At 43.7% G+C, this 57,671-nt stretch carries 56 protein-coding genes (1 of these 56 running past the window's edge); 6 read left to right on the top strand and 50 right to left on the bottom strand.

Going from position 1 to position 57,671, the window contains the following annotated elements:
• The 11 genes from AC1DPK_RS23965 to AC1DPK_RS23915 form a co-directional block, all read right to left on the bottom strand.
• Positions 1-674 carry the 5' portion of a DUF4166 domain-containing protein gene (locus tag AC1DPK_RS23965; protein ID WP_477511848.1) on the bottom strand. It extends 4 nt beyond the left edge of the window, so 674 of the gene's 678 nt are visible here — the first part of the coding sequence; it begins with the start codon at positions 672-674; its stop codon lies beyond the left edge, outside the window.
• A gap of 25 nt (positions 675-699) precedes the next feature.
• Positions 700-1,605, bottom strand: a complete 906-nt coding sequence (locus AC1DPK_RS23960; RefSeq protein ID WP_477511847.1) for a DoxX-like family protein — start codon at positions 1,603-1,605, stop codon at positions 700-702.
• Positions 1,606-2,046: a thiol-disulfide oxidoreductase DCC family protein gene (locus AC1DPK_RS23955; protein WP_477511846.1), complete on the bottom strand. Its 441-nt coding sequence runs from the start codon at positions 2,044-2,046 to the stop codon at positions 1,606-1,608.
• Positions 2,047-2,181: 135 nt separating this feature from the next.
• A complete protein-coding gene (locus AC1DPK_RS23950) occupies positions 2,182-2,820 on the bottom strand; it encodes a response regulator (protein ID WP_477511845.1) in 639 nt (212 codons plus the stop codon).
• A 21-nt stretch (positions 2,821-2,841) separates the two neighbouring features.
• Positions 2,842-4,158 (bottom strand): sensor histidine kinase, encoded by a 1,317-nt coding sequence (locus AC1DPK_RS23945; protein ID WP_477511844.1) that lies wholly within the window; start codon positions 4,156-4,158, stop codon positions 2,842-2,844.
• 129 nt (positions 4,159-4,287) lie between these two features.
• Positions 4,288-4,503 carry a cold-inducible protein YdjO-related protein gene (locus tag AC1DPK_RS23940; RefSeq protein ID WP_076265875.1) on the bottom strand — a complete coding sequence of 72 codons (216 nt, stop codon included), beginning with the start codon at positions 4,501-4,503 and terminating at the stop codon, positions 4,288-4,290.
• A 45-nt stretch (positions 4,504-4,548) separates the two neighbouring features.
• Positions 4,549-5,637, bottom strand: coding sequence for a lactonase family protein (locus tag AC1DPK_RS23935; protein ID WP_477511843.1), 1,089 nt, complete (start codon positions 5,635-5,637; stop codon positions 4,549-4,551).
• A gap of 107 nt (positions 5,638-5,744) precedes the next feature.
• On the bottom strand, positions 5,745-5,942 hold the full coding sequence (locus AC1DPK_RS23930; RefSeq protein WP_477511842.1) for a hypothetical protein: 198 nt from the start codon (positions 5,940-5,942) through the stop codon (positions 5,745-5,747).
• A 24-nt stretch (positions 5,943-5,966) separates the two neighbouring features.
• Positions 5,967-6,686: a DsbA family oxidoreductase gene (locus AC1DPK_RS23925; RefSeq protein WP_477511841.1), complete on the bottom strand. Its 720-nt coding sequence runs from the start codon at positions 6,684-6,686 to the stop codon at positions 5,967-5,969.
• 152 nt (positions 6,687-6,838) lie between these two features.
• The gene (gene sleB, locus AC1DPK_RS23920) at positions 6,839-7,495 is read right to left on the bottom strand and encodes a spore cortex-lytic enzyme (RefSeq protein WP_441882544.1); all 657 of its coding nucleotides are present in this window, start codon (positions 7,493-7,495) and stop codon (positions 6,839-6,841) included.
• 308 nt (positions 7,496-7,803) lie between these two features.
• The gene (locus AC1DPK_RS23915) at positions 7,804-8,601 is read right to left on the bottom strand and encodes a TerC family protein (protein WP_076265871.1); all 798 of its coding nucleotides are present in this window, start codon (positions 8,599-8,601) and stop codon (positions 7,804-7,806) included.
• A 527-nt stretch (positions 8,602-9,128) separates the two neighbouring features.
• Between AC1DPK_RS23915 and xerS the strand changes: the two genes are divergently transcribed.
• Positions 9,129-10,223 carry a tyrosine recombinase XerS gene (gene xerS, locus AC1DPK_RS23910; protein WP_477511863.1) on the top strand — a complete coding sequence of 365 codons (1,095 nt, stop codon included), beginning with the start codon at positions 9,129-9,131 and terminating at the stop codon, positions 10,221-10,223.
• Between the two features lie 48 nt (positions 10,224-10,271).
• On the opposite strand, the gene AC1DPK_RS23905 is transcribed toward xerS, so the two are convergent.
• From AC1DPK_RS23905 to AC1DPK_RS23895, 3 genes are all read right to left on the bottom strand, one after another.
• The gene (locus tag AC1DPK_RS23905; RefSeq protein WP_477511840.1) at positions 10,272-12,080 is read right to left on the bottom strand and encodes an ABC transporter ATP-binding protein; all 1,809 of its coding nucleotides are present in this window, start codon (positions 12,078-12,080) and stop codon (positions 10,272-10,274) included.
• Between the two features lie 15 nt (positions 12,081-12,095).
• Positions 12,096-13,841 (bottom strand): ABC transporter ATP-binding protein, encoded by a 1,746-nt coding sequence (locus AC1DPK_RS23900; protein ID WP_477511839.1) that lies wholly within the window; start codon positions 13,839-13,841, stop codon positions 12,096-12,098.
• A 313-nt stretch (positions 13,842-14,154) separates the two neighbouring features.
• On the bottom strand, positions 14,155-14,697 hold the full coding sequence (locus tag AC1DPK_RS23895) for an ADP-heptose synthase (RefSeq protein WP_076265867.1): 543 nt from the start codon (positions 14,695-14,697) through the stop codon (positions 14,155-14,157).
• A 207-nt stretch (positions 14,698-14,904) separates the two neighbouring features.
• Here AC1DPK_RS23895 and AC1DPK_RS23890 point away from each other — a divergent pair, with 207 nt between their 5' ends.
• Positions 14,905-15,879, top strand: a complete 975-nt coding sequence (locus tag AC1DPK_RS23890) for a YpdA family putative bacillithiol disulfide reductase (protein WP_477511838.1) — start codon at positions 14,905-14,907, stop codon at positions 15,877-15,879.
• 49 nt (positions 15,880-15,928) lie between these two features.
• On the opposite strand, the gene AC1DPK_RS23885 is transcribed toward AC1DPK_RS23890, so the two are convergent.
• The 11 genes from AC1DPK_RS23885 to AC1DPK_RS23835 all read right to left on the bottom strand — a co-directional run bounded on the left by AC1DPK_RS23885 (position 15,929) and on the right by AC1DPK_RS23835 (position 26,519).
• Entirely contained in the window at positions 15,929-17,272 is a 1,344-nt protein-coding gene (locus AC1DPK_RS23885; protein ID WP_477511837.1) for a DUF4129 domain-containing protein, read from the bottom strand.
• Entirely contained in the window at positions 17,269-18,411 is a 1,143-nt protein-coding gene (locus AC1DPK_RS23880; protein ID WP_477511836.1) for a DUF58 domain-containing protein, read from the bottom strand. The genes AC1DPK_RS23885 and AC1DPK_RS23880 overlap by 4 nt, the downstream gene beginning before the upstream one ends.
• 8 nt (positions 18,412-18,419) lie before the next feature.
• Positions 18,420-19,379 carry an AAA family ATPase gene (locus AC1DPK_RS23875; RefSeq protein WP_339202631.1) on the bottom strand — a complete coding sequence of 320 codons (960 nt, stop codon included), beginning with the start codon at positions 19,377-19,379 and terminating at the stop codon, positions 18,420-18,422.
• 15 nt (positions 19,380-19,394) lie between these two features.
• The gene (locus AC1DPK_RS23870) at positions 19,395-20,318 is read right to left on the bottom strand and encodes a polysaccharide deacetylase family protein (RefSeq protein WP_477511835.1); all 924 of its coding nucleotides are present in this window, start codon (positions 20,316-20,318) and stop codon (positions 19,395-19,397) included.
• The gene (locus AC1DPK_RS23865) at positions 20,315-21,298 is read right to left on the bottom strand and encodes a phosphotransferase (RefSeq protein WP_477511834.1); all 984 of its coding nucleotides are present in this window, start codon (positions 21,296-21,298) and stop codon (positions 20,315-20,317) included. The genes AC1DPK_RS23870 and AC1DPK_RS23865 overlap by 4 nt, the downstream gene beginning before the upstream one ends.
• Positions 21,299-21,313: 15 nt before the next feature.
• On the bottom strand, positions 21,314-21,985 hold the full coding sequence (locus tag AC1DPK_RS23860; RefSeq protein WP_477511833.1) for an MOSC domain-containing protein: 672 nt from the start codon (positions 21,983-21,985) through the stop codon (positions 21,314-21,316).
• 268 nt (positions 21,986-22,253) lie between these two features.
• Complete coding sequence (locus AC1DPK_RS23855; protein ID WP_477511832.1) at positions 22,254-23,867, bottom strand: amino acid permease; 1,614 nt, start codon at positions 23,865-23,867, stop codon at positions 22,254-22,256.
• Between the two features lie 131 nt (positions 23,868-23,998).
• On the bottom strand, positions 23,999-24,595 hold the full coding sequence (locus AC1DPK_RS23850; protein WP_441882384.1) for a response regulator: 597 nt from the start codon (positions 24,593-24,595) through the stop codon (positions 23,999-24,001).
• Between the two features lie 62 nt (positions 24,596-24,657).
• Positions 24,658-25,269 (bottom strand): DUF3298 and DUF4163 domain-containing protein, encoded by a 612-nt coding sequence (locus tag AC1DPK_RS23845; RefSeq protein WP_441882387.1) that lies wholly within the window; start codon positions 25,267-25,269, stop codon positions 24,658-24,660.
• 15 nt (positions 25,270-25,284) lie between these two features.
• Positions 25,285-25,797, bottom strand: coding sequence for a GNAT family N-acetyltransferase (locus AC1DPK_RS23840; RefSeq protein WP_477511831.1), 513 nt, complete (start codon positions 25,795-25,797; stop codon positions 25,285-25,287).
• A complete protein-coding gene (locus AC1DPK_RS23835) occupies positions 25,794-26,519 on the bottom strand; it encodes a phosphonate ABC transporter ATP-binding protein (protein ID WP_477511830.1) in 726 nt (241 codons plus the stop codon). The genes AC1DPK_RS23840 and AC1DPK_RS23835 overlap by 4 nt, the downstream gene beginning before the upstream one ends.
• A gap of 158 nt (positions 26,520-26,677) precedes the next feature.
• On the opposite strand from AC1DPK_RS23835, the gene AC1DPK_RS23830 reads away from it, so the two are divergent.
• Positions 26,678-26,902 (top strand): hypothetical protein, encoded by a 225-nt coding sequence (locus AC1DPK_RS23830; protein WP_441882394.1) that lies wholly within the window; start codon positions 26,678-26,680, stop codon positions 26,900-26,902.
• 65 nt (positions 26,903-26,967) lie between these two features.
• Here the strand turns inward: AC1DPK_RS23830 and AC1DPK_RS23825 are convergent, their stop codons facing one another.
• On the bottom strand, positions 26,968-27,105 hold the full coding sequence (locus AC1DPK_RS23825) for a hypothetical protein (RefSeq protein WP_441882397.1): 138 nt from the start codon (positions 27,103-27,105) through the stop codon (positions 26,968-26,970).
• Between the two features lie 145 nt (positions 27,106-27,250).
• On the opposite strand from AC1DPK_RS23825, the gene AC1DPK_RS23820 reads away from it, so the two are divergent.
• Positions 27,251-27,985, top strand: a complete 735-nt coding sequence (locus tag AC1DPK_RS23820; RefSeq protein WP_076265854.1) for an HAD family hydrolase — start codon at positions 27,251-27,253, stop codon at positions 27,983-27,985.
• An 84-nt stretch (positions 27,986-28,069) separates the two neighbouring features.
• Here the strand turns inward: AC1DPK_RS23820 and AC1DPK_RS23815 are convergent, their stop codons facing one another.
• The 10 genes from AC1DPK_RS23815 to pdhA form a co-directional block, all read right to left on the bottom strand.
• The gene (locus AC1DPK_RS23815) at positions 28,070-30,328 is read right to left on the bottom strand and encodes a type IA DNA topoisomerase (RefSeq protein WP_477511829.1); all 2,259 of its coding nucleotides are present in this window, start codon (positions 30,326-30,328) and stop codon (positions 28,070-28,072) included.
• Between the two features lie 201 nt (positions 30,329-30,529).
• Positions 30,530-31,690, bottom strand: coding sequence for a hypothetical protein (locus tag AC1DPK_RS23810; protein WP_477511828.1), 1,161 nt, complete (start codon positions 31,688-31,690; stop codon positions 30,530-30,532).
• Positions 31,691-31,947: 257 nt separating this feature from the next.
• Positions 31,948-33,435 carry a glutamate synthase subunit beta gene (locus AC1DPK_RS23805; protein WP_441882407.1) on the bottom strand — a complete coding sequence of 496 codons (1,488 nt, stop codon included), beginning with the start codon at positions 33,433-33,435 and terminating at the stop codon, positions 31,948-31,950.
• Between the two features lie 245 nt (positions 33,436-33,680).
• Positions 33,681-34,172 carry a dihydrofolate reductase gene (locus AC1DPK_RS23800; protein ID WP_441882410.1) on the bottom strand — a complete coding sequence of 164 codons (492 nt, stop codon included), beginning with the start codon at positions 34,170-34,172 and terminating at the stop codon, positions 33,681-33,683.
• A gap of 42 nt (positions 34,173-34,214) precedes the next feature.
• Entirely contained in the window at positions 34,215-35,171 is a 957-nt protein-coding gene (locus AC1DPK_RS23795) for a thymidylate synthase (RefSeq protein ID WP_477511827.1), read from the bottom strand.
• Between the two features lie 56 nt (positions 35,172-35,227).
• Positions 35,228-35,713: an acyl-CoA thioesterase gene (locus AC1DPK_RS23790; protein WP_441882416.1), complete on the bottom strand. Its 486-nt coding sequence runs from the start codon at positions 35,711-35,713 to the stop codon at positions 35,228-35,230.
• Between the two features lie 112 nt (positions 35,714-35,825).
• Positions 35,826-37,241, bottom strand: a complete 1,416-nt coding sequence (gene lpdA, locus AC1DPK_RS23785) for a dihydrolipoyl dehydrogenase (RefSeq protein ID WP_076265847.1) — start codon at positions 37,239-37,241, stop codon at positions 35,826-35,828.
• 3 nt (positions 37,242-37,244) lie between these two features.
• On the bottom strand, positions 37,245-38,594 hold the full coding sequence (locus AC1DPK_RS23780; protein ID WP_477511826.1) for a dihydrolipoamide acetyltransferase family protein: 1,350 nt from the start codon (positions 38,592-38,594) through the stop codon (positions 37,245-37,247).
• 14 nt (positions 38,595-38,608) lie between these two features.
• Positions 38,609-39,586 (bottom strand): alpha-ketoacid dehydrogenase subunit beta, encoded by a 978-nt coding sequence (locus AC1DPK_RS23775; RefSeq protein ID WP_339202658.1) that lies wholly within the window; start codon positions 39,584-39,586, stop codon positions 38,609-38,611.
• Positions 39,587-39,606: 20 nt separating this feature from the next.
• The gene (pdhA, locus tag AC1DPK_RS23770; protein ID WP_339202659.1) at positions 39,607-40,674 is read right to left on the bottom strand and encodes a pyruvate dehydrogenase (acetyl-transferring) E1 component subunit alpha; all 1,068 of its coding nucleotides are present in this window, start codon (positions 40,672-40,674) and stop codon (positions 39,607-39,609) included.
• Between the two features lie 290 nt (positions 40,675-40,964).
• On the opposite strand from pdhA, the gene AC1DPK_RS23765 reads away from it, so the two are divergent.
• Complete coding sequence (locus AC1DPK_RS23765) at positions 40,965-41,702, top strand: alpha/beta hydrolase (protein WP_477511825.1); 738 nt, start codon at positions 40,965-40,967, stop codon at positions 41,700-41,702.
• Positions 41,703-41,763: 61 nt separating this feature from the next.
• On the opposite strand, the gene AC1DPK_RS23760 is transcribed toward AC1DPK_RS23765, so the two are convergent.
• Positions 41,764-42,261, bottom strand: coding sequence for a low molecular weight protein-tyrosine-phosphatase (locus tag AC1DPK_RS23760; protein WP_477511824.1), 498 nt, complete (start codon positions 42,259-42,261; stop codon positions 41,764-41,766).
• Positions 42,258-42,899 carry a trimeric intracellular cation channel family protein gene (locus AC1DPK_RS23755; RefSeq protein ID WP_076265841.1) on the bottom strand — a complete coding sequence of 214 codons (642 nt, stop codon included), beginning with the start codon at positions 42,897-42,899 and terminating at the stop codon, positions 42,258-42,260. Before AC1DPK_RS23755 ends, AC1DPK_RS23760 begins: the two co-directional genes overlap by 4 nt.
• A 223-nt stretch (positions 42,900-43,122) precedes the next feature.
• On the opposite strand from AC1DPK_RS23755, the gene AC1DPK_RS23750 reads away from it, so the two are divergent.
• Positions 43,123-43,761 carry a thiamine diphosphokinase gene (locus tag AC1DPK_RS23750; protein ID WP_477511823.1) on the top strand — a complete coding sequence of 213 codons (639 nt, stop codon included), beginning with the start codon at positions 43,123-43,125 and terminating at the stop codon, positions 43,759-43,761.
• A 72-nt stretch (positions 43,762-43,833) separates the two neighbouring features.
• Here the strand turns inward: AC1DPK_RS23750 and AC1DPK_RS23745 are convergent, their stop codons facing one another.
• The 12 genes from AC1DPK_RS23745 to AC1DPK_RS23690 all read right to left on the bottom strand — a co-directional run.
• A complete protein-coding gene (locus AC1DPK_RS23745) occupies positions 43,834-45,807 on the bottom strand; it encodes an endonuclease MutS2 (protein WP_477511822.1) in 1,974 nt (657 codons plus the stop codon).
• Between the two features lie 445 nt (positions 45,808-46,252).
• On the bottom strand, positions 46,253-47,029 hold the full coding sequence (locus tag AC1DPK_RS23740; protein WP_477511821.1) for an MBL fold metallo-hydrolase: 777 nt from the start codon (positions 47,027-47,029) through the stop codon (positions 46,253-46,255).
• Positions 47,026-47,700 carry a GNAT family N-acetyltransferase gene (locus tag AC1DPK_RS23735; RefSeq protein ID WP_477511820.1) on the bottom strand — a complete coding sequence of 225 codons (675 nt, stop codon included), beginning with the start codon at positions 47,698-47,700 and terminating at the stop codon, positions 47,026-47,028. Before AC1DPK_RS23735 ends, AC1DPK_RS23740 begins: the two co-directional genes overlap by 4 nt.
• Positions 47,701-47,714: 14 nt before the next feature.
• Complete coding sequence (locus AC1DPK_RS23730) at positions 47,715-48,374, bottom strand: GNAT family N-acetyltransferase (protein ID WP_477511819.1); 660 nt, start codon at positions 48,372-48,374, stop codon at positions 47,715-47,717.
• 37 nt (positions 48,375-48,411) lie between these two features.
• Positions 48,412-49,272: a carbon-nitrogen hydrolase family protein gene (locus AC1DPK_RS23725; protein WP_477511818.1), complete on the bottom strand. Its 861-nt coding sequence runs from the start codon at positions 49,270-49,272 to the stop codon at positions 48,412-48,414.
• A gap of 24 nt (positions 49,273-49,296) precedes the next feature.
• Complete coding sequence (locus AC1DPK_RS23720) at positions 49,297-50,655, bottom strand: HAMP domain-containing sensor histidine kinase (RefSeq protein ID WP_076265834.1); 1,359 nt, start codon at positions 50,653-50,655, stop codon at positions 49,297-49,299.
• Positions 50,652-51,350 (bottom strand): response regulator transcription factor, encoded by a 699-nt coding sequence (locus AC1DPK_RS23715; protein ID WP_076265833.1) that lies wholly within the window; start codon positions 51,348-51,350, stop codon positions 50,652-50,654. The genes AC1DPK_RS23720 and AC1DPK_RS23715 overlap by 4 nt, the downstream gene beginning before the upstream one ends.
• A 203-nt stretch (positions 51,351-51,553) precedes the next feature.
• Complete coding sequence (locus AC1DPK_RS23710) at positions 51,554-53,104, bottom strand: ABC-F family ATP-binding cassette domain-containing protein (RefSeq protein WP_339202673.1); 1,551 nt, start codon at positions 53,102-53,104, stop codon at positions 51,554-51,556.
• A gap of 86 nt (positions 53,105-53,190) precedes the next feature.
• Entirely contained in the window at positions 53,191-54,810 is a 1,620-nt protein-coding gene (locus tag AC1DPK_RS23705) for a serine/threonine protein kinase (RefSeq protein WP_477511817.1), read from the bottom strand.
• Positions 54,811-54,958: 148 nt separating this feature from the next.
• On the bottom strand, positions 54,959-55,990 hold the full coding sequence (locus tag AC1DPK_RS23700) for a glycoside hydrolase family 88/105 protein (RefSeq protein WP_477511862.1): 1,032 nt from the start codon (positions 55,988-55,990) through the stop codon (positions 54,959-54,961).
• 35 nt (positions 55,991-56,025) lie between these two features.
• Entirely contained in the window at positions 56,026-56,862 is an 837-nt protein-coding gene (locus AC1DPK_RS23695; protein ID WP_076265830.1) for a carbohydrate ABC transporter permease, read from the bottom strand.
• Positions 56,863-56,864: 2 nt separating this feature from the next.
• Positions 56,865-57,671, bottom strand: an 807-nt coding sequence (locus AC1DPK_RS23690) for a carbohydrate ABC transporter permease (protein ID WP_477511816.1), incomplete at its 5' end; no start/stop codon positions are given.

The following is a 57,671-nucleotide window of genomic DNA, read 5'->3' as shown; positions in this document are numbered from 1 at the left end:
TCCCTCTTCTCTTCACGTAATGGCCGAATTCCAATCGGAATCGCCTCATGCTCGCTATTCACGAATGAAGCTTGGAAAGAGCCTTCATAACGGAAAATTTGGCCAAGGATAGGGTTCCGAACGTCCACAGATATTTTGTAGCAGCGCTCCTCATCGTCATACCACTCATTCACTTCTGCTCTGCCAGTAAACAAACGAGGAAATCGAAATTGAAGCCACCCTTCATAGAAACGCTGCTCACCCGAAATGATTCGAATTCCACCCTTTGTGGAAACCGCAACATCCAAATCGACTGCTAAATGCTGCTTATTTCCTAAATAATCAACGATAATCTCTCTTTCTCCGCTATACACCATCGTTGCGTCAAAATGGCGGATCGTCCTTGGAAACTTGAATTTGCGAATCCACGTGACGGTTTCACGTCCGAATGCATCTACATATGCATAGTTTTCTATTGAAAACGGGATGTTTACGCCGCCTTGGGGGAACATGATGTGGCGGAGCGTTCCAATAAACAATGGCAGTGCAGCAAGTTTGTTGTACCAAATTAGCTGCATGACACCATGGCCTATGGACGCGGTACGATCTTGACTGCAAAAGCCAAAACGCTTCTGTATGCGAGGATGGAGCTTTTGAAAATCAGCTCCTAACGCTTGTTCATATATAGAACGCATCGTGATTTCCCCTTTTCTATTCTGTTTATTTAAATTGTCTTTTACAGCGGCTCGCTTGCGGCAAGTGACGTCTGCTTAAATAGGCTGTTAAGCCTAAACCAATCATTGGCAACGTAAGCGTAATTGGATTAAAAGGCGACTTCAGCAATTCTGAATAGAATAGAAGCGCTGGCATTGTTAATGAAATAAGTACCAATACGTGAATAATATAAATCCATTTTCTCCTATGGAAACAAGCGATTAGCACACCAAGTCCCATTTCTCCAATACCGATCAATTGAACCATTTGCAGCTCCATTCCTTTAAACCAACCCACCTGCCTCATCATTGTCAACTCTCCCGTTTCTGGGAACAAGAGCTTAGGCACAAGGCCTTCATAACACCAGAGCAGAACGATGAAGCAGACGCTCAAATAATGAAGCAAAGCTCGCTCTGCAACTACAGAAGGAGGAATACGTTCCTCAAGCCATATTCGCAATCGATCGAAGCTCCATGCGGTAGCCCAGCCAAATAGGGGTCGGAATACAAAGCGATCCAAAATTCGTCCTGCAATACCGAAACGAGTCTGATAATTAAATAATGTTATAAAGGACTGTTTGTCTCCAAGATCCTTGTACTTCCAATAACCGCCTCCGATTCGTATAAGCGAGATTGGCTGCTCTGAAGCAAAAGTTAACGTTGATACTCTTTCATTTCCATCTTTGAAAATTGTGCTGCTCGTTTCTCCTGTGCCTCTAATGTTTAGACCAAAGCCAATTCTCGTTTCATATTGGAATTTCTGGATGTCGGATTCACTATTTTTTGGAAAATATTGAATTTTCGAGAATCGGAGATCCCATTGCTCATGCAGCTGTGGGATTTGAGTATACGCCCACAGTTCATCCTGTGTTGCACGAATTTCAAGCTCGACGTAAATCGGTTTTCTATTCATTCATGCTCCTCCTATTCCATCGTCCAAAAATCTCTCTAATAACTCTGGTGTCGGGATGATGCACATTTCATGTTTCTCAAACCAACGATAGCGATTTCGCGCAATAATATGATAAACATAATTTCTCCAAGCAAGCGGTACGAAGCGAAACCAATACAACAACCTCCACCAGCCGTCAAGCTTGCGAAATACTCGAAGCGCCGCTTCGGATTTGGTATAGTACTGATTCGACTGCACCATTACAAACGTATCAAGATCATCTATAGGCAAATTTCCATCCTTAAGCAACTGCTGGCCAACAGGCGACTGAAGCGCAGCAAATCGAAAATATTTCTTTTTATCTCTCTTCACGACAAAGTGAGTAATTTTATTACATAACATGCAATTTCCATCAATGAGCAGCACAGCAGCTTCGTCGTTGTGTGAGGTTATTGCTTCCATGTTAAATCGCTCCCTCTCTCGTTTTATTTTAACCGCAAGCTGTATAGTAACGGCAGTTCCATCTTTCATAGAACGACAAACAAAGGGGTACTACGTTATGTAGTACCCCTTTGCCTTCTAGCTATGTAAAATAGGTTATTCCTTCTCATCCCGCTGGAAAAATCCTCTTCGCTTCACTTTTTCCACAGCTTCTTTGCTGCTGCGCACGCCAAGCTTCTTGAGCATTTTATTGACCTGATTTTTGAGCGTGCTCTCTGCCTTGTAAAGCTTCTTCTCAATTTGCGATTGCGTGTAGCCGGCTTCAATAAGCTCGAATACTTCACGTTCTGCGCCTGTTAATTCCTTAAGCTGCTCCTCGCGCTTTAGCCGAGTCAGCTCGTTAAGTAAAGCCTCCATAGGAGCAGAATGATGATATGCGTTACGAATCGTTTGCGGCAGCTCCTGAAAGCGTGTCTTCTCCAAATACTGTACAGCACCCGCTGTAAAGGCCTGAGTCATCGTCTGCTCATCATTTAATGACGTTAACATGATAATCTTGGCGGGAGAATGCTCATGCATAAGAATTGCTGTATGAATGCCGTCAAGCCTGCTGCCCTCCAGCTGAATATCCATTAGTACAACATCAAACGTAAGCGTGTGTGCAAGATTGATCGCATCGGTAGAATTAGTTGCCGTTCCTACAACAAGCAAATCAGACTCTTTATTCAAAAAAGTAGTGAGCGCTTTAATCCAATCCGTGTCATCCTCAACGATAAACACTTTGATATGACTCAAGGTTGCTCCCTCCTTCTCTACTCATTTTAAAATCTTTTTTCGCGGCCATATTAAGGCTGCACGTGTTCCTACACCTTCTTGGCTGGTCAGAATGACCTTTGCACCGCTCTTTTGCATAACATTATATACATAAGATAAGCCGAGTCCGAAATTCCGTCCACTTTTCCCACTGCTATAGAAGGGATCAAACACCTGGCTTAACTTCTCCTCCGGGATGCCCATGCCACTATCCTGCACAGAAAGCTCCGCCCCATTCTTATACGCTGCAAGCCTCACTACAATAGCTCCCCCATTTGGCATTGCATCACTTGCATTCATGAGCAGGTTACCAAATGCCTCGCTTATATGAATGGGATCACATTGGATGATAGGACGCAGCTCATACTTCGCGGTTAACGAAATTCCTTTATTTTGCATCAGACCCTCATGCTGAAAAAGAACTTTTTCGATGAGCTGATCGAGCTGAACCGCCTGCTCTTTCAGGGTAATGTCCTTTATTTGACTATGAATACGGCTGATCATCTCAAGCATATGATTGGATGCATTCGTTATGATCTGCATATGCTGCATAGATTGCTCATTCGATTCAGGCAGCAGATTTCTTAAATTTTCCGTACTGATGGCTATTTTTCCAATTTCATTTTTTATCGTATGATTAAGCATCGTAGTGCCAGTGCTAACTGCTCGCATCGTACTTTCCATTGGATCATGCTCAAAGCGGAGTTTAACACCAAGAACACCATACATGAAGGTACATAACAGCGCGACCGACAACGAATAAATCATAAAGACTGATATATAATTAAAAAATTCAAAATCCGGTGTAATCACCTTTGCCACATATATGAAGATTAGAACAGCCAGCAGTGTTGGAACCATTATGATTGTGGTGATAAAGCGGCTTCGCTTTATTCTTGCATCACGCTCTTTCCAAAAGGATGCGACTAATAAATAACAGGAAATTAAATAATAAGGCGCGCTCCATAGCAGCAGAAGGTTAAAAAACCATTGCACATTAGAAGAAATCATAACAAATAAAGCCATCAAAAAAATCGGAATGGAAAGATAAAATTTCAGTTTTTTTCTCATTCGGTTATGGTCTAGAATAGACGCATATAGTAGGCAGAATACGAAAACAGCATAAGGCGTGAATGTATAATTAAGAAATTGCAGTAGATCAGCTATTAAGAATAACCCATGGTCTATTAAAACTTCTGAGAGTCCGCCAATTGAAGCGCTGAACAAAAATAAAGCAGCCCAGTGATTCGATTCGCTACTGCGATTATTTAAGATGACAATTACGGCTGCCGTAAATAATGCGACAAAATAAAACAGCATATAGGGTACCATCCTGTCATTGTTTGTATGTCTATCCTACCATATTTTTAGTCGAACGATTCCGCTGTGCAATAAAAAAATCCCGATCCAGCTCTAACGAGAGGATTGGGATTTTTTTGAATAAACATTTTAGTAGTCCGATTTCGGCTTACGTGGCTGAGGTTTCGGCTTATTCTGAACGGCTGGCAAATGCCTCATGCTTCTGAGCATTGGTCCTTTGCAGATCGGACAAGTTTGCTCCGTTGCAGCAAACTCATCTCTAACCCATGCCTTGCAGTCCGGATTTTTACATTTGAAAATTTTGGTCGCCTTTAATTTCGGTTTTTCTTCTTCGCTAGTTGCCACGCTTCTGTATTCCCCTTTTCTCTCTATGCTTACGTCATTAATTATTCACATCGTTAAATAAACAGGGATTACACAAACTGGCTTGGATAACGATACGCTATTCCCAGTGAAGGTCAATTGTCCACTTGATTTATTAACTTTGAATGTAACGATATTATTTGTATCTCGGTTTGCAGCAAGTAAATAATTGCCGTTTGGCGTCAGTGCAAAATGACGTGGATGTCCGCCTTCAACCGAAATGTGCTGAACAAGTGACAAAGCACCCGTTTGTTCATCAATTGCGAAAACAACAATGCTGTCATGACCACGATTGGAACCATATACAAATTTGCCGTCTGAAGATACAGTAATTTCAGCACAAGAGTTTTCATCTTTAAAATCCGACGGAAGAGTGCTAACGGTTGCTAAAGTCGTCAACTGGCCGGTTTCTTTATCGTATGTAAACGATGTAATTGTTGAATCCACCTCATTAATGACATAGACGAACTTACCATTCGGATGGAACGACAGATGACGCGGCCCTGCTCCCGGATGCAAAGAAATTTCGGCATGGTGAATAAGCTTATGATCAGCATCATCCAAGCGATAAGTGACAATTCGATCCAGTCCCAAATCAGAAACGAACAGGTATCGACCGTCAGGGCTGTAGAACGAGGAATGCGGATGCGGACGATCCTGGCGTTCTGGATGCTGACTGCTTCCAACATGTTGTTTCACATCAAGCTCTTGACCGATAGCGCCCTCTTCTGTGATGCCAAATAGTCCAATCATGCCGCCATGATAGCTAGTAACCGTCAAATAACGGCTATTCGCATCACGCTGAATATGACAGGTCGTCGAAGCAACCGTCTCTTTACGGTTTATGAGCCGTAATGAGCCCTCCTTGGTATCAATGGCAAATGCCGCAGCCTCTCCAACCTTAAGACCTGATTGATTCACGGCTTCGGAGATCGTATACAATAGCTTGCGGTCTGCATCTACATTGAGAAACGTCGGATTTTTAAAATCAGCAACCGCGTCCGTCAACGTTAATGTACCCGATTGCTCATCGAATGCATACACGTACACGCCATTCTCCTCTGTTTCTGCATAAGAGCCTGCGAACACAAGCAGACGTTGTTGTTCATTTGTCACGTTTAAACCCCCTAAGTATTTGCATGTCGTCGCTTCTTAATGAGCGTCTGACTTTTATACCGTTATCTATTATAAGTTGTGAAAGCTAATCCGACAAATACGTTTTTTCATAAGATCGTTTTACGATTCCAGCTGCTGCCTGTCCAGACAACAAAGTCGCCGAGGCTAACACCCTCAGCGACTTTCGTTAATGGCACTTCGATACGTTTTTCATTTATTAAAATAAAAACAGACATCCGAGACAACTCGATGATTTCACCAATTCGCTCAATTTGACAGTTGCTCCTTAGAGTTGTTTCCTCCATGAAATGTCCGCCCTTCGTAAGCTGTTACGACTTTGATGGATCAGGAACACAATAACCATCCGTACATGTAACATCAGCGTCCCCTTCATTCACTTGAATAAAGGTTGGATGTTTTTCTTCCCACGCTTTATTTAATGTGTCCAAAAACACTTCAGGCGATTGTGCGCCGGAAACAGCATATTTACGATCAACTACATAAAAAGGAACACCTCGAATGCCGAGCTTGCTGCCTTCCTCTTCTTCTCCACGGACATTGTCAGCGAATTGGTTAGACTCAAGCATTGCAGCTGCTGCGGCAGTGTCAAGCCCAACTTCAGCAGCGATTTCAACAAGGCGCTCGCGATTGCCGATATTTACGCCATCTGTGAAGTAAGCTTTAAACAATCTCTCGGAAAGTTCCTTTTCCTTGCCCTGCTCAGCAGCAAAGTGAACGAGACGATGTGAGTCAAACGTATTTGTAGAAACTGTTCCTTCAAAATGAAAAGTGATTCCTACAGCTGCAGCTTGTTCTGCTACGTTAGCCGTTGTTTCCTTTGCTTTCTCCACGCTCATTCCATACTTCGTTGCAAGCATGCTGTATGTGCTTATATTTGAATTAGGATCAGCACTTGGATCTAGCTCAAAACTGCGGAATACGATTTCGATCTTGTCTTTATGCGCAAATTTTRCAAGCGCGAGTTCGAACTTCCTTTTTCCTATATAACAAAACGGACATACATAATCCGACCAAATTTCAACTTTCAATGTTGGCACCTCCAGAATGTTTAAAAAAAGTATGATACTATCTTTCTTATTGTAACATGATTGCATAACTTTTTGAAAACATCTCGCTGGCAAATATGATAGATACAAAAAGATTCTTATCGCAAGTTACCTTGTCGATAAGAATCTTTTGTTTATACTGCAAATATATGACGTCCAATTTTTCCGGTTTGCTTGCGTGACCAAATCCATTCAGAGGTAGCTGTTTCTGGATTAAAATAATAAAGAGCTCCACCTGTTGGATCATAACCTTTGACAGCTTCCTGTGCTGCTTGATAGGCAAGTTTGTTTGGAGTAAGATTATATTGTCCATCATCAACGGCCGTAAATGCTCGCGGCTGTTCAATAACGCCTCTTACTGTATCTGGAAAACTAGACGATGCCAATCGATTCATAACGACAGCTCCAACTGCAACCTGTCCTTTATAGGATTCGCCACGTGCTTCTGCATAAATAATTCTTGCCAGCAAATCAAGCTCTCCTTGATTCACGGATACACTCTTAAGTGTTTTCCAGGTCTGTGCGCCTGCTACACCGTCGGAAGCCACACCATAATCCTTCTGAAAACGTTTGAGTGACTCTAACGTCGTTGTGCCAAAATAAGCCGTTACGTCTTTATTAAAATAACCTAGCGTTTTTAACCGATATTGCAAATCCGGAACATCGGGTCCTGAGCTTCCTACCTTTAATGTAGCAGGCGGAGCGGCATGAGCAGCTTCGAGCGGAACCGAAAATGCCAGCATAAATATAATAATAAGCGCCATACTATGTTGTATGAATTTAGTGTTCATCATTTAAGAATGAACCTCCTTTTTCTATAGCGTACATACAAATTGTCCGCAATTTGGAAGAAGATTGGCAACTCTTCTACAGACTCGTTTGAGTTTAGCACAGTTAAAATGGAATTGTAACCGAATTTGCAGAATTGCATATATTTACTAATTTACAACATCGCAAAAATCTGAATCATATAATGAAACAATCTTAACGGTTTAATGTGACGTGATATAGAGGAGTTCGGAACATTTATAAGCTAATAAAAAGAAAAAAACTGTTGAGGAAACTCAACAGTTTTTTTCTGATTTATATTGAAAATAGATTAGTTGTTATTTGTRGCTACCTTACCGTCATTGGATTCCTCTTTGTCGCTCGATAGGAACCAACCTATAACCGCGATCAAGACAAGGACTACATAGAAGGTAATTTTCCAAGCTGCTGAATGGGAGAATGATTCTGGAATGATCCCCAGTTTAGGGTGAGACAATGTGACAACAGCCAGCTTGACGCCTACCCAACCTACGATAACGAATGCAGCAACTTCAAGTCCAGGCTTGCGCTCTAGCAGCTTCACGAAAGCTGAAGCAGCGAAACGCATAATGATTAGACCGATGAAACCACCGATAAAGATGACTGCAAAGTGACCRCCATCCATTCCGCCTATTTTCGGCAAATTGGTCGTTGGCAGCGCCATTGCAAGCGCAACAGCTGCCAGGATGGAATCTACTGCAAATGCGATATCCGCAACTTCTACCTTTAATACGGTAAACCAGAAACCACTCGCTTTTTTGGTTTCTTTTTTGTCTTCTGTTGCATTATCGACATGCTTCTTGAAAATGACTTTTCGGAAAATATGGTTTAGCGCAATGAACAATAGGTACAACGCGCCAATTGCCTGGACTTGCCATACTCCAACCAGAAAGGAAATAGCGAATAACGAGGCAAATCTGAAAACAAATGCCCCTGCTAAGCCGTAAAACAATGCTTTCTTCCGTTCTTTCTCCGGCAGATGTTTGACCATGATAGCCAGCACAAGTGCATTGTCTGCTGCGAGCAAACCTTCAATTGCAATGAGGATGAGCAGAACCCATCCATATTCCATTAACAAACCAAAATCCATACAAGATTCCTCCCTTTCGACTCTGCTTAAGTAAATTTAACTTGTGCTTACACCCAAAAAATAGACCTTTGCCGACTAGTGGCAAAGGTCTCGCTAACAACGTTAAGTTGCCAATAAAGCCGGAGATCGTTAGATTCTCGTAATGACGACTTTACTGTAGCAGCTACTCCCCTTTGGAATGAAGCACGATGAAGTTATAAAAAGGTATACGGGCTGTTTATTAATGGGTTTCAAAAATAAAAAATAAAATAATTGAGAAATTATTTTGTTTTTTTAGAGTGACCATTATATAAATTCTTATACATCCAAACACCATAATCTACGTATGAGGGTCATAATGAGAAGAAGTCTCTGAGTAGAGAATTCTTTTTTTGCCTATTACCCTTTTATGACGTTGTACCCCCTTACTCTAATTGTTACAATATAACTATTCATCTGGTTATTATTATAATTTGTTAACATAATTATTATTATGTTTATTAAACGCCATTAATTATTCGCACCATTAATTTTAGGAGTGACTCGCCATCAATATTATTAAACAAAAAGATCGTGAAGAGCTCGACAAGAAACTTCCTACGATGCCTTGGTATATTGAAAAATTTATTAATTACAAACTTCCAGATTTATCTCCTTCATCGCTTGTCGAATATATGAGAGACTATGAAACCTTTCTTAACTGGTTAATGGCAGAAGGTCTTTCTGAAGCAGCAAATATTAGAGATGTAGCTTTGCTTGAACTGGAAAAGCTGCATATGGACAGTATAGATGGCTTCCGTATGTATTTATCGACTCATAAAGTGGAGCGAAACAGTAAAACGACGATCTCACGCAAGCTTTCCTCCCTCCGCTCGTTATTTCATTATTTAAGTCAAATTGCAGAGGATGAGGAATTTTATCCTCTACTCAAACGGAATGTTATGGCAAAGGTTACGATTAAACGTACGCATAAGCCGAAGGATACAGCCGCAAAGCTTGAGGGCAAGCTGCTTCAAGAAGAGGAAATTTCCGAATTTATGGCTTATATTAAACAGCATTATGGGACGGATGTTGCCAAAAACAAGCAGGCACTTTACGCATACGAGCTTAATATGATAAGAGATGCATGTATCATTAGCTTTATTCTACATTCAGGCTTGCGTGTATCTGAACTCGTCAATTTAAACGTCGATGATATCGATCTCAAGAAGAAGCTTTCCTATGTGTATCGCAAAGGTAAAAATGACGATACGTTTAAAACCCCTGTATATTTTCGCCAAGAGGCGGTTGAGGATCTGCAAGCTTATTTGACTCTAAGGGAACTCCGTTACAAGGCGCCAAAAAGAGAGAAGGCTTTGTTTCTGGCTGTTGCTAATGGAAAAAACGAGGGTTCGCGCATGACGAAGCGAGCAATTCAAGAAATGGTACTGAAATATGCCAAACGCTTTGGAAAACCTTACTTATCCGTACATAAGCTCAGACATAGCTTCGCCACGGACTACTATCTGCGAAACGACATCTACAAAACCCAAGAGCAGCTTGGGCATGCTTCGCCGGAAACGACGCAAATTTATGCGCATTTAACGGATAAAACGATGGCACAAGCAATCGATCGTACAAAAAAAGAGGACGAGTCAAGCTAGCGCATCTTTTGCGTAAGCCTGACTTGCCCTCTTCTTTTATTCATGCCATTAAGAACTAGTTTGCAAAATAACAGATTCCTGCATAGACAGCTGTGTTAGAACAAGATTGGAGTAGATGCCGCCTTTCTTCATCAGCTCCGAATGCGACCCCTGCTCGGCTACTCTTCCGTTCTCAATGACGAGAATAAGATCAGCATCCTTAATGGTGGATAGTCTGTGCGCGATAATAAACGCCGTTCTTCCTGCTAGCAGCGTGTGCAAAGCCTCTTGAATATGCTGCTCTGTTTCCATGTCAACGCTGGATGTAGCCTCGTCTAATATGAGTATGCCGGGATCTGATAGCAACACACGGCCGAAAGCGAGCAATTGCCTTTGGCCTACCGAGAGTTTTGAGCCTCGCTCCTCCAGCTGCGTTTGATACCCATCTGACAATTTGCTTACAACGCGGTCTAGCCTTACGCTCTCGGCTGCTCTAAGCAGCTCTTCCTCTGTTGCATGGTCGTTGCCATAACGCAAGTTCTCTTCTACCGTACCCGCAAAAATAAATGAATCCTGAAGCACGATTCCCATTTGCTTGCGTAGAGATTCGAGCGTTGCCTGCTTAACGTCCATCCCGTCAATTCGCACGGTACCGTCAGTAGCATCGTAGAAGCGCATCAAGAGATTAACGATCGTGCTTTTTCCAGCGCCGGTTGGCCCGACTAAAGCTACTCTTTGCCCGGGCTTAACGAGAAATGAAACGTTATGAAGCACATCAGGTTTATTTTCCTCATAACGAAACGAAACATTATCAAACTCAACCTCGCCGCGAACCTGCGGCAGTTCTAAAGCATGCTTGCTATTTTTCACCTCTGGATCGGTATCCAGCACTTCAAATATACGCTCGGCAGAAGCCATAGCTGACAACAGCTGGCTATACACCTTGGATAAGGCGCTCAGCGGCCCCCAGAAGCGCCATAAATAATTAATGAACGCCATAATGAAGCCAAGCGTAAGCGCGCCTTCAATGACCTTCATGGCTCCGAACCAAACTACGATACAGGTGCCCAGCATTCCGATCATTTCAACCAGTGGATATACAGTCGATTCCAACGTAATTGCTCGCATAAATGCGCCTTTGTTGCGGGTATTTATACCTTCAAATCGCTCATTGTTAGTCCGCTGGCGTGAGAAGGCTTGAATGACACGAATGCCTTGTATCGTTTCGTTCACATTACCGTTAATCGATGACATCGTTGAGCGTGAACGCGACCATGAGCCTTCAATTTTTGGACGTAGCTTTGCAACGATGAAATAGAGCAGCGGCATCATAATAAATGAGAGCAAAGCAAGCTGCCAATCCATCCAGATCAAAATGATGACGATGCCAAGTAAATGCGTAACCTCCATCACCATCGTTATCAAACCGCCGTTGATTAGCTCACCAATAGCATTTGTATCATTCGTTATTCTGGACATAATTTTACCAGCGGGACGCCCATCAAAAAAACGAAAGGACAAGGTTTGCAAATGATTAAATAATTGCTGACGAAGATCAAACAAAATACGTTGTCCTGTAAAATTGATCCATCTGGTATGCATATAGCTAAACAACCAGCCTATTAGCTTAACGCCCAGCAGAATAGCACCCAATACATGGATAACCGAATAATCTTTTTGGTTTATCCCTTTATCGATGATGTACGCAAGAATAATTGGCTCGGATAAGCTTAATAACATATTAATAAGCACTATAATAATGACCCACGTCATTAATTTGCGATAAGGGATAAGATATTGAAGCATACGCCGCATGTATTTCCCATTAAACGGCTTCTCTTCTACATCAGAATCCATATCCCACTCCACTTGACTCATGATTTCACCTCTCTTCTATTGATGTGCGATTTGCTTCTGTCTATCAAACAATTGACGGAAGAAGCCACTGCCTTCGTTTAGTTCCTTATGTGTGCCTTCTTCAGCCACACGGCCATTTTCAAGCACAATAATACGGTCCGCATGCTGAATCGAGGAAAGCCGCTGCGCGATTATAAATGTCGTGCGACCCTTCATGACTTCTAATAAAGCTTCATGAATAGCTGATTCTGTTGCTGTATCTACACTCGCTGTCGCTTCATCCAGTACTAAAATTGGCGGATCCATTAAAATCGCACGAGCAAGCGCCACACGTTGTCTTTGCCCGCCAGAGAGCCCGACACCCCGCTCACCAATTCGCGTATCGTAGCCGCTTGGCATGCTTTCGATGAAGGAATGGATTTGCGATTTGCGTGCTGCCTCCTCAATTTGCTCCTGCGTCGCATCCGGATGACCGTAGGCGATATTATCTCTAATCGATGCTGAGAACAAGAAGGTCTCTTGCGGTACAATACCTATGCTTCGCCGCAGTCCATCAAGCTCATATTCCCGCACATCTACACCATCAATGAGTACACTGCCACTGGACACATCATAATAACGAGAAAGCAAGCCAATCAGACTGCTTTTGCCTGAACCCGTGGCACCGAGTACACCGATCACCTCACCTTGCTTCACTTGGAAAGAAACCTCATCCAATATCGGCTTATCCTTCGCTAAATCCTGATCGGAGAAGAAGAATGTTACACGATCAAAAACGACGTTGCCGTGCATTCCGTCCGTATTTATCGCTTGTTCAGGGGTTTGAATATCAACCGGTGTGTCCAGCACTTCAAATACACGTGGAGCTGCTTTAATCGCTTGCTGGAAAATATTAATTTGCCAGCCTAGCATATTCAGCGGCCAAATAATGCCCCATGTGTACCATTGAAACGCTATGAAGGTACCAATCGACATCTCTTCCCGAGCAACAAAAATAGCACCGATCCAGATCATCAAAACAAACGTGAGTCCTCCGTAAAAGCCCATGAGGGGAAATGCTTTTGCCTCCAGCCTTGCCCGGTCCATATTTGTATCAAAGTTTTGCTCATTTCGCTCAGCGAATTTCCTTTGTTCTACGGACTCCGTTGCAAAAGATTTGACAACTCGAATGCCTGAAATATTTTCTTGAAGCGTAGTCGTTAAGCGCCCCATTTGTTCACGAATATTGGACCAAGCTGGTCCTACTTTGTGGTTAAAGCGAAATAAGACGAACAAAATAAAAGGAATTGTAATTAAGCTGATTAAAGTTACTTTCCATTGCATCGTCATCATGAAAATCGTCGTTCCGATAAACGTCAGCATGCCAGTAAATAGGTTCATCGCTCCAAACCCGACAAAGTTTTTTACCGCATCAATATCCCCAGTCATTCTGGACATGAGCTGACCAGTCTGCGCACGGTCATAATAAGAAAATGATAACCGCTGCAAATGCTCATAAAGCTCTTTCCGGAGTTTAAACACGACATTTTGACCGACCAGCTCTTGGGAATAACCTTGTATAAACATGCCCAAGCTCTTTAAAGCTTGAATGCCTGCCAAAGCAAGTGTTAATCCGATCACGACGGACATATTGCTTTTTCCGATTCCTTCGTCAAATATTTTGGCTAATACCCAAGGAGCTACCAAATCGAATATCGTCGCAAAAATCATAATGATAACCGCTGTAAATACCCATTTGGCACTCGGTCTTACATAAATCATCAAACGTAACAGCGTTTTCATTGGATTGCCCCTTCCCCTATAGGAAACAAAAAAAGACCTCAAGCCATAATCGGCTTGAGATCTTCGTATAATAGCGTGCAACGGTCAAAAAAGCTGCGTTGACACCAATGAACGAAGGCAGCCCGATCGGCATGTTTGAACAACGGAATGGAAATTCATGCTAAACTGCGCGCCTTCGACATTCATTCCAATCTGATTGAAAAACATTCGTGAGCCCCCCTTTTCGTATCCATTTGATCATATTTTCCTAACCCATCCAAATCTTAACACCTGTTTCTGCCTTTGCGCAAGAGGTTTTTACAAAAAAAATGATTTAAAACCTGTCCGACTCATTCGGCAAATCAAAGTCGCTTGAGGAGATGCCTTCCTCTACCGCAAACTCAAAATCTTCAATATCGTAAATTTGTACAGGGACCTCTGCTTCTATCAGCTTATCTTGAAACTCAAACTGATCCGACAGCAATGGGACTTGCAGCTTCAATCCTGTTAACAGCAATTCCGTTTCGATCGGATCGAACATCTCGCCATAATGGGCATTATCGACAGCATGCACGACCGTAAAATGAATCGTATCATTTAGAATGAGCGGAGAGCTTTCTCGCCAAGGCACTTGCATGGCCTTTTCAATTTTTTTGCGATTAAGAGCATCCTCAAAAAAAGCAATAAGTTCATTTATTTTGGTTTTTACATGCCCATCATCATCTGGATCATCCATGACAGGTTCAACACCGTCTCTCATTTCATACAGCTCAGCTATGGATGAATAAGGAACGACAAAATCAATTGGACGACTCGGTACAAGAAGATGTCCATACGTTGCCACCAGTACTGCCTCTATTACAAAACGTCGCCGCATGTGATCTCCTCCTATCATTTTGTGAAATAAAGCTAGTTTCATAGAACCGGTATACAAATAAGAATGGTTACACATTATTATACAATAATATATTGCATGTACACGAGAGCCATAAATCCAGATTTGCACAATATGTACGCCTCGCAGTAAAATGATCGTTATATTAGAATTTATATCGCTTCGTTATAGTATAGGAGGGTAATACGAATGCAAAAAGAAGAAGCCATCATCATTGGAGGCGGTCCGTGCGGCTTGGCAGCAGCGATTGAACTCGAACGGATTGGTCTCCAGCCACTAGTCATAGAGAAACGCAACATTGTACATTCAATCTCGCAATATCCCACTTATATGCAATTTTTCAGCAGTCCAGAAAATCTTGAAATCGGCGATATACCATTCACAACGGCTAACGATAAGCCTTCCAGACTGGAAGCACTTAATTATTATAGAACAGCCGCGCAGCGCAAAAACGTTCGTGTGCAAGCCTATGAAATGATAAATAAGATTACGCCTGAGAATGGACAGTTTATTTTGCATGGAGAAGATCGTTTTGGCGAGAAGCGCACATACCAAAGCAAGTATGTCATCATCGCTACTGGTTATTTCGATCATCCGAATGAGCTGGGCATTCCCGGTGAGCAGCTCGATAAGGTTAGTCATTTCTTTCGCGAATCGCATCCTTATGTTGGTATGAAAGTTGCCATTATTGGCGGCAGCAACTCCGCAATCGATGCAGCTTTAGAGCTTGAGAGGGTCGGTGCAGAGGTAACGGTCGTCTATCGCGGCAATGATTATTCCACCAGCATTAAGCCATGGGTTAAGCCAGGTTTCCAGAGCAAAGTAACGAAAGGCTCTATTCGCATGCTGTTTCAGTCAACTGTAACCTCTATCGAAAACAATGAGATCACTGTACTAGGACCTGAAGGTGAGATCCGTTTGGAAAATGATTTTGTATTAGCTTTGACCGGCTTCCATCCCGATCGCAACTTCCTTAACACAAGCGGCGTTACGATTGAGGAAGAAGGGTATCCAACCTTCAACGAAGATACTATGGAAACGAATGTTCCAGGCATTTATCTGGCAGGTGTGGTAGCCTCCAGACATGAAGCAAATGAAATTTTCATCGAATCAGGACGGTATCATGGCCATAAAATTGCCGAACATATTTTAAGCCTCAAATGATTATATGGTTAAGCTTTGAATCATACACCAAAAAAAGGGAATCAGCTTGTTAAGCTTGATTCCCTTTTTTTTCGAACTGGTTTTTAAGAGCGTTGATTTGTTGGTCATCTGGCTGTTTATCGCCATACCTTGCTTCTTCGTACAACTCAATAAATCGAGGCATATTGTCGAGCTTGCCAGCCTGCCATGTATTCAGGTCTTCTGACGTTTCGCGCGGAGTCATATGTTCTTTGACCGTATACCCCTGTTCGGCGCTGCTTCTCAATAAGCGAGCATATAAAAACCTGATTTTTTCGGTATTTGTTCGCAGCTCATTCCATTCCTGAGCAAAGGAGCGCTTCTTTGGCAGCAGCTGCTTCAGTTTATTGCCCATTTGCTCACGCCATTTAGTTAATGTCATTAAACTTTCAACTTCATCTGTAAAGCCAACCCCATTATTGCGGCTATCTGCTCCTCTTTCCTGCAATTTAGCAGCAAGCAGCTTCGCCCATTGCATTACCTTTCTAGCAATAAAATAGAACAGAATGCAGAGGATGATGATGACTAACACAATGCCGATGATTTTCGCAATTTGCTCGAGTAGCAGCATCCAATCAGACGGCGGTTTCGTTTCCTCCAAAGGCATCTCAGGTGTTGAAGAATCAATAGGAGGTTCTTCAACCGGTGTCTGCTCCCTAGACTGGTTTAGCCAGTTCATTATTCGCTCAATGATTGAATGAAAGAAGCTCTCAATCATCTTCTGAATTTGTCGGAAAAGAGCAAGAATGCTAATGATGCTGACAATTACAATAATTAATAGACGATTTTGGCGTTTGAAAGCAAGAGTAGCTGACGTTTTCCCTGAATCTACTGTTTCACTGTTCAAATGCCGCTCATTTGCAAAAAAGAAAAATATAATGACGGCAGCAATTCCGCAAACGATTAAAACACCGTTGAACTCCATCAGTTTTTTTAACGCAATTATTTTTAACGGCTGCACAGCGACATAAAGGAGCACGCCAATCAGCATCTGTGTATTGGGAAATGAGTTGAACCATCCGCGCAATTGCGCCGACATGCCCTTCATTGCTGCTACAGCAGCAGCAAGTCCGCATACAACCATAGGGACGATATCCACATTACCTACCCATGCGATAATGAACAAACTGCTATGCAACGCCCCAATAGCAATAGCTAGAAGCAACTTCACGCCGTATCGTAATCTTGGATATTTTCCGAGAATTAGCGATGCCGCCCAGTAACAGAGAGGAATCGTTGCTATCCATGGCCACAAAGCTCCAGCAGGCAGCAAGTAAACAGCTATCGCTAAAAATACAGGCAAATAAAAGAGCAGTTCAATAACGCCTTGACCTAAGGTATTTAAAGAAAAAGATCGCTTCTGTGGCTCATTCACGCGGTCACCTCTTCTCTGCCGCTACCTGATATCGCTTGTCCAACATCGCTAATCGTTGGCTTAGCAGTATCTGTCAGCATCCAAACTGCGACTGCATTGCCGTTGTAGCGAAGCTGTTCAGCTTGTTTTTCCAGTTCTTCGTTCCAATAAGCCGTAATCATTAGCACATCTCGTTCACTGAAGCCGCTTCTTGCTTCGCGTTCCAACAAATGATGAAACAGCTCTGTTCGTTCTATATCGAGCTTCGCCATTTCCTCTAAAATAACGATTAAATGCTCATGCCCGCCTCTAGGTTCAATGTGAACGCTTTCCATCATGCCGGTCAAAGGCATATTGGATGCAAAACCAACTTCCATGCCCTGCTGAATGACAGCTTCAGCTGCCCCTGCTGCCCATTCAATGCCTAGCTCGATTAACGATAAATCAGTAACGCTTCGCCACATGCCCTCTACATCGTCCACATTCAAATAAATCATCAGTCTGCGGTCCGCGGTAAAATCATACTGATGGACTTGAAGGCTTCCTGTTTTTGCAGTAGCTTTCCAGTTGATTTGCTTATACGTATCGCCCGCTTGATAATCGCGAACGCCTGCAATAATGAATGGATCGTTGATAATCCAGCGGCGAATCGATTGATCACCCTGCCAGCTATGATAAGGTAGCTCATGAATGGGCACCTCGGCAGGCTTTGGATAAACAAGCAGTTCCCCTTGAAGCGCAATTTGAGCGGACGAATGGGTTAAACCAAGCGGATCACCGCCCGTTAACGTGACGGTTTGAAGCTTGTACCAGCCTCGTTTTGCACAGGTGATGCGGTGTGTGCGCGTAATTTTTGTATACGGCGATAGACTAAAGAAGCTCTTATGGTTCTGATAAAGCTGCCCGCTGCTCACAGAAAAATTATCAAGCTGTTGAAAATGCAGATGAGTGGATAGCTGTGATTCCACGCGTAGCCAGGGCACCGGCAGCCATTTGGCGTTGGCCATCTCTTCTATCATCTCAACCTGCTCGCCGCTATAGCATGTTTTGCTCGTAAAACGCCGTTCATATTGGATACGGCGCAATACGAGCTTTTGAAATATTTTGCCCTGTAGTGACAAAATGACGATTGCAGCTAATATAAACCAGAATAAAATCATCAGGCTGCCTAACGAGCCGTAACGCCTGCTTCAGCAGGCACGGCCGTCAAACGAATAATGTCATCAATAATGGATTCCGCCTGATTTGCTGTACGATGCATGCCGCGAATGGCTAGTCGGTGGGACAAGACCGGCTTCGCCATTGCCTTTATATCATCAGGCGTAACGAAATCACGTCCTCGCAAAATGGCATGTACCTGGGAAGCGCGGAGCAGCGCTTGACTGCCACGCGGACTGACACCAACAGAAACCTCCTCACGCCTTCGTGTTTGCTCCACGATTTGCAGCAAATACTGAAGGATGTCATCGTTCACTTTCACCGCTGAATAGGCTTGCTGTGCCTTCTGAATGACATCTATTCCTGCAACTGGCTCAAGCTCCGCAAGCGGATCATGATCTTTAAAACGTTTTAATAGCTGCAAACCTTCTTCAGTCGTCGGATAACCCATCTTAATTTTGAATAAAAAACGATCGAGCTGTGCTTCCGGAAGTGGAAACGTTCCTTGATGCTCCACTGGATTTTGTGTAGCAATAACCATAAATGGACGCTCCAAATATTTGGTTTCACCGTCGATGCTGATTTGACGCTCTTCCATACATTCGAGCAAACTCGATTGGGTACGAGGCGTCGCACGATTAATCTCATCTGCTAACAGCAAATGAGTAAACAATGGACCAGCTCTGAATTCAAACTCGCTTATTTTTTGATTATAGAAATGAATGCCGCTTAGATCCGATGGAAGCAAATCGGGTGTAAATTGAATTCGCCTGAAAGATAAAGCCAATGATTTGGCCATAGATTTAGCGAGCAAGGTCTTTCCTGTTCCTGGCACATCCTCGAGCAGCACATGCCCTGATGTAAGGAGTCCGATGAGCATTAGTTCTACAACTTCCTCTTTGCCTACGATGACGCGTCCAATATTAGATTTCAATTGTTCGGCTAGTTGTTTTATCGCTTCAATAGACATAAGTCAACTCCTTCGTTAGGTTGTAAAGCCTGTTCGAGCACGCTGCAGTTTTTGCAGTTCACTCCAGCGAATCATACGGATGTTTTCTTTTTGCAACGTATTCTTGATCTCAGCATCACGGAATAATTCGAACTCCATTCCCCGCTTTAGAGGCTGCATGTGAAAAGCATTCAGCTCATCGGTTACGAGAGACGGATGTATAATAATTTCAGAGACTCCTGGTTGCAGACCCTCAAGCACCTGCTGCATGCTTGCCTTTAGTGAATCAAATGTTTCACCCTCCTCCAAGTGGAACGGCAAGCCGATTAAATAATCAAGGATAACAACACCCTTCGAATCCGCCAGCATTCCGAGCTGTTTGGCTTGCTCTTCCAGCTCAGGAGAGGCCACTTGACCAATATTTTGCCTTAAATTACGCGGCAAACGGAAAGGCAGGCCATAGGAAGCGCATACATCCAGAACGATAGATAAGAAATTTCTGCCGGTTGCTAACCCATACAAGCTTCCCATGTGATTGTCTGCATGCGATGGTTTCATCCCCATAGCTAAAGCCATTTCAATTTGTGCGATAAGTTCTTCTTTAACTTGCTCTGGATCAGCTTGCAGCTCAAAGCTTTTACTGTCCTTCGGGAAATAATTTTCATGGGTGACAAGCGAACTTGTGCTTCCTTTGCGGTTGACTGGACCCCAGCGGTACATATCCCATTCGCTAGTAAATGTGAAATGGACACCCACATCGACTTGCGGATGCCTTGCACTCCATAGCGCTGCTTCCCTCGCCCAGCCGCAAGGAATCATAATCGTCGCCGAGCTCACCGTTTGTTCTAGCAGCAGCTGCTGAATGCCGACATTTACCGAATGGCATACTCCGTAGTCATCTGCGTTAATAATGAGCAGTTTTTCGTTCTCGCCGTATCCCAGTGCTTTGGCTAAACTCATGAAAAATCATCCTCCCAATGTTCATTAATCCAGCGGCAGCCAAATGCTGATTGATCGATAATGCCGCAAAGTATTTCCTCATCATCTAAATTATCTCTTAAGCGTATGGCAAAATGCAATGCTACATCAAGCAATCTTAATTTCATTAATATCGGCAATATCTTAATTTCATGAAGAGTTAACGGATTCGTATCCTGATAACCCTGCAATAAACGCTTCACCTTCTCTTTTATATTTAGGTCATTTGGTTTTATGATATCGACAATAATGACAGCAAGCTCCATCGCTCTAACATCGACAGTCGTAAATTCAAAATCCAGCACACCTACGATCGTATCGCCTTGACATACCGTATTATTAAAAACCAAATCACCATGGATCCATTGTTCCGGCAGCCCGATAAGCTGATTACAATCTTCTTTCAGCTTCAGGCGCTCCTCATGCAAGGCCATGAAGCTTGATTTTCTACCTTTAAGATCTACGGAAAGCTCTGCCATTGCAAAAAAAGCTTCCTCATCCATCAAAGCATATGTATTCTCCAACATGAAATAAGGGCTGTAAAGCGGCAAGCCTTTTGGGTTTATTCCGCTTAAAGCACTAGAAAGCTTCGCAGCTGTAACGCCTAGCGCATAAACATGCGCTGGGTTTGAAACCGTCGGTCGGTCACCATCAATAAACTGAAATAATGACGATAAGGTGCCATCTGTTGCAACGCTAATCGTTTCGCCTTGTTTATTCTGAACTGGAATCGGCACCTTAAAGGTTAGCTTCTGTTTATTCAAGTCGTTCAGTATCTCATGTTCAAGCCTTACAATATCCATATCCTTATGGTTATTGTAAATGCGCAGGACAAATTTTTTATTTCCCGACGAAATGATTCGGGTCGTATTATTCATTCCACTCTCCCGGCTCTCAATATGACAAGGCTCGGCGAACGCATATGCATCTAAATAAGCTGTAAAATCTATGGTGTCGGTCAAAACAGACAAGCCTCCTTATTGATCAAGCTGCAATCTTGTCAAGCGAGCCCCTAGCTGTTCCTGCCAGCTCGCAGCCAATTCTTTCACTTCAAGCAGCTCTCTTATTCCTTTTATGTCATCTTTATCACGGTACATGACACGGTTAGCTTCCATAACCGTTTTACGGGCCGGATGTTTATATTTAATTTCAAACGTCATCCCTGCCTGTATATGGCCCTCTTGGAGTACGCGGAAATAAAGACCTGTGTAGCCTTCACGCTGAACATGTCCCGGCAATTCCGGGAGCTTATGCCGCAGCCCCAGCTTATAGCACGGCTGTCTTGGCTGACTTACTTGGAGGATCACATCACCTGCTTGGATTATATCGCCGATGCACAAATCCCCTTCTGTCCAGCTCGAGAGCGTAAAGTTTTCACCAAAAGCTCCGTAATCAAATGGCTCCTCGTATTTCTCACGCCAATAGGCGTATCGTTGCTCGAAATAGACGCATACCGCTTTGTCTGGTCCACCATGATGAATCGTATCGCCTTGTCCATCGCCCTCAAGTCCTATAGTGCTCAAAGCATGGGTTGCTTGTGAAGGCTGCTTATAAATTCCTGTTAATACTTCTTTGCTGCCGTGTGTTATTGATTTCGGCATTCCTATATTTAGTGACACAAGTTTAGCCGTTTCTATATGATGTGTCATTAGCTTCGTTCCTCCTATAAATATCTCTCATTTGACTATTATAATCTTCTAAGGGAGATGTTGGCAAAGAGAGATAACTATATCGATAACTTTTGTGATTTTCCCTTTCCCAGCAACGCTTTCGACACATTCTACTTGCGTTAGCCACTGGCTGTCGAAAACCTCTCTTTTCTGTTACTTATTGCGTTTCCCCGGGAAATGTTTTTTAAATAGTCCGACTATTTCCTAAATGAGTACCTCATTATTTCCCACAGCATCGACATACAGATTAATTTAAAGGAAATTTTCTTTCCATAAAATAAAGCTCCTTGCGCGAACGATCAACTCTGCTCTGCAGGCTCATCCCATGTTTTTGCCGATACCTTAGCTCCATGAAAGAGATCAAAGTAAGAATTACAAAAGCTGCAATTGAGCCTCGATAATCGATGAATATAGCAGCTAGTATCGTCGTTAACAGCAGCCAAGCTATGGAAACCACATGGATTGGGATACTCCAGCTGCCCAAATGCCACGGTGATGCATGCAACTGCGCATGGATCTTCCCCTGTTTTATTTTCCAGGCAATCGGTATGGCATAAGATAAATTTAAACATATTATCGCTGCAGTTAGAAGAAAAATGATTGTATCGTCTCTATAGCTGAAAAAAGCAATGAGAAGAATAGTTAGTGAAATGACCGCACACAACCAGACGGCAGGAATCGGCGTCTGATGCCGCTCCGACACATTAGACCACCGTTGGCTCAGCGGCATGGCGCCATCACGTGCTAGGCTGTATACAATCCGCGAGCATACTGTCATCGTCTGCAGTCCGCTGCTCCATAATGATAGAATGACAAAAATAATGATCATACTGGTGCCGCCCCAGCCAGCAGCTGCCGTTTGTAGAAACGTTCCCAACCAGCTTGGTCCGTTAGACAATGGAATGGATATAAGCATAAAGCTCAGAAGTACAAAACCAATAACAAATGTGTAAGCAGTAGATAAAAAAATCGACCACGGTGCTCGTACACGAGGATCAATTGTTTCTTCCGATCCTTGGCTTGAGCCCTCCATGCCAATAAATAGCTTTAACAAAAGGAGCGTACCGCTGACGAATGATCCCGCCTGCACGGTACCATTCCACTCTGCATTTTGAAATTGATACATCAATACAGGAGAATAGCTGCCTGGCCATGCAAGCCAAGCTAGCCCAGCAATAATGAATAAAGCAATAAATATTTGCAGTATAACTCCGCCTGCTTGCAGCTTGCTTAACATCCGGTTTCCAAAGTGATTCACTGCACATTGGGAAGCAGTCAGCCCTGCAACGACACACCAAAAAGTTAAATCCGAGGTTTGATAACCTATTCGAGCGGACATAAAACCGTCCAGTAAAGCTGCACATGCGCAGTTTAGCAGCGCAAGCATAGCTAAATGTCCAGATGCTTGAAGCCAGCCTGCTCGCACTCCCCATGAGCGCCCGCCTAATGAGGATGCCGTATGATAAATCCCGCCTGCAGTCGGTGTCACAGATGAGAGTTCTGCGAGAGATGCACTTAAAATAAGTGCAAATAAAGCGATTATGGGCAAACCAAATCCAATAACCGACGGTCCCCCCTCTCCGATCGCTGGCCCAAACAAAAAAGCTGCGCTTCCAATAAGACCGAGCACATTAAACGATAAACCAAATGACGATAACCCGCCGAACCGCCGTCTAAGCTGCTGCGCTAAACCATAACGATGCAAATCATGTTTGTCCTGCAGCAACTGCGCCTGCAAGCCATAACCAATTAGATTCTGATGCTTAGATAATGAAATGGACTGTTGCGCTTTGAATGCGATGGCCATAATCACGGCAATGACAATCGCAAATAATAATAATCCCGCTAGCAATAAAATCATCCAATCACCCTCCTACGTAACTGTATGAGTGGTTTGGATGTCACATGCAAAAGGAAGAATGATTAAAGCGCATAACAAAAACTCGCATCCATCAAGAAGCGAGTCGATTGATTTTTATTTTTTCACTCAGCTTAATTAGCACTTTGCTCCAGTATTCCATAAACGAGTGATTTGAGCTCTATGATATCAAAGGGTTTCGTAAAACAATGTGTAATGCCAAGCGCAAGCGCCTCTTCCATTATGTCTGGATCTGCATATGCCGTTATGAGAATGACAGGCACCTCTGGCGACAACATTCTTATCCCACGCAAAATTTCTATCCCATCCATTTCGGGCATTTTCAAATCAAGCAGTACACAATTCGGCTTCTGCTTCTCGTAAATGTCCAAGGCGATACTGCCGCTTTCAGCTTCATAAACATCGATTCCCTGCGCAGCAAACAATTCAACAAGCATCATTCGAATAGCGGGTTGATCATCTACAACTAAAATCTTATAGAGCATATCTGCTGAATAAGGCATCGAGCTTATAGTTGCTTTCGCAGCGGTCTCAGCAAGGGGTTGATCTGCTATTCGATTCGTAGATATTGACGTAACTGTCGCGGATGGTAAAACAGGCGTCCTTTCGGTGGAACATTGCTGCTCCTTTTCCATTTTTCGTTGGTGAAAGAAGACAAACGACACCGCGACAATTAGAGCTGCTGCGAATAATATGAGAAAATATATCAATGCGTTGTCTCCTTATGTTCTTAGGCTGAATAACTGCTAAGAGAAAATGGTTTCATTCAGAATTAGTCATTAACCAGCATCGGACCTAGTGGACCATCCTCATTAATGATATCTTGCAGTTCGTAGACGGATATCGGAAAATACAGAAATCCAAACACATAAGCTGCCAGCTCATATAGCTGGAAATAGACGACAAGTGAACGGTCCGCTACGTAATAGTCCTGGTCAGGTCTTATGGATTTGAAAGGCTCCAGCGTATCAATCTTTCTTGACAAGATTTGTGCGCTTACGATAGCGCTTATCCGCCCCACATAATCCGACCCAGGCTTAAACAGCTGGGCCAGCGTATAGGTTTGTCCTGTCGATTGCTTAAAAGTCAGCGATTGCTGAAGCGTCAAGCCATGAGCTCCGCCAGTAAAGGCATAATTGAACAAGGAAAGACTAAGATAATCTTTTTGATTATTTTTCTGTTCAAAATAACCCAGCATCTGCGCTCTCGGATCATCAAGCGAGCCTTGATTATGAACCATCTGCTGCACGGTATGATGAATCGTATGGTTGATCTTTTTATCTGCAGCTTCGCTTCTGCCCCCGCTCACATAAGGCAATGACAGCTCGGCTTTCGGAAAATCAGCTTTTGCCGTTTGGATAACGACTGGCGGTTGAAATGACATATGAAAGACACCTTCCTATTCGGTAAGATGCTCCATTGTATGCATTACACGTCTCATCTCATGCCAAACGATTCCGCCATGCGTAGAAGCAGACACCCCTCTACGCTCAAATTGCTCCGATTCGTAGAACGGAATCAAATGCTCCTCGCACATCAGTATAATGGTTTCAATATGTGATGAACTACATTGTTCGATCAGCTTCCTCAGCAACAATGTGCCGATTCCACGCCCGCGATAATGTGCATCAACTGCGATAGTAAGGATGCAAAAGTTGTTCCCCTCAAAAAAATCAGCTTGATTCCCCTTCATCTCATCACCGCAATCAGTCTGTGAAGTACGGATGCCGTTTGTTATTCCAACTAATTGGTCGCCAAGCCAAGCTGACCAAAAAAATGAACGATAATGCTTATAGCGAAATTGAAACCCTGCCATGGTAGCAGCAGCTTCAGGAGAATAGCATTTTTGCTCTAGCTTAATAGCAGCGTCGAGCTCAGCTTCTGTTATGAGGCGTAGTTCAATCTCGTTCACAGGAGTGCCTTCTCGCGTTCAGTCAATCTTCTGCCGCTTACGTTAAGAACAAGTTTACCGTCTTTCAAGCCGAGAATCTGATCAGCAAATCGCTCCGCCCAGTCCCCCTGATGCATAACAGCAATCACAATTACGCCTTGCTCCTTGCATAGCGCTTTCAAATCAGTTAGAACTTGATCCGCCGTATGGGGATCAAGTCCCGAAACCGGCTCGTCGGCTGCAATGACTTTAGCGCCATGAACGAGTGCTCTTGCGATAGCCATACGCTGACGTTCGCCCCCGCTTAGAGTGCTCGCCTTCTGATGTGCTTTATCAAGCAGGCCGCGTTTTTCGATCATATCCATTGCACCCATATAATCATCATTACGTACCATCCCGGTCCATCTCCGCCAAGCAGGCGTTTGTGAAATTGAACCGATAATAACATTTTTTAATCCCGTCTTGTTCGGGAATAGAAAAGGTTTTTCTTCCAAATAAGCAACCTCTCTGCGAACTTTAAGCTTGCCTTTGAATCCTTCTTTGAAAATATCTTTGCCATCAAATTGATAGGAACCTTCACTCCACTTTTCTTGCAAGGCTAGGCACCGAAGAAGTGTGGACTTCCCGCTTCCGCTATCACCTTTAATGGCGATAAAGTCGCCAGGATAAGCCTCAAAGCTAATATCATCGAGCACCTTAGGCCCGCCGGGAATACGTCTGGATAAGTTCTTTACTTTGATCATTTTCCGCTCTCCTTCTGTTTGCAGCAACTGCTTCTATGAATCTAGTTTACGTTAAACAAAAAACAGTTTCCATACAAACAAATGTTTGGTATAATAAAAACAAGAACAAATGTTCTAATGATCGACGAATTCAACATTTTGAAGGAGGCCTGATCACCATGAATAACATCTGCGAAAATTTCCGATATGTAGAGAATGAACGTCTTGGACGCGACTTAACTTTTAAGTTTTACGCCGATGGACGGCTTATTATCATCGATAATGTTGCAGAGGAGGTGATCACTCCCAAAGATTTAAAGGGCGCCAGCAAGGACTTCTACGTTCGCAGACGTATCGCTTTCATTAAGAATCAATTAAAAGCTTCACAGCTTAAATATGCATAACATGGATTAGAAGGAGAGCTGACGCAATTCAAGCTCTCCTTCTGTGTTCATAAAAACTTGCTTCATTAAGGGAGCTGTTTGTTAATGCCGTTTAAGCTCGCAGGTCGCTTCGCGAATTTATCGGTTTTAAGCTTGCCTGACTGTCCACGCAAGGTAGAATGATTTTGACGAGATTCTCCAGTGCCGTTTTTGTTGATAGCCATTGCAATCACCTCCACTATCATTATGCCGATATTATTGGATATGTATGTAAAAGCAGTCCCTCTCTTACACCCTACATTGACTCGACCCTGCCACTTGCGGTAGATTGATCATACAGTTTCAAGTTTTGCAAAGGAGATCGTATACATGAAGCAACAAATTATGTTTGACCTCGACGATACATTAATTCACTGCAATAAATACTTTTACTTGGTCATTGATCAATTTATTGATGCGATGACCACTTGGTTTGGCAGCTCTCCCCTCGTTTCAATACAAGCCATCCGAGACAAGCAAATGGAGATTGATATTGCCGGCGTAGCCGTATTCGGATTTAAAAGCGAGCATTTCCCACAATCGTTTGTTGATACTTACATTCACTTCTCTCATTTGACTGGTCGCAAGAGATCAACAAATGAAGAAAACTTTCTATGGAAGCTTGGCTTAAGTGTATATGAGCACGATACCGAGCCGTATCCAAATATGGAACAAACGTTGTTCTCACTAGCGGAGGCCGGCCATGAGCTTCATCTCTATACGGGGGGCGAGATGCCCATTCAACGTCGCAAGATTGAGAAATTAAACTTGGAGCGTTATTTCGATTCCCGCATCTACATTCGACGCGTCAAAAATAGCGACGCACTAGAAACCATTTTGTCCAATGGTGTCTTCGATCGCAACAGTACGTGGATGGTTGGCAACTCCATTCGAACGGATGTTGTTCCTGCATTAACAGCAGGTATTCACGCTATTCATATGCGTGCGATAACCGAATGGGAATATAACATCATTCAGATTGAAGTGGAACCAAAAGGCGCTTTTTTAACCTTGGATCATCTAAAGGATGTCCCTGGCGCTATTCACGGGTACGTTAATCGATAAAGGAAAGACAAAATCAAATAAACCCGAATTCGTCCTTGATGCTTCTGACGAATTCGGGTTTTTGCTATGTGAGAAAAATGGCCTCTACTGTTCGATTGCCAGTTCTCCGGTACCCACATTTCTAAGCACTATTTTTCCTTCTCCAGGCGTTCCATCCGGAAGCTCAAGCTTCAGCTTAGTCGTCTTCCCCTTCTCGACTAAAGCTTTCACCTGAGTATCCGTCAAATTCCTGCCAAAGCTTTCTTTCCATATAACGAATTTACAGCCTTCCTTGTAGTGAGAACAGCCATAGCCTTTGCGCCCCATAAAGATGGAACCGCCGCAGCCTGGCCTTGGGCAAGTGGCAATGACAGTCGGGCTGCCTGATACACTAGACGCAGCCGATGCCGCTTTTTTTGCCGCTCCAGCCGTTTTAGTTGTGGCTGTACGGGTGCGAGTCGCTGTACCTGACTTTCCGCCAGAGCCTTTGCCGGAAGCAGGAGCTTCACTCTCAAATGATGTTTTGGCGGCTCGTGATTGAACGCGAACCTTGTCCACGATCATCGTCGCGAATTTTTTTACATTTTCCATGAATTGTCCATCCGAAGCAGTTCCTCTGGATATCTCGTTCAATCGTCGCTCCCACAACCCCGTCATCTCAGGAGAGGTAAGCAAATCAATACCAGCACCACGAATCAGCTCAATAGCTGTTCGACCTTTTTGTGTAACTTGTATTTTTTTGCCCTGCATTTCCACATAACCAACGTTTTTCAGCCGCTCAATCGTAGCTGCACGCGTAGCTGGTGTACCTAATCCTGAATCTTTCATTGCATCTCGGACATCCTCGTCCTCAATTTGTTTGCCTGCGCTCTCCATTGCTTTAAGCAGTGTACCCTCCGTGTAATGCTTGGGAGGCTGTGTGTCCTTCTCTTTCACAATGGCATCCGAACAGATAATCCCTGCATCTGCTGATATGGAGAAAGGCTCATTTACTTCAATTTCTTCGTCCTCTGCTTCTTCCTTATCCTTGCTTTTGGCTGAAGGTTTTGCTTTCTCCTTCTTCTGGTCAGCATAGATGACCTTCCATCCTAAGCTAAGAAGCTCCTTAACTGTCGTTTTGAACATTTCGTTCTCTACCTCAGTCAAGACGGTGTGAACCTTATATTCAGCAGCTGGATAAAATTGCGACAAAAACCTTCGCACGATCAAATCATACAGCTTTTGCTCATCAGGGCTGAGTCCATTTGCTTTACGATTCGTTGGCAAAATGGCATGGTGATCCTCAACCTTAGTTGGGTTGCAAATAAATTTATTCCCCTTATGCACAAGGCTCCGATTAGCCCCTTTGACGAGATCATCATAGGCGGTACCTTGAAGTGCATTCAACGTTTTGTGCATTTCAGGAATGTTCTGCTCTGTCACGTAATTTGAGTTTGTTCTCGGATAAGAAATAACTTTATGCTTCTCGTACAACGCCTGTGCTGTATCCAACGTTTTTTTCGCAGAAAAAGCATATTTGCCATTGGCTTCCCGCTGCAAAAGAGTAAGATCGTATAGCTTAAACGGATACTCTTTCGTATCCTTAACTTCATAAGACGCAATTCGTCCCGCCTTGCCTTTAACCTTTGCCGCAACGGCCTCAACTTTTGCTTGATCTGTCATTCTCTCGGCCTGCCACATGCCGCGGTACGTCATTTCATCCTGTGTGAAATGTCCTTCCAGTTCAAAAAATTTCAAAGAGGAGAACGCTTCAATTTGCTTCTGCCGATCATATATAAGGGCGAGCACTGGCGTCTGAACTCTGCCAACCGATAGCAGCACATTATGCTTCGTTGTAAAAGCACGTGAACCGTTCATTCCGATTAGCCAATCCGCCTCGCTTCTTGCTGTTGCCGCGCGGGTCAAATTCTCATATTCGGCGCCCTCTTTCAATTCCTCGAAACCTTTTCGAATCGTCTCCGGGGTAAGGTCTGAAATCCACAGCCGTTTAACGGGTTGATTTAACTTAAGATGGCGCTGGATGAGGGAAAAAATATATTGCCCTTCTCGCCCGGCATCACAAGAGTTGACAAGCAGATTGCTGCGTTTTGCCAGATCGCCGATAACCTTAAGCTGATCGATTGTTTTTTTGTTCGGTACGAGCTTGAACTGTGTCGGTATAATGGGAAGATCATTTATATTCCACTTTTTGTAACGATCATCATAGGCATCAGGCTCTGCAAGACCGATTAAATGACCGATCGCCCACGTAATAATATAATGCTCGCCTTCTATGTAGGAACGGTGATTTTTTGCTTTAGGATCGATTGCGGCTGCTATATTTCGTCCCATATCAGGTTTTTCCGCAATGATTAGTGTCTTCAAAAGATTATCGCTCCTTCATTAAGCTTTTCGAAAGTCTAACGCCTATCGCTCTCCACAATTAGCAATAAACGTTTCGCACTGTACAGCCACTAGAACATTTTACAGATTTCCGCGCAAAAAAGAAATGTTTTTCCCCATATCAAGTTTGAAATTTCTCCATAAAAAAAGCAAACCCAAGTGGGAGAGTTGTCCCAATTGGGTTCACGGAAGGTCTGTGTTAATAGCCGGCTTCTCCATATAGGCAATGATTTTGGCAAAAATCGAACGAACACCATCCGACCACTTCGGGTCTTCCGCATACTTTCGATTAATCCATGTAAAAGGATCTACTTCTGCCGGCCTATCCTTGCTTAAGTTAAATACGGTTCGCGCCGCAATTTCTGCCGATTGCTTAATATTGGTGTTAAAATCCTGCCAGCTATGAAAAACATTAAAAGGATTGTTGGCAATCTTTTTATGCTGCTTATTCGTTTTCGGTACAAACCCTTGCTCTTGTCCAGTTATAGCGAATAAGACGACCGGATGAATATCGAAGGCTTGCGCTGCCGTTATAATTGCTCCAAAATAAGGCTCTTCAGCTAGTATGGATGATTTCGTCTTTAAAAATGAGATCAACCGCGCTTGATCAATTTCTTGATAACGAAGCTCGATAGGCAGCCCGTCTACAGGAACAACAATAGGTTGAACTTGGTTCATAACAACGGGTGGCTGCAGCTTGTTGTCAGACGGTAAATTTAAAGACCAGCCATACAATAAAGTAGCTGCAATTAATAGAATACTTAATGTGCTGTATATATAAGTTCTCGTACTAATCCTACGTGCTAACGTATTGCTCCATTTCGTTGCAGGTAATGAAATGACCTCTGCTTGAGTTGAAGCTTGTGTCATATTACGCGATTCAGCACCTTCAGTAATAAGTAATCCTCTCAGCTGCGTCAGAAGGCCATTCTCAGCCTCATTTGAAGCTACACCCGATTGCTCCCCGTTTAATACGAGTTCGTCCATTACACGCTGCATGAGAGGCTTCTTGCAGCTTATGAGCAGCTGCTCTTCCAGCCAATCATGGAACGGATCATATATTTCTGCCGAGGTTCGATCTAGCTCTAAGCAGGCTTGAAAAATATCTTCCGCTCTAACCGGTCTTTGCCGCTCCAAAACAGCTGTTCTAATGAGCATTTCTGTGACGGAGCGTTTAACGCTGGTCTCGAAATTCGGTAATTGCTTATGTATTATGCGTTTGACCGCATCCGCTACAATTTCTGCTCGTTTTTCCCCAGGCAGCGCAGCGTATTTGTGTTGTACATAACTTCGAATATTTCGAACGTCTGTTGGTGACAAAACATATGCTTCATCGGCTGCCATGACGAATCGCCCCTTCGCGTCATCTCAAACCGATTTTACCACAAGTTTCCTTAGGACAGTGAGCTTAGTTTTTGAATTTCTTCTTGAATGTGCGCGGATGCAGTATAAATACTGTTATTTGTTCCTTCTCGTTAACCGTAAATTGATATTCACAATCACAGCCTTTATCATGCGGGACAGTATTGACCCCATACTCAGCAAGAAAAGCGCCCTAAGGCGCTTCTCATCCATCAAATTTATTATATCACGTCCAATATTTAAGGAAGCATCGATGATCCCATTAAATATTTATCCACTTCACGAGCGGCCTCGCGACCTTCATTAATCGCCCAAACCACTAAGCTTTGACCACGGCGCATGTCGCCCGCAGCAAATACTTTATCCACATTAGTGTTGTATTTGCCATAAGTCGCTTTTACGTTTGTACGACGGTCTTGTGCAAGACCAAGCTGCTCAATCAGCGTCGTTTCAGGACCTTCAAAACCTACTGCAATAAATACAAGATCTGCAGGCCATACTTTTTCTGTTCCTGGAATTTCACTATATATTTTACGTCCAGTCTCATCAACCGTACGTTCAATTTGAACAGTATGAAGCTCTTTAAGGTTTCCATTGCCATCGCCAACAAATTTCTTCGTTAGTACAGAAAACGCTCGAGGATCTTCACCAAATAGTGCTTTTGCTTCCTCATGTGCATAATCCAGCGTGTACACATTCGGGAATTGCGGCCATGGATTTTTATCGTTGTCTCGCACTAGCGGCGCTTTCGCATGTGTGCCGAATTGCGTAACCGATTTACAACCGTGACGCAGTGCTGTAGCCACGCAGTCCGATCCAGTATCTCCGCCGCCAATAACGATAACGTCCTTGTCTTTCGCGGAAATATAGTTTCCATCTTCAAGATTCGAATCCAAATAGCTCTTAATTGTGCCATTCAAGTAATCCATTGCCATGTGAACACCGTTCAAATCGCGGCCTTCCATTTCAACGTCGCGAGCTCTTGTCGAGCCTCCGCAAAGAACGACTGCGTCAAAGCTATTAACGAGCTCAGAAGCTGTAATATCTTTGCCGATTTCTGTATTCGTTACAAACTCAACGCCTTCTGCTGCCATAATGTCAACACGGCGCTGAACAACATGTTTCTCAAGCTTCATTGTAGGAATACCATAGGTTAGCAAGCCGCCGATGCGATCTGCGCGCTCATATACGGTTACGGTATGTCCTGCTTTATTCAGTTGTGCAGCAGTTGCCATTCCAGCAGGGCCAGAGCCTACTACGGCAATCCGTTTGCCTGTGCGGACTTTTGGCGGTTGTGGAACAACCCAGCCCTCTTCAAACCCGCGATCAATGATTGCTTGTTCGATTGTTTTGATCGTTACAGCATCACCTATTAAACCAACCGTACAAGATCCCTCACACGGTGCTGGACAAACGCGGCCTGTGAATTCAGGGAAATTATTCGTTTTATGCAGACGGTCTAGCGCTTCACGCCATAATCCGCGATAAATCAAATTATTCCATTCTGGAATGAGATTGTTAACTGGGCAACCTGAAACCGAACCTGCCAGTTCAATGCCTGTGTGGCAATATGGTGTACCACAGTCCATGCAGCGAGCGCCTTGTGTTTTTAACTGCTCATCCGAAAAATGCTTATGAAACTCTTGCCAGTCTTTGATACGCTCTAGCGGGTCGCGATCGGCCGGCAATTCGCGCTGAAATTCCATAAAACCAGTAGGTGTAGACATGATCGCATTTCCTCCATCCATATTTCCCGTTAACACTGCTTAGATTCTCTTTAAAACTATATCGGGAATTCTTAAAATATTCAATAACGAACTTTCTGCGAAAACGAATATTTTGTCTAAAGCACTCGTTTACTATTTTACAACATCCTAGCATTCAAGTACTTATGAAGGTAATGGATTATGCGTACAATCATTTGCACTTTCTGACATATCGTTCGTCAAACGTTCGGTTTTACCTTAAAAAGCTACACTTCCGACCGAATAAACGTTTGAAACGTGAAAGCATACTTGTTTTTTTCATCACGATCTCTGCTCTCGCTTTCCACAAGCTTCCACTGCAAATCAGAGAATGCAGGAAAAAATGCATCTCCGCCTTCAATATCTGCTTCCACTTTTGTAAGCAATATTTGATTAGCGAAGGGCAGAAACTGCTCGTAAATATCAGCACCGCCTATCACAACAAGCTCTTCAGCTGTATATAATTCTAGCGCTTCTTTAATCGAATGTACGATTTCACATCCCTCAGGGTGGAAATCCGTTTGACGTGTCAATACGACATTTTTACGATCAACCAATGGCTTAGGCAGGGATTCAAACGTCTTACGGCCCATGAGTACCGTTTTACCAATCGTCATCTTCTTGAAAAAAGCCATTTCTGCTGGCAAACGCCATGGCAGCTTGTTTCCAATTCCTATAGTTCTATTGCGATCCATAGCGGCAATCAAAGTAATATTCATAATGGTTAACTCCTTTCTTCATTTTTAAAAATGAATATGAATTTACACAGCTACCGGCGCTTTAATCGTTGGATGAGGGTTATAATCCGCAATGGATAGATCCTCAACTGCAAAGTCGAAGATTGATTGTTTGTCTGTGTTTAATTTTAACTGAGGGAGCGGTCTAGACTCTCTGCTGAGCTGAAGCTTGATTTGCTCCAAATGATTCGTGTAAATGTGGGCATCTCCAAGCGTATGGATGAATTCTCCCACTTCAAGCCCGCATTCGTGTGCAATCATGTGGGTCAATAAGGCATAACTTGCGATGTTAAATGGTATGCCTAGGAAAATGTCAGCGCTTCGCTGATAAAGCTGGCATGAAAGCTTGCCGTTTGTTACATAGAATTGGAACATCGTATGGCAAGGAGGCAGTGCCATGCTGGGAACGTCTTCTGGATTCCAAGCGGAGACGATCAGTCTTCTCGAATCCGGGTTTTTCTTAATCGTCGCAATGACATCCTTAAGCTGATCAATCGCATCCCCTTGCGTCGTCTTCCACTCTCTCCACTGCTTGCCATACACGTTGCCGAGCTCGCCGAATTCAGCGGCAAACTGGTCATCCGTTAAGATGTGCTGCTTAAAGAGATCCATTTGCTCTTCATATACTTTAGAGAATTCAGCATCCGTTTGCGACCGAAGACCAAAGTTCGTCATGTCAGGGCCCGTGTAGAATGCGCTCTCCACCCATCTTTTGAACGCCCATTCATTCCAAATATTATTATTATGCTGCAGCAGATAACGAATGTTCGTATCTCCTTGAATAAACCAAATCAACTCACTGGCAATTAATTTGAATGGCACACGTTTAGTTGTAAGCATCGGAAAACCTTCGCTAAGATCAAAACGCATTTGATAGCCAAAGGTAGAAATCGTTCCAGTCCCCGTTCGATCTTCTTTTTTTGTTCCATGTTCTAAAACATATTTCAACAAATTCAGGTAGGTTTGTTCGCTTTTGCTCATTTGGACATTGCTCCCTATCATGAAAAAAATCAGAAAAATAACAATTAATTATATCATCAACCAGGATTTCTGTCCTGCTTTCGTTTCTTTCGCAGCGCATGCCTCTCAGGAGCGGAAAGATGCAGCTTTATCTCCTCTTCTGTCTCTGGGACGACAGTTGGAACAATAGCAGGTTTGCCATGATCATCAATTGCAACAAAAGTGAAAAAAGCAGTAACTGTCGTTTTGCGCTCCCCACTGAACAAATTTTCGGATTGAACGGACACGAACACTTCCATCGAGCTACGATGTGTCCACGAAACAAAGGCTTCAACCTCAATAACTTCTCCGACCCGAATCGGCGCCAAAAAATCAAGACTGTCCGTTGATGCGGTTACAGCTTGCATACGTGCATGTCTCATGGCTGAGATCGCAGCAACCTTATCCATGTACTCCATCAGCTTTCCACCAAACATCGTATCAAAATGATTCGTGTCCAAAGGAAAGATCAGCTGCGTCATAATTGTTCGCGATTCTCTAGCCAGTTTCGTTGATTGTTCCATGCTCGTGTACGCCTCCTATTTGTTGGATTAAAGCTCTTGAAGCGCAAAGAGGCCCCGCCGGCTGGAGAGCCGCGTGACCTCTGTTGTCGCAAAACGATAGCATTATTGCGATTTATTTAATAAAAGTGTGGATCGGGTGGCCAAGTGCAACCTCAGCTGCATCAAGCACGATTTCACCAAGTGTAGGATGCGCGTGAATTGTAAGTGCGATATCCTCAAGAGTTGCGCCCATTTCGATAGCCAAAGCAAGCTCAGCAATCATATTGGAAGCCTCAATACCGATGATTTGCGCACCAAGTACAAGACCGGAGTCTGCATCGGATACGAGTTTAACAAAGCCTTCATTTGCATTAAGCGACATTGCACGTCCATTGATTGCGAACGGGAATTTGCCAACTTTTACATTATGACCTTTGTCTTTTGCTTCCTTCTCACTGAAACCAACGCTTGCGCATTCTGGATCAGAGAAGCAAACTGCTGGTACACATTTGTAGTCAATAACACTAGATTGACCCGAAATGGCTTCAGCTGCGATGCGGCCTTCGTACATTGCTTTGTGCGCAAGCGCAGGTCCAGCAATGATATCGCCAATCGCATAAATATGAGGAATGTTAGTGCGGCATTGCTCATCAACTTCAACTAGTCCACGATCGGACAGCTTCACGTTAATAAGGTCAAGACCTAGCTCACCATCCGTATTTGGACGACGTCCAACCGTTACGAGCAGGTAATCCGCAGTTACTTTCTCTTCTTTATCGCCAACTGTATAAGTTACAGTAACATCTTTATCTGTTTGCTCAGCACCTTTTGCTTGTGCGCCAGTAATGATATCCACATTCGTGCTTTTTAGTTTCTTCGCAACGATGTTGGACATATCTTTGTCAAAGCCCGGCAAAATCGCGTCGGAGCCTTCAATTACTGTAACTTTTGTGCCGAATTTGGAGTACATTTGACCAAGCTCGATACCGATATAGCCGCCGCCGATAACGACAAGGCTCTTCGGAATTTCTGGCAAGGACAATGCGCCTGTTGAAGATACGATACGGCCAGTGAAAGGGAAAGCTTTTAGTTCAATTGGACGTGATCCTGTAGCGATAATGCAGTTTTTGAAACGGTAGCGAGGCGCTTCTTGATCGTTGAATACACGCGCTTCGTTTTCGTTAATAAACATAACTTCGCCTTGGAAATATTGGACTTTGTTTGCTTTCAGAAGAGAAGCAACGCCGCCTGTCAATTTTTTCACGATGCCGTTTTTGAACTCTTGCACTTTAGTAAAGTCAACCTTAGCTTCTCCAACTTCGATACCGAATGCGGAAGCGTGACTGATTGATTCATATTGATGTGAAGCGGAAATAAGTGCTTTCGATGGAATACAGCCCACATTCAAGCATACGCCGCCTACATGTTCTTTATCCACGATGAGTACGTTTTGACCAAGTTGAGCAGCACGAATCGCTGCTACATAACCGCCTGGGCCCGCACCAATAATTAGAGTGTCAATATCTAGGGAAGCATCACCAACAACCATGTCTTATACCTCCATTATGAACAGTTCTGGTTGACCCAGAAGTGTTTTGATGTAATTCATAAAGTTTTGAGCTGTAGCGCCGTCGATAAGACGGTGATCGAAGCTAAGTGAAAGAGCCATTACAGGAGCAGCTACGATTTCACCACCCCGAACAATTGCTTTTTCAGTAATTCTGCCTGTTCCAAGAATTGCAACTTCAGGGAAGTTGATAACTGGAGTGAAGAACATACCGCCAGCGGAACCAATGTTGGAAATCGAGATTGTACTGCCTTTAAGCTCGTTAGCAGCAAGTTTACCGTCACGGCCGCGAGCAGCTAGATCACGGATCGAGTCAGCAATTTTGAATAGGTTTTTACGATCTGCATCTTCAATAACCGGCACGATTAGACCGTTATCTGTATCTGTAGCGATACCGATATTGTAGAATTTGCGAAGAACGATTTCTTGATTAGCCTCATCAAGCGTTGCGTTCAAGATCGGGAACTCACGGCATGCTGCCACAAGAGCTTTCACGATGAACGGCAAGTACGTAAGCTTGGAGCCTTTTTTCTCAGCATAAGGCTTATATTTAGCACGAAGTGCTACTAGCTCCGTTACATCAACTTCATCCATGATCGTAACATGTGGAGCTGTATAAACCGATTTCGACATTGCGTTAGCAATGATTTTGCGAATACCTTTGAATGGTACGCGCTCTTCCGGACGGTACGGTGTTCCAGCCGATACTGCAGCAGGTTTAGCTTCGCCAGCACCTTTAGCTGCAACTTCTGCGTTGCTTGATTGTTCAGCTGAAGGAGCAGATGCATCTGTAGCTGCAACAGCAGGAGCGCCGCCAAAACCAGTTACGTCATCACGAGTGATACGTCCGTTTTTGCCAGTTCCGCCTACTTGTGTTAGGTCTACGCCTTGCTCGCGTGCAAATTTACGAACGCTAGGTGTTGCTAGTACAAGACCGCCAGTTGCTTTAGGAGCAGCTGCTGCTTGTGCTGCAGGAGCTTCAGCTTTAGGCGCCTCAACTGCTGGTGCTGCCGCCGCTGTAGGAGCTTCTGCTTTAGGTGCTTCTGCTTTAGGTGCTTCAGCTGCTGCTGGTTCAGCTTGCTCTGGCAATTCGCCTTCTGCATCAATGATTGCAACAACCTCGCCAATGTGGCAAACTTGTCCGTCTTTTACGAGAACTTCGAGTACTTTACCATTTACTGGGCAAGGCACTTCGACGATCGCTTTATCGTTTTGAACTTCCATAATAATGTCATCATCTGTAACCGTGTCTCCGACTTTGATATGCACTTTAATGATTTCGCCTTCGTGCAAACCTTCGCCGAGCTCTGGGAAACGATATTCGAATTTAGCCACCGCTTTAACCTCCTTTAAAAGTTCAGTACTTTGTTAACTGCTGCAGAAATACGTGCTACCGTAGGAAGCCACGCATCCTCAACTAGAGCAAACGGATATACAGTATCCGGACCAGCAACACGTAGTACTGGAGCTTCTAAGTGCAGAATAGCTTTTTCATTGATTTGAGCAATGATTTCTGCTGCTGCGCCAGAAGTTTTTTGTGCTTCTTGAACGACAATAGCACGGTTTGTTTTCTTAATTGAAGCAACGATTGTATCGATATCAAGCGGAAGCAGTGTGCGAAGATCGATAACTTCTACACTCACGCCTGTTTTTTCAAGTTCTTCTGCTGCTTTGACAGCTGTGTGAACCATAAGACCATAAGAAATGATCGTTACGTCACTGCCTTCGCGAACAACATTTGCTTTGCCGATCTCAACTGTATATTCACCTTCAGGAACTTCAGCCTTGAACGCACGGTACAAGTTCAAGTGCTCCATGAAAAATACAGGATCATTCTCACGAATTGCAGAAATCATCAAGCCTTTTGCATCATACGGGTTTGAAGGAATGACAACCTTGATACCCGGCGTTTGAATAGCAAGACCTTCAAGGGAATCTGTATGCAGCTCAGCCGCTTTAACGCCGCCGCCAAAAGGTGTACGGAATACGATTGGTGAGTTGTAGCGACCGCCAGAGCGGTAACGCATACGAGCAGCTTGGACAAACATTTGGTCAAGCGCTTCATAAATAAAACCTACGAATTGAATTTCAGCGATTGGACGGAAGCCTTGCAACCCCATACCAACTGCCATACCTGCAAGAGCTGACTCAGCAAGAGGCGTATCAAATACGCGATCTTCACCAAACTCATCCTGCAAACCTTCTGTCACACGGAATACTCCGCCGACTTTACCTACGTCCTCACCAAAGATGACAACGTTCGAATCACGTTTAAGTTCTACGCGCATCGCATCGCGAATTGCTTCCAACATATTCATTTGAGCCATGATCGTCAGATCCTCCTCTTCTATTGAAAATCGTCCTTTTGCTCTTCCAAGTATTGCGGTGTTGTTTCGAACATGCTATCGATCAAGCCCGCTACAGTCATTTTTTCAACTGCTTCAGCTTTTTTGATGTGCTCAGTTACAGTTGCTTTTGCTTCATCTTTCACACGGTTTGTGTCTTCTTCAGTCCACAAGCCTTTTTTCTCTAGATATTTACCGAAACGAACAAGCGGATCTTTTAAAGCCCATTCTGCTTCTTCATCTTTTGTACGGTATTTAGTCGTATCATCCGCCAAGGAATGCGGACGGAAACGGTAAGTTAGAAGCTCAATCAAAGTAGCGCCTTCGCCATTGCGGCCGCGCTCTGCTGCTTCTTGAACAGCTTTGATAACAGCAAGTACGTCCATACCATCCACTTGAACACCTTTGATACCAGCAGCAACAGCTTTATGTGCAACAGACAAAGCGCCTGTTTGCTTAGAGTAAGGTGTAGTAATAGCATAGCCGTTGTTTTGTACAACATAAATGACAGGCAGCTTATAAGCGCCTGCGAAGTTCATGCCTTCGTAGAAGTCGCCTTCTGACGAACCGCCGTCGCCTGTATAAGTGATAGCTACACGTTTTTCATTCTTTTTCTTAAATGCCATTGCTACGCCAGTTGCGTGCAATACTTGTGCGCCAATAATGATTTGCGGCATTAGAACATGTACATCCTCAGGAATTTGACCACCTTGTTGGTGTCCGCGAGAATATAGGAAAGCTTGGTACAATGGCAAACCATGCCATACAAGCTGTGGCATATCACGGTATCCTGGGCAAATGAAATCATCTTTGTTTAACGCGTATTCGCTACCAACCATTGATGCTTCTTGACCTGATACTGGAGCGTAAAAGCCAAGTCTTCCTTGACGACCTAAATTAACAGCACGCTCATCCCATGTACGAGTAAATACCATGCGGTACATAACTTCTTTTAATTGATCATCAGACAAAGCCGGCAATAAGTCCGGGTTAACAACTTCCCCGTCGAGTGACAAGACAGATAGCGGAGTTACCGGTTCCGTTTGAACTTCGTATGGCAATTTGCTCATTTTGATCGCTCACCTCAATCGAAATATTTGAAAATCGTTTACCTCTGTTATAGAATTATTATAAACCTGTTTAATGAAAATGGTCAAAGCAAAAAACACAAAAACCGTTGTTTTTTCGCTGATTCTCATCATTCTTTTAAGAAATTGTATATGCTACAGACTTTATTTATTAGTATAACAGCATAATACAACAAGACAGAAATAGATGTGATTCCTTTGATTGTCTTTCTATTGTTTACCCACAACAGATGTTTTCCATTCAATAAATTCAACCGATAGGAGAGAAAGAAATGACAGACGAGCGATATTTGAAGAGAACAATAGTAAAGGAAACCGTGCCAAGCCGATATTTGGCTGAACAAAGCCGCAATTTACGTATCTTTTTGCCGCCAGGTTATAACGAGGTGCTTAGCTACCCGGTCGTCTATTGCCAGGATGGCGAAGATTTTTTCAACTTTGGGCGAATTGCTACTACAGCGACGCGATTGATTTTGGATGAGGGACTTGAGCCCTTCATTATTGTAGGTGTTGATGTCGACAAAAAGCAGCGTACGGAGGAATACACGCCAGATGGCAATCGGCACGAGGCATACATTTGGTTTTTCGCGGAAGAGCTCATTCCGTTTGTTGAGGAACGTTATGCGGTAAGACAAGAACCAGAGCATCGATTATTGGCAGGCGATTCACTCGGCGGTTCCGTTTCCTTGCATTTAGCTCTCTCCTATCCGCAGCTATTTACACGTGTCATGTCATTATCAGGTGCTTTTTATGGCATATCCCAAAACATCATTTCGGCAGCAGGAGACCTAAGCTGGCTCAATATTTATATGATTGTTGGCCTGCAAGAGGATGCCTATGAAACGGACCGTGGCGTATTTGATTTTGTAGCTTTGAATCGCAACGCCAAGGCGCTGCTCGAACTCAATCAAGCTACTGTCTTCTATGAAGAAAAAGACGGCAAGCATCAATGGGGTTTCTGGCAAAAAGAGCTTGATAAAGCTCTCGCCTATTTTATTGAGGTTGAATAATCAAAAGCAAAGCTGTCCAGCAGGCTCCTTACGGAACTGTTGGACAGCTTTTTTAATGAATTTATTCATTTAATTTCAAATCTGCTTTTATCCGTTTGAGAAGCTCCTTGCATCCGCTGTCGACTAACTCATAAACAAACGGAAAATTGTTTTCATAATAAGGATCAGGCACATCGGCTATTCCTCTCGCAGGCAGCAGCTCCATAAAAGTAAACAATCGCTTGGATTCCTCTGCTGTAGCTTTACCTTCTCCAAAAAACAGCTTGCGAACATCTCGTAAGTTGTTTGTGTCCATACATACGATATAATCAAACGTGTTGTAGTCATCAGGCGTAACTAATCGAGCTTTCATACCTTGATGTGAAATTTGATGCTGATCCAGCTGATCCCTTGTGCCCTCATGCGGCGGATGACCCAAATGCCAGTCACCGGTTCCTGCGGAATCAACCATAATTTGATCTGTCAATTTTGCTTGCTCTACCTGATGGCGCATAACAGCTTCAGCCATTGGGGACCTGCATATGTTTCCGAGACAAACAAATAAAATACGAGCTTTCATGATATTCCTCTTTTCTGCTGTTCATTAGAAGTATGAATATGTAACGTGCGTCTTGGCAGCTTCCACTTGAAATAGACAGATAGCATGCGGAAGCTAATAATAATAACGAATAAAACCAAGAGCTCCAAGGTTGATTTTATCCAACCTAGTCCAATCGCGAGACCTGCAAGCATGGCCCATACGGCATAAATTTCATCTTTTAGCACAAGCGGCTTGCGGCCTGCTAGCACATCGCGAATGATACCGCCGCCAATCCCTGTCAGCATGGCCGCAACAAGAACCGCACTGAGCGGATGCTTCATTTGCGTTGCATACAGCGCTCCTTGAATAGCAAAGGCTGATAATCCAATCGCGTCAAAAAATGCCTCGCTCCGTCGCCAGCGCTGAATCCAGTCAACAGGCAATAGAAAAGCAATCGTCATGGCAATGATAGCTATTTTGAGTAGGTATCCTTGATTCCAAAGCGATGTAACTGGCATACCTATCAACAGATTACGCACGACACCGCCGCCAAATGCTGTGACAAGTCCAAGCACGAACACACCTAGTATATCGTATTCTTCCTCCATAGCGACAATCGCTCCGCTGACTGCAAAGGCAATTGTTCCGATAATGCTAAAAATACCAAAAATGTCCATACTCACAGCAAATGCTCCTCGCTTCCCGTACATGAACCGATCAATGCACCTTGACTTTCATTCATCATTTTAGCTGGGAGGATGTGGATACGCAACGACAAATTTCGTGAAATTCATTCGTTTATCCATACAGTTATTCCACTCCTCTAGTTTTTATAGAACAAAAGGCATTATACTGGAGTGAATTACATTAGATTTCGCCAAAAAGAAAGGAAAATTCATCATGCATCCTCGCATCGTCATATGCACGGGCGGCCAGCTTGGCGCCTGGGCACTTGCACATATAAAGCCCGATGATCTGCTTATTGGAGCAGACAGCGGTGCTCGCTTTCTCATTAAGAACGGACGACGTCCGGATATTTCGATCGGAGACTTTGATTCCGTATCAGAAGAAGATTTGTTAGAAATTCGAGAAAATAGCGGTCAAACGATAGCTTGTGACCCCATCGACAAAAACTACACCGATACGGAAATGGCCATACGTCTCGCCTTGGACTTGCAGCCTACTGAAATCATTTTACTCGGAGCGCTGGGCACTAGATTTGATCATTCACTTGCTAATGTCCACCTGCTCGCGCTTTCTTCCCAGCAACAGGTGAAAATGACGATCATCGATGACCATAATAAAATTTCTTTGATTAGCGATCAATTAAACATCGAGCAGCAAGGATATCCTAACGTTTCTTTGCTTCCGTTGTCGTTAAAAGTAGAAGGAATAACGCTTGATGGTTTTCAATATCCGCTGACTGACGCCGAGCTAACGATTGGTCAGTCACTCGGGATTAGCAATGTCCTTGTATCATCTAATGGAACCATCACCATAAGAAAAGGCTTATTGTTGGTCATCCAAAGTCGTGACTAACGATTTCAACAAAAGACCCAACCGAGGCAATTAATCCTCCTGTCGGGTCTTTGTTTTTTCAAGATTAATCCTTTAGAGAAGCTCATCCTCTTTTGTAACAATTTCTAAACCTTCTACATGCTTGCGATTCATCAGCTTGCGGGCTTTTCTATTCTCCTTTGATTCAAACACAATATCGAGATCATACTCCTCATTTTGACCCGGGTAAAGCTTCGTTTTGGCGATATACAGCTTTAACCGTTTATGATTGAACGTAAGCTTTTGCCCTTGAATTTGAACAATCACATTTCCTCGTTCATCTGCAGGCCGATATACTACACCCATTTTATTTAGAGGATAGATCCAAACAGCATCACCTTTCTCAAAAGGTTTTTTTGCTTCTTTCGGGTTCTGTGCTTTCGTTTCATCAACCTTTTTTAAATTTTTGTTAATAAAATCTGCAGCTGCTGAAGATGACGTTTTCTGAGCTTCCTTTTCATTTCTTGATTGCTCACTTGTGCGTGTTTCATGAGATGGATTTTCTTTCCGCACAAGCAAATGTTCTGCACGCTGCATCACCTCTTCTGGCAGACCAAAGCGCCTTGCTATCGCGAATGCATGACTCTCTCCTGCTTCCCCCATCTCTAAGCGATAAAGCGGCTTTAACGTTTCCGCATCAAATGCCATTTTCCCATTTTGACATCCAGGGGTTCGCGCAGCAAAAGCTTTAATTTCATTAAAATGAGTCGTTGCTCCCGCCAATGCTCCTTTTTTCAACAGTTGTTCTAATAGTGCGATAGAGAGCGCTATCCCTTCTGATGGATCGGTACCCGCCGCCAATTCATCAAGCAGAAGCAGTGCTCTAGGGCCAGCCGCTTGAAGCATATCCTTAAGAACGGTGATATGAGAAGAAAATGTACTCAGTGATTGCTCCAAACTTTGTCCATCTCCAACGTCGGCGATAACGTGCTGGAATACACCGATCTCGCTCCCCTTCTCAGCTGGAACCAGGAGGCCAGATTGAACCATCAATACGAATAATCCAATGGTTTTCAAGGTTACCGTTTTGCCACCTGTATTCGGTCCAGTAATAATTAACTGTTTCCATTTGTATCCGAGCTCCACATGCAGCGGTACGCTATGTTGTCCTAGCAGTGGATGGCGTGCACCGACGAGTCTAACGACTGGCTGATCGGATAACTCAATTTTTTTACCGTTATACGACCTAGAGAGCTTCGCTCTTGCCGTAATAAAGTCAAATGAAGCCATAGCTTCTACATTGCGAAACAGCTCAAAGGAGAACGACTCGGTATATTCAGACAATCGGGATAATATAACGGTACGCTCCCGCTCCTCATCCGCCTTCCACTGCTGCAGTTCCACCTGAAGCTCTGATGCGTCTAATGGCTCAACGAATAAGGTCTGACCACTTGCGGATTCATCCCATACTGTCCCTGGCACCTGCTTGCGATGCTCGCGCTTTACTGCAATGACAAACCGATCATGGCGCTTGCTGATGACCGGCTCTTGTAGAGCAGTACGATATTTATGAAGCGCATTCTCCATTTTTTTCTGGATTTTGTCCTCCGCCGCATAAATATGTCTGCGGATGTAGGCAAGATCAGAGCTCGCTTGATCGGTCAGCTGGCCGTAACGAATACAACGTTTTAGTTCGTCCCTAAGTACGGGACAATCGTACATAGATTCCGCATAAGCGGAAATCGTTGGCGCAATCTCACGTTTGCTGAACATGTACTTTTTCATTTGCACAACAGAGCTTAACCATACGGACAACTGCTCAAGTTCCTGCTCATTATAAATTCTACCTTTGCCGAGCAGTGACAGAAACGAATCAATGCCGTCCATTGCGGATAATGGAATGCTTGCTCCGCTTCCGAGAAGTTCAGCAGCCTCGTACGTTTCTTGCAGCCATGCTTCAACTTGCCGCTGCTTCGTGCTTGGTTCAAGCCTTTCAGCCAACAATCGTCCTGCGGGTGATATCGTGTAGCTCACTACGCCTGCTTTTACCTTATCAAATTCCAATCTTCGCCAAGATGCTTCATTCATCTGTGTGGCCTCCTCTATTTTGAGTAAAAAAAAAGACAGAAACAGAACGCGGGCGCGTTCCATTCCTGTCTTTGATCGACAAATGCTCCAATACCATTTCCACCGCTAACAAAATCGTTAACATGAAAATGGATATAAAAAAACCGCGCTGCGAGAGCACGGTGATTGGGCCGCTGTCGAATTGCTTCAGGCGGAAATCCTCATGTCCAGAACTCTTGGCGTCAGATCACGAAATAGAGCCTTGCATCTCAGTGAATTCACACTGGGAATCGTCGCAAGACCAACGTTCATCTGACTCTATCCAATTTATGAGTTATGGACACCAGCAAACATTAAAATTTCCCCTTTAAGCATATTGTTAAAAGTTAATCCAAAATAGGATTCTTATTAAATGTACATAAAAGACAAGCAGCTTGTCAAGCTAGACTTAATCTACTGTATATGGCTATAAAGAAATGGACATGCCCGTTCGTGCGAAATGAAGATGATCGGGCAGCTTATAATCTCTCCGAAGATCAATATCATGCGACATATGTGTGAGAAAAGTTTGTTTGGGCTTCCATTTCTGGATAAGCTCGATAGCTTCAACAACATCATAGACAGAACGAGTTTCATAAGCAAAAGGCTCTTCGTAAAAGCTTGTTCCTAGTACTAGCAAATCAAGATCAGCCAAATGTTGCTGCTGCTCATCCGTCAGGCCGATGGAATCAGAGCAATAAACCCATTTGCAGTTTGTTTCTGAATGTTCAAAGCGAAATGCGTAGGCATAGCCGTTTTTCCCGTGATTGACTCGCCAGCTGTACGCTCGCCATTTGCCGAGCATAATAGGAGTGTCAAATGAATGGAACTCAATCTGCCGATTTAGCCAAGGAAAACGATCTAATATTTCTTTAATGACTTCAGTGGGCGCGTAAGCTTGACCTCTTTTTTTCGTCCAGCGACAAGCGTCTGCCCACTCCACCAATCCACCGATATGGTCAAAATGAGCATGTGTAATGAGCAGTGTGTCGATCTCACGCAGTGAGGCCATCTCTAATTGTTTTGCGAAGTCCGACCCACAGTCAATCCATACCGTTCCAGCTTCTTGATCCTCCAGCTGCAGAGACGATCTATAACGGCGGTTTTCCTGTGTGTCCCGTGCTTCCTCACACACCTCGCATTCACAATAAATGCGAGGCACACTCATGGAATCTCCAGTTCCCCTAAAAATCAGCTTTGTCATAGCGGCAGCAGCTCAAACGACTCCGATGCACGGATTTGTTCCATCATTTGAAGCCATTGTTCCGGCTTGTTTGGCAATGCGGCATAATAGCCTTCTAAGAATGAGGCGATTAGAGCTGCATCAATCGTTGTTTGCTCTTCATTTTTCGGAAGGAAACATAAGTCCAGTTCAGCAACAGCTTGGCCTTCATGGTCCCAAGAAGGATGAACATAAGGAAAAGCGATTCGCTTATAGCCGATATGTGACAGCACTTCGCGACGCACAAACGGATTCATAGGTGAAACTCCGCCAAAAGCATGCTCACCTGCGCGATAAGGGTCATATACCTCAGCAAACATGCCAAGCGAGACAGTACCGGACTGATCAGCTAGCTTCTGCAAATCTTGTTCTCGATTGCGGAGTAGAAAACGACCGATGCCAATTGATGGTTTTCCGATGATCGTAAAATCAGTCATAGCAACGCGCAGCTCTGGATAATATCGATATTCCGTTGAACCTACGACTTCCCCCTCATGCAATGCAACATATACATGAATGGATGTGTCTTCAAGCGGCTCGCGCCAAAGTTCATAGGCAAGAACTTCCTCAGGCGGAAAAATCGTTTGAAGAAGCTTATGTAATGGTTCAAAATATTTGTCCTCAATGCTTGTGATTCGATGATAGGTTAGCATATATGTACATCTCCTTATTTAAATGGATTACGCCACTCCATGATTGCAGCGCAGTTACCCGATTGCTCATCATCCAAGTAATCATGAGCAACCCCAATCGGCATCCGTCCGCATCTAAGCAAAAAAGTAATGACAGGGTCTTTGTATTCTCCAGTTAGCACTTTTTCCAAATAAGCTTCTGGCGTCATCTCCTGTAATAGCGCGCCATAACCGGGCATGCGACCGCCCCCAAGCAATCTCATAAGTCCCAGCTGAACAACCGTTTCATACATCGATTGCATGAGCCATTTGCCAAGGCCTGATTTTCGGAACTCCGGTATGACACAAAGGTCTATAACATACAGAGTATCCCCGTTTATATTATGATTGCGAATATAACCACTGTCAGAAATCGTATCCCAATTATGAGCATGGCCATAATCATTCATATCGATAGTTACTCCGGTCATGGAGCCAATAATCATTCCATCAACCTCTGCGCATAAGGCACCTTCAGGGAATCGGTTCACATGTTCAGTTAATTGTTCTTTGTTCCACCAAAGCTCCTGTGGGTAAGGCGGAGGAAAGCTTAGCCGCTGAACTTCAATCAATCCATCAAAATCTGCTGGTTTATAATTGCGAATGACTGCTTTTTGCGGTTTTCCATCGATGAACAAATACAGCTCCTTACGCATCACTGCCTCCCCCTTTCTTCGCTAAACAAGATAAAAATCAAGTCCAATCGGTATACAAATCGGTGCGACGGTCACGCCACGTCGTAACAGAACCCTTCAGCCTGACTTCCTCAAGCAAAGATAAGTCAAGGTCAGCCACGACGAGCATATCATCATTGATGATGCCTTCGCTTAATATACCGGCTGGCGGGAACGGAATATCGTTTGGAGCAATAATAGCAGCTTGACCAAAATTTGCACGCATCAGATCAACTTTACGAAGAGAGCCAACTGTACCTGTTGTTACGATATATACTTGATTCTCAACTGCTCTAGCATGGCAGCAGTATCTTACGCGATAGAACCCATGACGATCATCTGTGCACGAAGGACAGAAAATGACATCTGCACCTTTAGCACGGGCCATTCGAACGATTTCGGGAAATTCAATATCGTAGCAAGTAAGCATCGCGATGGTACCATATGCGGTCTCGAATACCTCAAGACCTTCACCTGCCGACATATTCCAGCCTTCTACTTCTGGTGGCGTAATGTGGATTTTATGCTGAACGTCAATTTTCCCATCGGGATGAAAAAGATGCGCAGCATTGCGCAAACTTCCATCCGCTTGTTTTATCACGTGGGTGCCTCCAACAATGTAAACCTCATATTCAGCAGCAAGTGAGTGAAAGAGAGCAAGATAATCCTCCGTGAATTCAGGAAGCCGATCAATAGGAAGCGCTACGCCCTGCTCATCTCCAATCGACATCAATTGGGTTGTCAGAAACTCAGGAAACAAAATAAATTGTGCCCCGTATTCCGAGGCATTGCGTACATAATGTGTTACTTGTTCTGCGAATTGCTCAAACGAATTTATATCAGCAAGCTTATACTGAACGGCTGCCGTACGAAACTTCATTCGTTAAATCCTCCAATCGTATCGTTATTGTTTGCGCTGTTTAAATTGCAAAGTAATCGTCGTGCCCAAATCCGGCAGACTAAACACATCTACCTTTCCTTCATGCAAATCTATGATTCGTTTGGCAATGGACAAGCCGAGACCTACTCCGCCTGTTGTGCGGCTTCTGGCTCCATCCACACGGTAGAAACGCTCGAATAGATGCGGAATTTCGTTTTCTGGAATGCCCATTCCTTTATCCTTAACCTCGATTTTCACGATATGTCTAACGAGTGTAATCGTAATATCGATCGGGTCCTTCGAATATTTAATCGCGTTATCGAGCAAAATGACGAGCAGCTGCCTGATTTTGTCCTTGTCTCCAACCATACGCACCGCCTTGGACATCGCTTTCACTCGAATCGGTCTGCCGAACGTCGTTTGCAGCATCGTTGCTAGCTCATCAACCACTTGAACAACATCAAACAGCTCCTGCTTTAGCCAATCCTCCTGCTCTGCCTCAGCGAGCATAAGCATGGATTTTGTTAAGTTTTGCAGACGATTAGCTTCTTTATCGATTGCTTCAATCGCTTCATTTCGCAAGCTCTCATCATCACGTCCCCAACGCTTTAACATACCAGCATAGCTGCTGATGACAGTTAGAGGGGTTTTGAGCTCATGAGAAGCATCTGCTACGAATTGCTTCTGCTTAGCAAATGTGCGGTCAAGTCGTTCAATCATCTGATTAAATGCACGAACGAGCTGCAGAAGCTCAGCAGATTCCTCGCGGTTGCTAAGCTCGATTTGTCTAAGCTTCCCGCTTCGGTCAATTTCTCGCATCGTATTAACCATTTGCTGAATCGGCGCCGTTAGTCTTGAAGTAAACCAATACGTTCCGAATATGGCAAACAAAATGGCACCGCCGCTCGTGACGCTTAACGCTGCGACCAGCACCTGCAAATAATTGTCCAATTCATCTAGTATTCGATTAATTTCAAGCATTGCAATAACACGATTGCCGTCATATAACGGAACTCGCATGAACAAAATTCGTTCTCCGCCCTTCGTGATCATCCCGGTATGGTGATGCACCTCAAAGGTCGCTGGCAGCTGCTGCAGAAGCTCATCCGTTCCTGTTATATTTACAACCCTGTTATTAGGCGCAATGATGCGGATCATTTCGTTTACGTTGTAATACTCATTGAGCAGCTCCGGATAGTTTAATCCTCGGCCGCTCTGAATTCGGGGATTCTCAAGCATGAGATTCACCTTATTCGCAATGACCTCTTCTTCACTTTCAGTCGTTATTTTGATCACATAGAAATACACAAAAATATTAAATAGAATCAAAATAAATATAAGCCAAAAAATGGTGAAAAGCGTAAACCGTTTGCGGAGTGTCATGCATCGGGCTCCTTTATCATATAACCTACTCCTCGAACCGTATGAATAAGCTTATGACGATAACCCTTGTCCAACTTCTGACGCAAATAACGGATATAAACATCTACTAAATTTGTTTCACCGATAAAATCATATCCCCAAACTTCGGATAAAATATCTTCACGCGATTTCTCATCATTTTTGTTTTCCACAAGGTATACGAGCAGCTCGAATTCACGCGGCGTTAGCTCGATCAAAATATCTTTGCGATAAACCTTACGCGTGCGCAGCTCGATCGTTAAGTCGCCAACCTTGATCATGTCAGATCCTTCCGCTTCCTTCGGATACTGCTGGAATATACGTAAAATGTTGCGAACCCGCGCCAACAGCTCCTCCATTGCGAACGGCTTTGTAATATAATCATTTGCTCCATGCTCGAATCCACTTACTTTATCCGGTACGGTGTCGCGTGCAGTCAACAATATAATAGGTACAGGATTTCCTGCTTGTCGCAGTAATCGCAGCACTTCAATTCCGCTCATCTCAGGCAACATGACATCGAGCAAAACAAGCTCCCATTCACCTGTCGAAGCCATTTCATATCCGGTTCTGCCATCAGCGGCAGTTCCTACGGTATACCCCTCATGCTCAAGCTCAAGTTGTAAAATTCGGGAAATACCCGCTTCATCTTCGACGACTAGAATACGTTCTTTCATTCTAGAGGTTCACCTGCTTCCAGTTGTAAATAATATTAATGCCGTTAATCAACCATATCTTCTTCTATAAATACGGTTAAATTTATCATAATGAAGACCTATCACAAATGCAAGCAAGCCGATCTACAAGAAGAGTAGACCGGCAATTGCCACGGAGGGTGTTTATCTTCACGAAGATAAAGGATATTAAGCTAAAACCACTCCTAGTTTTGCATCGACCATGCTTCTACATCCCATGTTTTGGTAGCCATATCCTCGTAAAATTCCGGTTCATGAGATACAAGCACGACAGTACCTTTATAAGCCTTAAGAGCACGCTTCAATTCCGCTTTAGCCACAACGTCCAAATGGTTCGTCGGCTCATCGAACAGAATCCAGTTGCTCTCGCGCATCATAAGCTTGCATAGACGAACCTTCGCTTGCTCGCCGCCGCTCAGCTGGTTAAGCGAACGTGTAATATGTTCATTTTTCAAGCCACAGCGTGCAAGGGCACCCCGAACCTCTGATTGGGTCATGAAGGAGAACTCATCCCATACATCCTCAAGCGGCGTCATGGTCGGAGCTTTTGCTTCTTGCTCAAAGTAAGCAGGATTTAAATAATCGCCCAGATAGGTTTTGCCGTCAAGCGCTGGAATTACGCCTAAAATGGTTTTGAGTAGTGTAGATTTACCAACGCCGTTGCATCCTACGATAGCAATCTTATCACCACGTTCAATGACCATGTCCATTTTTGGCAGCAGAGGTTTATTGTAACCGATGACCATGCCCTCTGCTTCAAATACAGTCTTGCCGCTCGTTCTCGATTCTTTAAAGTTAAACGTTGGTTTTGCCGCTTCTTCCGGTTTATCAATACGATCAATACGATCAAGCTGCTTCTCGCGGCTCTTAGCACGTCCTGATGTTGAAGCGCGTGCTTTGTTTTTTTGAATAAAATCCTCTTGCTTTTTAATAAAATCCTTTTGTTTCTCGTATGCGTCGATGTGCTGCGCCTTGTTCAGGTCAGCCATTTCAAGAAATTTATCATAATTGGCCGAATAGCGTGTCAGCTTCGTAAATTCAAGATGGTAAATCACGTTGACCACTTGATTCATAAAGCTCGTTTCATGTGAAATAAGAACAAACGCATGCGGGTAGTTTTTCAAATAGTTAGTTAGCCAATTGATATGCTCTTCATCCAAATAGTTCGTAGGCTCATCGAGCAGTAGAACACCTGGTTTTTCAAGAAGCAGCTTCGCTAGCAGTACCTTTGTCCGCTGACCGCCGCTAAGTGCAGTAACATCACGATCAAGTCCAATCGCATTCAGACCTAGCCCGTTTGCCATCTCATCGACTTTTACATCAATTAAATAGAAATCGCCGATCTCCAGCTCTTCCTGAATCTCACCCATACGTGTAAGCAGCTCATCTAATTTATCTGAATCTGCATCGCCCATTTGAGCTGCAATATTGTTTAGCTCTTCTTCCAATAGCAGCAAAGGTAAAAAAGCATCCTTCAGTACATCACGGATCGTTTTACCTGCTTCAAGCTTCGTATGTTGATCCAAGTAGCCGTAACGAACACGCGGTGTCCATTCGACCTTTCCTTCATCCTTCAACAGTTTGCCTGTTAAAATATTCATCAGTGTTGACTTGCCTGTACCATTCGCACCGACTAGGCCAACATGCTCTCCATCCAACAAACGGAAGGCTACATTTTTAAAAAGCACACGATCTCCGAACGTATGTGATAATTGCTCAACTGTTAACAAACTCATTTGTCTTTATCTCCATTCATATATGAACCATAGTTATAGCTTGTGAAATGTGTCGTTTTGCCCGTATCATTGTACCACAAAAATGGTCATTTTGTGTTCATTTCCTTATAAAGGAGCTGTAAAATGGGCGAAAGCGCATGATTTAATCGTTTATTTAAGCGCGATTCATCCGTTGCCCAGAGCCCTTTCCATTGCAAAGAAAGCAGCGTCTCTTCAGGAAGTCGCGGCACGATGGCTAACGGCTTGTCAGGAAATAAGGAAAGCCACTCATTCCGACCATGGTAGTTCAGATCTTTGTTCACGATATAAAATAATTTTCCGCCTGTGGCTYTCATTTTTTGCTTCAAGTCCATTAGCAGCTTTAATTCGCTCGCTTGCCACTTAACCACAGCAGGATCACCAATTACAAATACGAAATGCGACTGCTTCAGCATAGATAAAGCATTAGACTCGTTCCATCTGCCAGAGAAATCGAATAGCTGGTACATAGTTGATGAAGTTCGAAGCATTTGTGCAAAAGCCATAGCATCATATTTAGCATCGGCGGAGCTTACTTCAGAATGAAATGAAAACCAATTTACTGCTAAATCATTATGTTTATAGTGGATATAGCGTTTATCCTGTGTTTGCTGATCAGAATGTTCATAATTACTGATGCTTTTATGCCCTGATAACCATGCATGCCATTCAGGCCTAGTATCGTCGTATTCGACTGCTGCTATAGAAGCGCCTTGCCTCCCAAGCAGGACTGCAAGCGCATGCGTCAAAAAGGTAGATCCTGCACCTGAGGATAAAGATAATAAGCCGATCAGCTTCTGATTTAATTGTGTACGGGGTTTGCTTTTTAGTTGATTCCAGAACACCTTATTGTCGCTATCAGGCTCTACAAAAACCTCTAGCGCTTTCTCCGCTTCAGCAATAGTTGCATATCGATATTGAGGATTGGGTTGAAGCAAACGTTTTAGCACAAGCTTAAAGGCTTTCGGAACGTCTGGCTGCAAAGATGTAAATAAAGCAGACTCCGCTGTCCAGTTCGCTTTCTGATGATAAATACTTCCCTCACTAGCCATAAAATACAGCAGCGCACCGAGTCCATAAATGTCTGTACGCTCATCGCTTTGCCTTGCTCCTGCTTGCTCCGGCGCTGCGAAGCCGTACGTTCCAAGCTGAACGGTATCTTTGTCCTTGCCGTTAATATATTGGCGTGAAATACCAAAATCAATTAGTTTCACATTACCTTTTTTGTCAATCATTACGTTTGAGGGCTTCAAATCACGATGAATAATTGGAGGCGTATGTTCATGCAAGTAACGAATTGCAGAGCATAACTGTAATCCGATATCGATTATGTTTGTAAAGGTTAGCAGTGCTCCGTTTGAACGAAATAAATCTGCAATCGTGCAGCCTTCAATATATTCCATAACCATAGCTTCGAATTGCAGCTCATGTGGAGGGAAGTAGTCGACCATTAATGGAAGCTGCGGATGCTCCAGCCTCATCATCATTTGTGCTTCTTCTGCATATTTCCGACCGCCTGGCAGCGGTGCAATTACTTTCATAGCTCTTCGTTTATTTGCGAGCTTCAAATCATCAGCGGCGTACACGACTCCCATGCCGCCTCGCCCAAGAATGCCGACAATTCGGTATCGATCCCCCACCACAGATCCCATTGCATAAGGCGAAAATATCATTCCCGTACCTTCCATATCGATCCCTCCAGCATAAAATACGAACAAAAAAAAGGCATCCCGACGCCGTTTGTAAGTTACAAACCGCATCAGGATGCCTTCCTGATTACCTATCTATTAATGCTACTTTAACATAGTTATTAAACTTGAAACAAGCAGCTTTTCATTAAAATACACGTTTCTTGGAATTCAACAGCTCCGCCAAAAACGCAAGCACAAGTCCTTGTCCCCAGCCTTGTACACGTTTGTGAGCCACTTCACGATAGCCCTGCAAATCATTCATAACTGCTGTGCCTGCTGACACATTCAGCACTGCGCCGTCCTCTGTAATTTGGCTCAAAATACCTTCGATCGAACGCTGAATGTATTTGTTGTATAAGGAACCAAAAGCGAATAATCCAGTCGCAATTCCTGCTGAACCCGACGTTTCATGATAGGAGCTATCATCGTTTAAAACCGTGTGCCATAGCCCATTTTCGGATTGCATACGCACTAATGTACTAAGCTGGTCTCGCATCGAGCCTTCAATTATCATAAATGAAGGATGCTGAACGGCGATATGCGGCAATGCCTTTGCCATTGTTAGAGCAGCCCAAGAGTTTCCGCGTGCCCAGAAGATCGAGGACATATGATTTTGTGCGATATTATCCCAGCCATGATAGTAAAGGTTCGAAACGGGATCTTGTAAAAAATGCTCATGACCGTGATACTGCTTCAGGCCATCTTCCAAATAGTCGTTTCGTCCGAGCAAATGTCCCATACGCACGAGGAAATAACCCGCCATCATCATCGTATCCACCCACGCTTGCTCAGGAAAATTATACGTTTCTGAATTGACCGTATGCTGGAAAATGCCATCTGCGAATCGAACCGCATCATTTTTTAAGTATTCGGCCATTTGAATGGCGACATCTAAATATTTTTGCTCGTCAGTTGCTTTGTACAATGAAATTAAAGCATGACCTATGGATACTCCGTTGACTGATAGCTTCGGCAAGCCGTCTTCCAGCTTCTCATCAATCCATTCCTGCAAAAGCTGAATATAACGTTCATTACCTGTTGCCTCGTACGCTTCCGCGACCCCATAGAAAGCAACGCCGCCTGGCCAATCCCAGCTAAAATCCATTCTGAATGTGCGATCTACAACACGATCTATAACGTCCTTAATATGATTTTCGTCAAATTGAAGCTGTGGCATTTCCATCTTCCTCTCCCCTATTTCATTTTGAATGTCTATTTCAAACCGCTGGTGCTGATACCTTCAACAATATACTTCTGGAATGCGAAGAAAATGGCGAGCACCGGAATGAGGCTGACGATAGACATCGCGAACATTGCGCCCCAGTTGGAGACGGTATCGCTGTCCAGAAACATTTTCAGACCCATCGACACAGGATACAAACTTGGACGATTCAAGTATAAAACCGGTCCGAGCAAGTCTTCCCAGCGCCAGTAAAACGAGAAAATTGAAGCGGTAGCCAGAGCTGGAACGACGAGCGGCAAAATAATTCGGAAAAACAAGCGGAACTTCCCGCAGCCATCGATCGTTGCTGCTTCGTCAAGCTCATTCGGAATGGTCCGGATGAACTGAATGAGTAAAAAGATAAAAAACGGAATGCCGAAATATTGCGGGATAACAATAGGTTTAATTGAGTTTAACCAATGGAGCTTCGCAAACAAAATATATTGCGGAACGAGTACAACATCATGGGGAAGCATGAGCGTAACCATCATGATTCCAAACCAAAACGTTTTCCCCACAAAATTAAGTCTTGCAAATCCAAAAGCAATAAATGCAGATGATAATACAGCTCCGATGGTAGAAATAACAACGATTTCTAGAGAATTCATAATAAAATTGCCGAATGACTGACCTGCTATGCCTACCCAGCCTATTTTATAATTTTCCCAAATCCAAGGCTGTGGTATAAGTGAATCAGCCGTTGCGAAGATGAGATTGCTTTGCTTAAATGAACTCATTAACAGCCATAACACCGGGTAAACCATGACTAACGCGAGCGCTGCGACAAATATGTGGTAGATCGGCCACTTCAGCTTTTTGAATGTCATGTTTAATGGCCACCTTTCGACTCGTAATGAACCCATTTTTTAGAGGTATAGAACAAAATCCCTGTTAGGATAGCGATAATAATAAGCATTACCCACGCCATTGCTGAAGCAAATCCCATATCGAAATAAACGAATGCTTGACGGAACAAGTAAAGGGAATAAAGAAGTGTACCGTCTAACGGGCCGCCCTCGCCTTTTGAAATAATGTAAGCTGGAACGAAGGTCATAAATGCTCCGATGGTTTGCATAATCGTATTAAACAAAATGATCGGGCTGAGCATTGGCAAAGTAATTTTGAAGAAGCGAACGACTGGACCCGCTCCATCCACATTGGAAGCTTCGTACAATTCTGGCGGTATATTTTTGAGACCTGCTAGAAAAATAAGCATCGACGATCCAAATTGCCAAACGGACAATGTAATGAGCATCCACAGCGCCGCTGCAGGTTCAGCAAACCATCTCACGCTATCTAAACCGAGTGCATTCAGAAAAATGTTTATAACCCCTTCGTCGCCGTAAAGGTTGCGCCACATAATCGACACGGCAACGCTACCGCCAATAATCGAAGGAAGATAATAAACGGTCCGATATAACCCGATTGCTTTCGAGGCTGTATTCAATATCATTGCAATAAATAAAGCAAAGGCCAATCTAAGCGGTACACCGATAAATACGTATAAAAAAGTAACCTTTAGAGATGCCCAAAACTTTGAGTCATCAAAAAACATCGTCTGGTAATTCTCTAATCCGATAAAGGATGGTGTCGATAAGAGATCATAATCGGTAACCGAGAAATATAACGATGCGAC

It is taken from the genome of Paenibacillus sp. 01T424, assembly GCF_056398745.1.
Note: the sequence above shows the minus strand (reverse complement) of the source record. Positions and strands in the feature narration are given on the sequence as shown.

Bases quoted from the DNA above. Each gene is read 5' to 3' on its own strand.
- AC1DPK_RS23960 (WP_477511847.1), bottom strand. From the start codon at position 1,605: ATGAATAGAAAACCGATTTACGTCGAGCTTGAAATTCGTGCAACACAG.
- AC1DPK_RS23955 (WP_477511846.1), bottom strand. From the start codon at position 2,046: ATGGAAGCAATAACCTCACACAACGACGAAGCTGCTGTGCTGCTCATT.
- AC1DPK_RS23945 (WP_477511844.1), bottom strand. From the start codon at position 4,158: ATGCTGTTTTATTTTGTCGCATTATTTACGGCAGCCGTAATTGTCATC.
- AC1DPK_RS23930 (WP_477511842.1), bottom strand. From the start codon at position 5,942: ATGGAGGAAACAACTCTAAGGAGCAACTGTCAAATTGAGCGAATTGGT.
- sleB (WP_441882544.1), bottom strand. From the start codon at position 7,495: ATGAACACTAAATTCATACAACATAGTATGGCGCTTATTATTATATTT.
- AC1DPK_RS23905 (WP_477511840.1), bottom strand. From the start codon at position 12,080: ATGAGTCAAGTGGAGTGGGATATGGATTCTGATGTAGAAGAGAAGCCG.
- AC1DPK_RS23900 (WP_477511839.1), bottom strand. From the start codon at position 13,841: ATGAAAACGCTGTTACGTTTGATGATTTATGTAAGACCGAGTGCCAAA.
- AC1DPK_RS23895 (WP_076265867.1), bottom strand. From the start codon at position 14,697: ATGCGGCGACGTTTTGTAATAGAGGCAGTACTGGTGGCAACGTATGGA.
- AC1DPK_RS23890 (WP_477511838.1), top strand. From the start codon at position 14,905: ATGCAAAAAGAAGAAGCCATCATCATTGGAGGCGGTCCGTGCGGCTTG.
- AC1DPK_RS23880 (WP_477511836.1), bottom strand. From the start codon at position 18,411: ATGATTTTATTCTGGTTTATATTAGCTGCAATCGTCATTTTGTCACTA.
- AC1DPK_RS23875 (WP_339202631.1), bottom strand. From the start codon at position 19,379: ATGTCTATTGAAGCGATAAAACAACTAGCCGAACAATTGAAATCTAAT.
- AC1DPK_RS23870 (WP_477511835.1), bottom strand. From the start codon at position 20,318: ATGAGTTTAGCCAAAGCACTGGGATACGGCGAGAACGAAAAACTGCTC.
- AC1DPK_RS23860 (WP_477511833.1), bottom strand. From the start codon at position 21,985: ATGACACATCATATAGAAACGGCTAAACTTGTGTCACTAAATATAGGA.
- AC1DPK_RS23855 (WP_477511832.1), bottom strand. From the start codon at position 23,867: ATGATTTTATTGCTAGCGGGATTATTATTATTTGCGATTGTCATTGCC.
- AC1DPK_RS23845 (WP_441882387.1), bottom strand. From the start codon at position 25,269: ATGTCATTTCAACCGCCAGTCGTTATCCAAACGGCAAAAGCTGATTTT.
- AC1DPK_RS23835 (WP_477511830.1), bottom strand. From the start codon at position 26,519: ATGATCAAAGTAAAGAACTTATCCAGACGTATTCCCGGCGGGCCTAAG.
- AC1DPK_RS23830 (WP_441882394.1), top strand. From the start codon at position 26,678: ATGAATAACATCTGCGAAAATTTCCGATATGTAGAGAATGAACGTCTT.
- AC1DPK_RS23825 (WP_441882397.1), bottom strand. From the start codon at position 27,105: ATGGCTATCAACAAAAACGGCACTGGAGAATCTCGTCAAAATCATTCT.
- AC1DPK_RS23820 (WP_076265854.1), top strand. From the start codon at position 27,251: ATGAAGCAACAAATTATGTTTGACCTCGACGATACATTAATTCACTGC.
- AC1DPK_RS23810 (WP_477511828.1), bottom strand. From the start codon at position 31,690: ATGGCAGCCGATGAAGCATATGTTTTGTCACCAACAGACGTTCGAAAT.
- AC1DPK_RS23805 (WP_441882407.1), bottom strand. From the start codon at position 33,435: ATGTCTACACCTACTGGTTTTATGGAATTTCAGCGCGAATTGCCGGCC.
- AC1DPK_RS23800 (WP_441882410.1), bottom strand. From the start codon at position 34,172: ATGAATATTACTTTGATTGCCGCTATGGATCGCAATAGAACTATAGGA.
- AC1DPK_RS23795 (WP_477511827.1), bottom strand. From the start codon at position 35,171: ATGAGCAAAAGCGAACAAACCTACCTGAATTTGTTGAAATATGTTTTA.
- AC1DPK_RS23790 (WP_441882416.1), bottom strand. From the start codon at position 35,713: ATGGAACAATCAACGAAACTGGCTAGAGAATCGCGAACAATTATGACG.
- lpdA (WP_076265847.1), bottom strand. From the start codon at position 37,241: ATGGTTGTTGGTGATGCTTCCCTAGATATTGACACTCTAATTATTGGT.
- AC1DPK_RS23775 (WP_339202658.1), bottom strand. From the start codon at position 39,586: ATGGCTCAAATGAATATGTTGGAAGCAATTCGCGATGCGATGCGCGTA.
- pdhA (WP_339202659.1), bottom strand. From the start codon at position 40,674: ATGAGCAAATTGCCATACGAAGTTCAAACGGAACCGGTAACTCCGCTA.
- AC1DPK_RS23765 (WP_477511825.1), top strand. From the start codon at position 40,965: ATGACAGACGAGCGATATTTGAAGAGAACAATAGTAAAGGAAACCGTG.
- AC1DPK_RS23760 (WP_477511824.1), bottom strand. From the start codon at position 42,261: ATGAAAGCTCGTATTTTATTTGTTTGTCTCGGAAACATATGCAGGTCC.
- AC1DPK_RS23755 (WP_076265841.1), bottom strand. From the start codon at position 42,899: ATGGACATTTTTGGTATTTTTAGCATTATCGGAACAATTGCCTTTGCA.
- AC1DPK_RS23750 (WP_477511823.1), top strand. From the start codon at position 43,123: ATGCATCCTCGCATCGTCATATGCACGGGCGGCCAGCTTGGCGCCTGG.
- AC1DPK_RS23745 (WP_477511822.1), bottom strand. From the start codon at position 45,807: ATGAATGAAGCATCTTGGCGAAGATTGGAATTTGATAAGGTAAAAGCA.
- AC1DPK_RS23740 (WP_477511821.1), bottom strand. From the start codon at position 47,029: ATGACAAAGCTGATTTTTAGGGGAACTGGAGATTCCATGAGTGTGCCT.
- AC1DPK_RS23735 (WP_477511820.1), bottom strand. From the start codon at position 47,700: ATGCTAACCTATCATCGAATCACAAGCATTGAGGACAAATATTTTGAA.
- AC1DPK_RS23730 (WP_477511819.1), bottom strand. From the start codon at position 48,374: ATGCGTAAGGAGCTGTATTTGTTCATCGATGGAAAACCGCAAAAAGCA.
- AC1DPK_RS23725 (WP_477511818.1), bottom strand. From the start codon at position 49,272: ATGAAGTTTCGTACGGCAGCCGTTCAGTATAAGCTTGCTGATATAAAT.
- AC1DPK_RS23720 (WP_076265834.1), bottom strand. From the start codon at position 50,655: ATGACACTCCGCAAACGGTTTACGCTTTTCACCATTTTTTGGCTTATA.
- AC1DPK_RS23715 (WP_076265833.1), bottom strand. From the start codon at position 51,350: ATGAAAGAACGTATTCTAGTCGTCGAAGATGAAGCGGGTATTTCCCGA.
- AC1DPK_RS23710 (WP_339202673.1), bottom strand. From the start codon at position 53,104: ATGAGTTTGTTAACAGTTGAGCAATTATCACATACGTTCGGAGATCGT.
- AC1DPK_RS23700 (WP_477511862.1), bottom strand. From the start codon at position 55,990: ATGCCACAGCTTCAATTTGACGAAAATCATATTAAGGACGTTATAGAT.
- AC1DPK_RS23695 (WP_076265830.1), bottom strand. From the start codon at position 56,862: ATGACATTCAAAAAGCTGAAGTGGCCGATCTACCACATATTTGTCGCA.